This window comes from Paenibacillus aestuarii (assembly GCF_027789125.1).
In the GTDB taxonomy this organism is placed as follows: Bacteria; Bacillota; Bacilli; order Paenibacillales; family NBRC-103111; genus Paenibacillus_E; species Paenibacillus_E aestuarii.
Genome location: NZ_JAQFVF010000019.1, coordinates 1 through 57,671 on the forward strand (window position 1 = coordinate 1; position 57,671 = coordinate 57,671).

Annotated in this window: 49 protein-coding genes (1 of these 49 running past the window's edge); 11 read left to right on the top strand and 38 right to left on the bottom strand. The window is 52.1% G+C overall.

Annotated elements, in window-relative coordinates:
* Positions 1-551: 551 nt before the first annotated feature.
* The 3 genes from O9139_RS05000 to O9139_RS05010 all read right to left on the bottom strand — a co-directional run bounded on the left by O9139_RS05000 (position 552) and on the right by O9139_RS05010 (position 3,923).
* A complete protein-coding gene (locus tag O9139_RS05000; protein ID WP_270878355.1) occupies positions 552-1,817 on the bottom strand; it encodes an MFS transporter in 1,266 nt (421 codons plus the stop codon).
* On the bottom strand, positions 1,814-2,287 hold the full coding sequence (locus O9139_RS05005) for a MarR family winged helix-turn-helix transcriptional regulator (protein ID WP_270878356.1): 474 nt from the start codon (positions 2,285-2,287) through the stop codon (positions 1,814-1,816). Before O9139_RS05005 ends, O9139_RS05000 begins: the two co-directional genes overlap by 4 nt.
* 268 nt (positions 2,288-2,555) lie before the next feature.
* Positions 2,556-3,923 carry an MATE family efflux transporter gene (locus tag O9139_RS05010; protein ID WP_270878357.1) on the bottom strand — a complete coding sequence of 456 codons (1,368 nt, stop codon included), beginning with the start codon at positions 3,921-3,923 and terminating at the stop codon, positions 2,556-2,558.
* 214 nt (positions 3,924-4,137) lie between these two features.
* Between O9139_RS05010 and O9139_RS05015 the strand changes: the two genes are divergently transcribed.
* Positions 4,138-5,121 carry an aldo/keto reductase gene (locus O9139_RS05015; protein ID WP_270878358.1) on the top strand — a complete coding sequence of 328 codons (984 nt, stop codon included), beginning with the start codon at positions 4,138-4,140 and terminating at the stop codon, positions 5,119-5,121.
* Positions 5,122-5,193: 72 nt separating this feature from the next.
* Here O9139_RS05015 and O9139_RS05020 read toward each other — a convergent pair whose 3' ends face one another.
* The 3 genes from O9139_RS05020 to O9139_RS05030 all read right to left on the bottom strand — a co-directional run bounded on the left by O9139_RS05020 (position 5,194) and on the right by O9139_RS05030 (position 7,833).
* The gene (locus O9139_RS05020) at positions 5,194-6,273 is read right to left on the bottom strand and encodes a lactonase family protein (protein ID WP_270878359.1); all 1,080 of its coding nucleotides are present in this window, start codon (positions 6,271-6,273) and stop codon (positions 5,194-5,196) included.
* Between the two features lie 64 nt (positions 6,274-6,337).
* On the bottom strand, positions 6,338-6,958 hold the full coding sequence (locus O9139_RS05025) for a DUF2238 domain-containing protein (protein WP_270878360.1): 621 nt from the start codon (positions 6,956-6,958) through the stop codon (positions 6,338-6,340).
* 65 nt (positions 6,959-7,023) lie between these two features.
* Entirely contained in the window at positions 7,024-7,833 is an 810-nt protein-coding gene (locus O9139_RS05030; RefSeq protein WP_270878361.1) for a VanW family protein, read from the bottom strand.
* A 295-nt stretch (positions 7,834-8,128) separates the two neighbouring features.
* Between O9139_RS05030 and ytaF the strand changes: the two genes are divergently transcribed.
* Complete coding sequence (gene ytaF, locus O9139_RS05035; RefSeq protein WP_270878362.1) at positions 8,129-8,740, top strand: sporulation membrane protein YtaF; 612 nt, start codon at positions 8,129-8,131, stop codon at positions 8,738-8,740.
* Here ytaF and O9139_RS05040 read toward each other — a convergent pair.
* A complete protein-coding gene (locus O9139_RS05040; protein ID WP_270878363.1) occupies positions 8,733-9,704 on the bottom strand; it encodes a phosphotransferase in 972 nt (323 codons plus the stop codon). The two genes, ytaF and O9139_RS05040, sit on opposite strands and share 8 nt — an antisense overlap.
* A gap of 119 nt (positions 9,705-9,823) precedes the next feature.
* Here O9139_RS05040 and O9139_RS05045 point away from each other — a divergent pair, with 119 nt between their 5' ends.
* Positions 9,824-10,636, top strand: coding sequence for a glycosyltransferase family 2 protein (locus tag O9139_RS05045; protein WP_270878364.1), 813 nt, complete (start codon positions 9,824-9,826; stop codon positions 10,634-10,636).
* On the opposite strand, the gene O9139_RS05050 is transcribed toward O9139_RS05045, so the two are convergent.
* The gene (locus O9139_RS05050) at positions 10,628-11,470 is read right to left on the bottom strand and encodes a helix-turn-helix transcriptional regulator (RefSeq protein ID WP_270878365.1); all 843 of its coding nucleotides are present in this window, start codon (positions 11,468-11,470) and stop codon (positions 10,628-10,630) included. The two genes, O9139_RS05045 and O9139_RS05050, sit on opposite strands and share 9 nt — an antisense overlap.
* Positions 11,471-11,605: 135 nt before the next feature.
* Here O9139_RS05050 and O9139_RS05055 point away from each other — a divergent pair, with 135 nt between their 5' ends.
* From O9139_RS05055 to O9139_RS05065, 3 genes are all read left to right on the top strand, one after another.
* Positions 11,606-12,607: a Gfo/Idh/MocA family protein gene (locus O9139_RS05055; RefSeq protein ID WP_270878366.1), complete on the top strand. Its 1,002-nt coding sequence runs from the start codon at positions 11,606-11,608 to the stop codon at positions 12,605-12,607.
* A 36-nt stretch (positions 12,608-12,643) separates the two neighbouring features.
* The gene (locus O9139_RS05060) at positions 12,644-13,582 is read left to right on the top strand and encodes an aldo/keto reductase (protein ID WP_270878367.1); all 939 of its coding nucleotides are present in this window, start codon (positions 12,644-12,646) and stop codon (positions 13,580-13,582) included.
* A 216-nt stretch (positions 13,583-13,798) separates the two neighbouring features.
* The gene (locus O9139_RS05065) at positions 13,799-14,554 is read left to right on the top strand and encodes a DeoR/GlpR family DNA-binding transcription regulator (RefSeq protein WP_270878368.1); all 756 of its coding nucleotides are present in this window, start codon (positions 13,799-13,801) and stop codon (positions 14,552-14,554) included.
* Between the two features lie 89 nt (positions 14,555-14,643).
* On the opposite strand, the gene O9139_RS05070 is transcribed toward O9139_RS05065, so the two are convergent.
* From O9139_RS05070 to O9139_RS05115, 10 genes are all read right to left on the bottom strand, one after another.
* Positions 14,644-14,928 (bottom strand): hypothetical protein, encoded by a 285-nt coding sequence (locus O9139_RS05070; RefSeq protein WP_270878369.1) that lies wholly within the window; start codon positions 14,926-14,928, stop codon positions 14,644-14,646.
* A complete protein-coding gene (locus O9139_RS05075) occupies positions 14,929-15,501 on the bottom strand; it encodes a hypothetical protein (RefSeq protein ID WP_270878370.1) in 573 nt (190 codons plus the stop codon).
* Positions 15,502-15,670: 169 nt separating this feature from the next.
* Positions 15,671-16,942: an MFS transporter gene (locus tag O9139_RS05080; protein ID WP_270878371.1), complete on the bottom strand. Its 1,272-nt coding sequence runs from the start codon at positions 16,940-16,942 to the stop codon at positions 15,671-15,673.
* Between the two features lie 151 nt (positions 16,943-17,093).
* Positions 17,094-18,074, bottom strand: coding sequence for an ROK family protein (locus O9139_RS05085; protein ID WP_270878372.1), 981 nt, complete (start codon positions 18,072-18,074; stop codon positions 17,094-17,096).
* The gene (gene nagZ / locus O9139_RS05090; RefSeq protein ID WP_333742450.1) at positions 18,074-19,696 is read right to left on the bottom strand and encodes a beta-N-acetylhexosaminidase; all 1,623 of its coding nucleotides are present in this window, start codon (positions 19,694-19,696) and stop codon (positions 18,074-18,076) included. The genes O9139_RS05085 and nagZ overlap by 1 nt, the downstream gene beginning before the upstream one ends.
* Before the next feature lie 18 nt (positions 19,697-19,714).
* Positions 19,715-21,094 carry an extracellular solute-binding protein gene (locus tag O9139_RS05095; protein ID WP_270878373.1) on the bottom strand — a complete coding sequence of 460 codons (1,380 nt, stop codon included), beginning with the start codon at positions 21,092-21,094 and terminating at the stop codon, positions 19,715-19,717.
* An 88-nt stretch (positions 21,095-21,182) separates the two neighbouring features.
* Positions 21,183-22,781 carry a response regulator transcription factor gene (locus O9139_RS05100; RefSeq protein ID WP_270878374.1) on the bottom strand — a complete coding sequence of 533 codons (1,599 nt, stop codon included), beginning with the start codon at positions 22,779-22,781 and terminating at the stop codon, positions 21,183-21,185.
* Positions 22,778-24,595 (bottom strand): cache domain-containing sensor histidine kinase, encoded by a 1,818-nt coding sequence (locus O9139_RS05105; RefSeq protein ID WP_270878375.1) that lies wholly within the window; start codon positions 24,593-24,595, stop codon positions 22,778-22,780. Before O9139_RS05105 ends, O9139_RS05100 begins: the two co-directional genes overlap by 4 nt.
* Positions 24,596-25,045: an OsmC family protein gene (locus O9139_RS05110; protein WP_270878376.1), complete on the bottom strand. Its 450-nt coding sequence runs from the start codon at positions 25,043-25,045 to the stop codon at positions 24,596-24,598. It abuts the gene before it with no gap.
* A gap of 791 nt (positions 25,046-25,836) precedes the next feature.
* A complete protein-coding gene (locus O9139_RS05115; protein ID WP_270878377.1) occupies positions 25,837-27,603 on the bottom strand; it encodes a methyl-accepting chemotaxis protein in 1,767 nt (588 codons plus the stop codon).
* A 719-nt stretch (positions 27,604-28,322) separates the two neighbouring features.
* Between O9139_RS05115 and serC the strand changes: the two genes are divergently transcribed.
* A complete protein-coding gene (gene serC / locus O9139_RS05120) occupies positions 28,323-29,417 on the top strand; it encodes a 3-phosphoserine/phosphohydroxythreonine transaminase (protein ID WP_270878378.1) in 1,095 nt (364 codons plus the stop codon).
* Positions 29,418-29,453: 36 nt separating this feature from the next.
* On the top strand, positions 29,454-30,125 hold the full coding sequence (locus O9139_RS05125) for a YdeI/OmpD-associated family protein (protein ID WP_270878379.1): 672 nt from the start codon (positions 29,454-29,456) through the stop codon (positions 30,123-30,125).
* A gap of 53 nt (positions 30,126-30,178) precedes the next feature.
* Here the strand turns inward: O9139_RS05125 and lpdA are convergent, their stop codons facing one another.
* From lpdA to pdhA, 4 genes are read right to left on the bottom strand one after another with little or no spacing between them, the layout of a single operon-like run.
* Positions 30,179-31,600 (bottom strand): dihydrolipoyl dehydrogenase, encoded by a 1,422-nt coding sequence (gene lpdA / locus O9139_RS05130; protein WP_270878380.1) that lies wholly within the window; start codon positions 31,598-31,600, stop codon positions 30,179-30,181.
* A 4-nt stretch (positions 31,601-31,604) separates the two neighbouring features.
* Positions 31,605-32,936 carry a dihydrolipoamide acetyltransferase family protein gene (locus O9139_RS05135; RefSeq protein ID WP_270878381.1) on the bottom strand — a complete coding sequence of 444 codons (1,332 nt, stop codon included), beginning with the start codon at positions 32,934-32,936 and terminating at the stop codon, positions 31,605-31,607.
* 35 nt (positions 32,937-32,971) lie between these two features.
* On the bottom strand, positions 32,972-33,949 hold the full coding sequence (locus tag O9139_RS05140; RefSeq protein WP_270878382.1) for an alpha-ketoacid dehydrogenase subunit beta: 978 nt from the start codon (positions 33,947-33,949) through the stop codon (positions 32,972-32,974).
* A gap of 45 nt (positions 33,950-33,994) precedes the next feature.
* Positions 33,995-35,077 (bottom strand): pyruvate dehydrogenase (acetyl-transferring) E1 component subunit alpha, encoded by a 1,083-nt coding sequence (gene pdhA, locus O9139_RS05145; protein WP_270878383.1) that lies wholly within the window; start codon positions 35,075-35,077, stop codon positions 33,995-33,997.
* Positions 35,078-35,297: 220 nt separating this feature from the next.
* Between pdhA and O9139_RS05150 the strand changes: the two genes are divergently transcribed.
* Positions 35,298-36,026, top strand: coding sequence for an alpha/beta hydrolase (locus tag O9139_RS05150; RefSeq protein WP_270878384.1), 729 nt, complete (start codon positions 35,298-35,300; stop codon positions 36,024-36,026).
* A gap of 101 nt (positions 36,027-36,127) precedes the next feature.
* Here the strand turns inward: O9139_RS05150 and O9139_RS05155 are convergent, their stop codons facing one another.
* On the bottom strand, positions 36,128-36,952 hold the full coding sequence (locus O9139_RS05155) for a lipoate--protein ligase family protein (RefSeq protein ID WP_270878385.1): 825 nt from the start codon (positions 36,950-36,952) through the stop codon (positions 36,128-36,130).
* Between the two features lie 102 nt (positions 36,953-37,054).
* Between O9139_RS05155 and O9139_RS05160 the strand changes: the two genes are divergently transcribed.
* A complete protein-coding gene (locus tag O9139_RS05160; protein WP_270878386.1) occupies positions 37,055-40,324 on the top strand; it encodes a hypothetical protein in 3,270 nt (1,089 codons plus the stop codon).
* A gap of 48 nt (positions 40,325-40,372) precedes the next feature.
* On the opposite strand, the gene O9139_RS05165 is transcribed toward O9139_RS05160, so the two are convergent.
* The 14 genes from O9139_RS05165 to O9139_RS05230 form a co-directional block, all read right to left on the bottom strand.
* Positions 40,373-41,818, bottom strand: a complete 1,446-nt coding sequence (locus tag O9139_RS05165; protein ID WP_377523629.1) for a glycosyltransferase family 2 protein — start codon at positions 41,816-41,818, stop codon at positions 40,373-40,375.
* A gap of 29 nt (positions 41,819-41,847) precedes the next feature.
* Positions 41,848-42,906, bottom strand: coding sequence for a hypothetical protein (locus O9139_RS05170; RefSeq protein ID WP_270878387.1), 1,059 nt, complete (start codon positions 42,904-42,906; stop codon positions 41,848-41,850).
* Entirely contained in the window at positions 42,903-43,973 is a 1,071-nt protein-coding gene (locus O9139_RS05175) for a response regulator (protein WP_270878388.1), read from the bottom strand. Before O9139_RS05175 ends, O9139_RS05170 begins: the two co-directional genes overlap by 4 nt.
* 95 nt (positions 43,974-44,068) lie before the next feature.
* Complete coding sequence (locus O9139_RS05180) at positions 44,069-45,895, bottom strand: peptidoglycan D,D-transpeptidase FtsI family protein (protein ID WP_270878473.1); 1,827 nt, start codon at positions 45,893-45,895, stop codon at positions 44,069-44,071.
* A gap of 160 nt (positions 45,896-46,055) precedes the next feature.
* A complete protein-coding gene (locus O9139_RS05185) occupies positions 46,056-48,221 on the bottom strand; it encodes a methyl-accepting chemotaxis protein (protein ID WP_270878389.1) in 2,166 nt (721 codons plus the stop codon).
* Positions 48,222-48,413: 192 nt separating this feature from the next.
* Positions 48,414-49,697: a peptidase U32 family protein gene (locus tag O9139_RS05190; protein WP_270878390.1), complete on the bottom strand. Its 1,284-nt coding sequence runs from the start codon at positions 49,695-49,697 to the stop codon at positions 48,414-48,416.
* Between the two features lie 21 nt (positions 49,698-49,718).
* Complete coding sequence (locus tag O9139_RS05195; protein WP_270878391.1) at positions 49,719-50,648, bottom strand: peptidase U32 family protein; 930 nt, start codon at positions 50,646-50,648, stop codon at positions 49,719-49,721.
* Positions 50,649-50,690: 42 nt separating this feature from the next.
* Entirely contained in the window at positions 50,691-51,788 is a 1,098-nt protein-coding gene (gene mltG / locus O9139_RS05200) for an endolytic transglycosylase MltG (protein WP_333742458.1), read from the bottom strand.
* 83 nt (positions 51,789-51,871) lie between these two features.
* Complete coding sequence (locus tag O9139_RS05205) at positions 51,872-52,168, bottom strand: DUF1292 domain-containing protein (RefSeq protein ID WP_270878392.1); 297 nt, start codon at positions 52,166-52,168, stop codon at positions 51,872-51,874.
* Positions 52,165-52,473 (bottom strand): DUF1292 domain-containing protein, encoded by a 309-nt coding sequence (locus O9139_RS05210; protein WP_270878393.1) that lies wholly within the window; start codon positions 52,471-52,473, stop codon positions 52,165-52,167. Before O9139_RS05210 ends, O9139_RS05205 begins: the two co-directional genes overlap by 4 nt.
* A gap of 5 nt (positions 52,474-52,478) precedes the next feature.
* The gene (ruvX, locus tag O9139_RS05215) at positions 52,479-52,895 is read right to left on the bottom strand and encodes a Holliday junction resolvase RuvX (protein WP_270878394.1); all 417 of its coding nucleotides are present in this window, start codon (positions 52,893-52,895) and stop codon (positions 52,479-52,481) included.
* Positions 52,896-52,913: 18 nt separating this feature from the next.
* Positions 52,914-53,174: an IreB family regulatory phosphoprotein gene (locus O9139_RS05220; protein WP_134753304.1), complete on the bottom strand. Its 261-nt coding sequence runs from the start codon at positions 53,172-53,174 to the stop codon at positions 52,914-52,916.
* A 134-nt stretch (positions 53,175-53,308) separates the two neighbouring features.
* Positions 53,309-55,936: an alanine--tRNA ligase gene (gene alaS / locus O9139_RS05225; RefSeq protein ID WP_270878395.1), complete on the bottom strand. Its 2,628-nt coding sequence runs from the start codon at positions 55,934-55,936 to the stop codon at positions 53,309-53,311.
* 343 nt (positions 55,937-56,279) lie between these two features.
* Positions 56,280-56,414 (bottom strand): hypothetical protein, encoded by a 135-nt coding sequence (locus O9139_RS05230; protein ID WP_270878396.1) that lies wholly within the window; start codon positions 56,412-56,414, stop codon positions 56,280-56,282.
* On the opposite strand from O9139_RS05230, the gene O9139_RS05235 reads away from it, so the two are divergent.
* Positions 56,413-56,634: a DUF3951 domain-containing protein gene (locus O9139_RS05235; RefSeq protein ID WP_270878397.1), complete on the top strand. Its 222-nt coding sequence runs from the start codon at positions 56,413-56,415 to the stop codon at positions 56,632-56,634. The genes O9139_RS05230 and O9139_RS05235 overlap by 2 nt on opposite strands.
* A gap of 227 nt (positions 56,635-56,861) precedes the next feature.
* On the opposite strand, the gene O9139_RS05240 is transcribed toward O9139_RS05235, so the two are convergent.
* On the bottom strand, positions 56,862-57,671 hold the 3' portion of the coding sequence (locus O9139_RS05240; RefSeq protein ID WP_270878398.1) for an AI-2E family transporter. The gene runs 261 nt beyond the window's last position; only the last 810 of its 1,071 coding nucleotides appear in the window; its start codon lies off the right edge, out of view — the gene reads right to left on this strand; it ends in the stop codon at positions 56,862-56,864.

Consider the following 57,671-nt stretch of genomic DNA (forward strand, 5'->3'; position numbering starts at 1 on the left):
ACTGCAGCACCGTTCAAGCACGTTTTCGCTCTGTAAGCCGGATTTTTCGGACTACAGCTCGAACAGGGGGATCGTGATTGAGCTGCTCAGTCGTTCCTGAGCCTACGGGATAGCACCAAGAGTAACCACTTGTCCATAAGCTTACGGGATAGCGCCAGCTGTAGTCTCGATTTTTCCGAATTACAGAAGGACTTCTCGAGCCGCCATGCTCTGTAGTCCGGTTTTGCCCAATTGCAGCCCCAAAACAGGCATCCACACGCAAAAAGCCGCCTGTAAGCAGGCAAAACCGGACTGCAGCACCGTTCAAGCACGTTTTCGCTCTGTAAGCCGGATTTTTCGGACTACAGCTCGAACAGGGGGATCGAGATTGAGCTGCTCAGTCGTTTCTGAGCCTACGGGATAGCACCGAGAGTAACCATTTGTCCATAAGCCTACGGCATAGCGCCAAGAGCAGCTCACTTCCGAAAACAAAAAGCCGCTGCAGACCAGCAGTACCGGTCAACAGCGACTTTCTTTTGCGAGACTCGTGGGAGCGCGGATCTTGCTAAAAGCTAATTAATGCCCGCTTTTTTTAACAAGCTGCTCCCTGAAGCCTTTTTAAACTTCCAAATAATTAGCAGACACAGCACCAGCGTCAAGACACCATTGCTGATAAAAGCACCGTTCGCGCCATATCGGTCGGCCACGTAGCCGGCAAAGAGGTTGCCGATCGGCGTCGATCCAGCAAATACGAGCGAGTAAACGCTCATGACGCGCGCTCTATATTCCTCTTTAGCGTTCATTTGCAGGTTGGAGTTACTGTTCGTCGCAAACACGATGTTAAAAAATCCGTTCACAACTAGCACCAGCCCGACCATCCAGACGGAACTGCTCAAACCGTTAAGGATGAGGCAAACAGATACGACAAGGCTGCCGATGATACTAATAATCATCTTCGGTCCGTGTTTACTGCGGAAGGACATCGTCAGCGCCCCGGCAAACGAACCGATCCCTAAACAGGACATCAGCGTCCCGTACGTGGTCTCGTTCATGTGCAGCACATTTTTCGTAAACACGGGGATGAGAATGTTAAAGTTAAACGCCAGCATGCCGATCACGGTCACGAGCAACACCGTTTGAGCCAGCACCGGATCACGCGCGATGTAGATAATGCCGTCTTTGATCTCTTTCATCACGCCTTCCCGTGACCTTTCCTTTCGCACATATGGCGTAGTCTTAATGCGCATGATCCCGAAAAGCACAGCAATAAAGCTGACTCCGTTCAAAAGGAAGCACCATCCCGCGCCAAGCAAGGCCATCATCACGGCCCCAATTGACGGACCAACGATCCGCGCCATGTTAAACGTGGTCGAATTGAGGGCCACAGCATTCATCAAGTCCTCTTTGCCGACAATTTCAATATTAAACGCCTGACGCGTCGGCATATCAAGCGTATTGTTGAGACCCAGAAGCAGCGCCAGCACGAGAATATACTCGTACTTCACCGTATTCGTCAATACAAGCGCAGCCAACGTAAAAGCAAGAATCATCGACACCGTCTGGGTGATGAGCAAAATATTTTTTTTCGGAAACTTATCCACAATGATCCCTGCAAACAAGGAAAAACATAAAATCGGCATAAACTGGAAAGCGCCAACAAGCCCGAGTTTGAAAGGTGACCCCGTGATGGTTAATACGAGCCAAGATTGCCCGATATTTTGCATCCAGGTGCCGATGAGGGAAACACACTGTCCCAGCCATAAATTCCGATAATTACGATGCGTTAATGCGTGAAAGTGACGCTCAATAAACGTCGATCCGGCATGACGAATGTTCATAAATCCACCTTCTCCTCTGCGAATCTAGCAGCATTGTCGCCCATTTTCTCAAGAATCGAATGCGCCAGCTGCTTCTCTTCTTCAGTCAAGCCGTACGTTAGCCGTTCCCGCCAGTCTGTCAACACGCTCCGCACTTCACCCTTGATATTGAGCGCTTTCTGCGTCAACTGCACAATGTTGCGCCGCTTATCCACTTCACTGACACTTCGCGTGATGTAGCCCTGTTCTTCCAGCTTTTTTAGCGCTTTGGCCGTAGTGCCCTTATCGATTTTCAAATAAGCGGAAAGCTCTTCCTGCGACAGCCCGTCTTCCTTATACAACGCATTCAAAAAAATATGCTGGCCCTTGCCGATATCAAGATGCTTCAAGCGATCACCAATATAAGCCTGGCCATACCGGTAGAGCAACGATACCCAGCGCGGTATTGAATTTCTGGCATCGATCAATCTGTATCCACTCCGTTCGTCCAACCAAAAACTCCACCGAGCAATTAGTTGCATTTGCCACTATTATATTACGCCTGATTAGTTGCAATCGCAACTATTTTTCACGCACAATAATTTTCATGACTCTCGATCAGTTCACAGGCTGTGATGAACATTCCACACCCTTCGGCAATAAGTCGGAATAATCGGACAGGGGCGCGGACGGATAGCCTGGAGTCCGCATGAGCCTCATTTTCCATAAAAAATAGCCCCTCTACGGGGCTCACCTTTTTCTCGCGTTCTCGCCTTCCTGTTACACCTGCAAACCGACTGCACGCACGTCCGCTGCTGCTGCCGCCTCTCTCGGCAGTCGCTTCCTCGCGATCCAGCGGCGCTGAACGAGGAAACCGCGGATTCCCTCATCCATAATCATCGCGATGTAGACACCGTGAAGCAGCCAGCCTGATTTGATGCCAAGCAAATAGGTGCCTCCAACGGCGACGATCCACATGACAATGATGCCAACCTTCATCACGTATTGCGTATCGCCAACAGCGTTCAAGGAGTTACCGAGCGGCATGTTCCACATTTTGAGCGGCTGCAGTATTAAATCGAGAGCTAATATGCCAATGACGACAGCGATAATGTGCGGATTGTCAGTAAAAGCGCCTAAAATCAAGCGCCCGAAGCTAAACAGCAGCAGCGTGTTCACAATGACCACGAGCTCGCCCCAGAACAAAGCCTTGTATAAGCTGCGGTAAGCCCGCTCCATCTGTCCGGCGCCAAACAAATGGGCCACCTGAATTTGCACAGCCATGGCAAAGGACCATCCCGCCAAAAATGAAAACGATTCTAATGTATTCAAATACGTTCTTGCGGCAAGCTGCTCAGCCCCCATCGTGGCGACCATAGAGAAGATGACGACCTGTGACACCGTCCATGAAGCAGAGCTGAAGGCCATCGGCAGACCGACCTTGGCCACTTCCCCCAACAGCGGGCGATTGAAAATACGAAAGTCCCGCCACTGAATGAACACAGCGAACGATTTGCGGAAAATATAAAAGAGGACGATGAGCGCAAGCAGCCGGCTGCCAACCGTCGACAGCGATACACCGAACAAGCCCCATTTCGGCAAACCAAAAGCGCCAAAAATAAAGATGTAATTGCCGAGAATGTGAACCAGGTTCATTCCCACGGCTACCAGCATCGGTCCTTTCGTGTTGCCCGTGCTGCGAATGATCGTACTGAGCGTAAGCACTGCCGCCATGACAATCGTACCGCCGCCGACAATGCGAATATATTGCGCAGTCATTGCATGCAGTTGAACCGGTACTTGCAGCATTTGCACGAACATCTCGGTTTGCACAAACAAAAACAAACTCACGACGACTCCGATGCCTAACGTGAGTACGAAGGCCATGGAAGCCACCCGCCTTGCGACTTCTTCTTTGCCGGCCCCCAGCTTCTGCGAGATCACGATTCCTGCTCCGCTGGAAATCAAGGCAAACAGCACGATTACAGCCTGAAAAAACTGATTGCTGATGCCCACCACGGCAACCGCATCATCGGAAATGCGGCTGACCATCAACGTATCTGCGGTGCCAATCATAAACTGCAGGAACAATTCGATCATGATCGGCCAGACAAGCCCGAACAATGTCATTTTTTTTGCCGTATCCATTTTACCATCCTTATCCTCTTGCTCTTCTTTATATAAAATCACCCTTCATGTAAACGTGTACACAAGGTGGATTATTGAGCCTCCCATAGTATAGCACCCTGTATAAAAAGCAGGTAGACATAATTACAATTATTTTGGATAATGGACAGAGAGGGGAATGGACGCGCGTTCATTCACTGTTCATCTGATATAAAAAATAGGAGGATCCAACCACATGAAGTATAGACCACTGGGCAATACCGGAATCAAGGTTAGCGAGATCAGCTTCGGCACTTGGGCGATCGGAGGCTCCTGGGGAAATGTCAACGATGCAGATTCGTTGGCAGCGCTTCACCGGGCTATGGAGGAAGGCGTCAATTTCTTTGACACGGCCGACGTATACGGCAGCGGGCATAGCGAGGAATTGCTGGCCCAAGCGACTAAAGGCCGCGAAGATGAAATCCATATCGCCACCAAGTTCTGCCGCAGCGCCGATATTCATGATCCTGCGACTTACAGCGAAGAGCGGGTGCGTGCATTTTGCGAAGGCAGTTTGAAACGTTTGCAGCGCGAAGCGATTGACTTGTATCAGATTCACTGCCCGCCGCTGGCGATTTTGCAGCAGGGAACCGTATTCGAAGTGCTCGACAAGCTGAAAGCGGAGGGCAAAATCCGCCACTATGGCGTCAGTGTGGAGACGGTGGAGGAAGGTTTGTTTTGCTTGAAGCAGCCCGGTGTGGCGGCTCTGCAAGTGATTGTAAATTTGTTCAGGCAAAAGCCTCTGGACGAGCTGCTGCCGGCTGCGCATGCCCAAGGCGTCGGCATCCTGGCGCGCTTGCCGCTGGCGAGCGGACTGCTCACTGGCAAGTTCAGCGCGCAGACGCAGTTTGAGGCCGACGATCACCGCAGCTTCAATGAGAACGGTGAGCAGTTCAACGTCGGCGAGACGTTCGCGGGCCTGGGCTTCGCCAAAGGCCTTGAGCTCAGCAGCCAGCTGAGCTGGATCGCCGAAGGCCGCGAAAGCATGACGCGCGCCGCGCTGCGCTGGCTGCTCGATCTGGAAGCCGTCAGCTGCGTCATCCCCGGCTTCAAGAACACCGCGCAGGTGTTAGACAACCTGCAAGCGGCGAATGTCCCATCCTTCACGGCCGCAGAGCTGCGCCAGCTGAAAGGATGGTACGAGCGCGAAGTGCATGCGCATATTCGCGGCGCGTACTAAAGCGCGAAAAAGACCGTCCGCCTGCCCTTACAAGGGCAGCGTGGGGACGGTCTTTTTGTTGCACTACCGCGCTTAGAGGAACTTGACGCAAACCGGCTTGCCTACGGCAACGGTTGGCCCTGCCGCTTCCAGCATGCCCGTCACCGCGTCCACGCGGAATACGGTAATGCTGTCCGAGTCTTGATTCGCCGCAAGCAGGTAGTCGCCCTGCGGCGATAAAGCAAAGTTGCGCGGCGTCCGCCCATGCGTCGCCTGCGATTGCACCAACGACAGCGTGCCGCGCTCGTTGTCGACCGCATAAACCGCGATGCTGTCATGCCCGCGGTTGGAGGCGTACAAGAAGCGGCCATCACCTGACAGGTGGATATCCGCACAGGTATTCGCGCCGCTGAAGCCTTCCGGCAGCGTGGAAATGTCCTGCACCGCGGTCAGCTCGCCGGCGGCCCAATCCGCCTGCATCACCGTAATGGTGCAGCCCAGCTCATTGATCACGTACACGTACCGGTTGTCCGTGCTGAATGCCAGATGACGCGGGCCTGCGCCCGGCTGGAGCGCCGCTTCGCGATGCGGCACAAGCCGGCCGTTCGCCGCGTCAATCTTGGCAATGAACAGCCGATCCAAGCCCAGATCGGCGGAAAGCGCATACCGATTGTCCGGTGTCGGCACAATCGAATGGGCGTGCGGACCTTCCTGGCGCTGCGCGTTCGGTCCCAATTGCCCCGTGTGCTGCACAAGCTGCACGTGCCCGCCCAAGCTGCCGTCAGCTTCCACGGGATACACCGTGACACTGCCGCTCGTATAATTGGCCACATACACATAGTGGCCTCCATTACTGATATAACAGGGCGCTGCGCCATGGGTTGGCTGTTCATTTAATTTGTCCAGCTTGCCCGTCGCCTTGTCCAGCTTGTAAGCAGCGGCTGCTCCGCCGAGCATGCCTTGGTATTCAGCCAATTCGCTGACCGCATACAGATGCGTCCGCGCCTCATTGATCGTTAGAAAGGAAGCATTAGGGAGGTCGGTATAGGCCTCCACCAGCTCCAACTCGCCGCTCTGGCGATCAAAAGCGTACAAGCCGATCCCCTGCTTGTTTTGCTCATCCGTATAGGATCCGATGTATACGTAGATCATATGTTCTCTTTTCGCTGTCATTGCGCGTTCATCCTCCATCCTTCCTGACTGTTTCGAATTCAGTTTATCAAATACCAAAATTTGTTCAAGCTCGCCTGCCGCGAACCAGCGCCGTCACCAGCATCGCTATCACCGCTCCATAGAGCGCCACTTCCATATCGTGCTGCGAATCCCAGGGATCGCCTTGCGTCCCGAGAAACAGCGTGCCGATCTCGGGGGCGACGATATGGGCCACCCACATTTCGATGAGCTCATAAAATGCGCCCAGCGCTAACACGACCGTGCACGTGATGACGGACAGCCAGCTGCGCCGCAGCCCGGTCCACGTCGCCAGCGCCTCCCGAATCGGGTACGCCAGCAGCAGACCAAAGCTAAAATGAACCAACCGGTCATAATTGTCACGCGGCGAATGGAGCATAATCTTCATCCAAATATCCACGATATTCTCATTGTAGGAATAATGGGCGCCTAACGTATGCAAAGCCAAAAACAGCGCTATCAGCGTATATGACACATTGGAAAATACAAATTGGCGATACAAGATCATTAGCACCAGCAGGGCCAGCCATATCAAAAGATTTTCCAAGACCCAATCGAAACGGCTGTAAGGCGCTACGGCCAGCCATGCCCAATACAAGGTATAAATAACGATAATGCCTTGCAGATAACGGTTATCGCGAAATCGCTTGTTGCCACGTTCAGCCACGGCTGCAGCCCCCTTTGTATCCTTCTCAGGGTTAGGTTACCTCAGCATGGCATTTTCTAGAAGTACTATCTTTGCGTAGTACTGAACAAATCGTATTTGACTTCGGCGAAGTTGTGAATCATCAGCTCCTCCGCTGCCTTCCGTCCGGTTCGTCTGTCGATGACATGGCGCCAGATTTCATTCTCCCGGTAATGGCGTCCATTCTGCTCATGAAAACGGTGATTTCTTTCTTCCATATGGTAGCTGTACGGAAGCGGCTCATCACAGTATACAGCACCTTTGAGATGCTCCTCCGTCAGCCACAGACGAAATTGAAACAGGTGCTGCGTCGGGTTGTACAGGCGCAAGTCGACATAGTTGTAGAACACGCTCGCCCCGCTCCCGAACGGCAGCACGCGGTGATCATCGGGAAACGGATCGAAGCTGTGATGGTGGCGTTCAACCACTTGCAAAGGCGTATGCAGCGCCATCCAAAAAAGCAAATTGCCCAGCTGGCAGATGCCGCCGCCAACCCCGCGCCTAACGCCGCCCTTCGAGAGAAGCATGCCTTCAATATAGCCTTTGGCCGCTGTTGTTTTGCCGACCAGGTGCCAAAAGGAGAACGTCTCGCCGGGCCTGATAAGGATGCCGTCCATCCGACTCACGCTGAGGCGCAGGTTCGTAATTTTGTTCTCCTGCAGCTCGGGGTCTGTCGAGCCCAGCTTTCTGCGCAGTAGCGACTGATGCTTCTTGCACGTATAAGGGAGCGTCGTCTGCGCTCTGTGGCGCGCGAAACGGATGCCTGATCGCAGATTGGCCAGATGCCGCTTCAGGCGCAGCTGCGCAATGCGCAGCCGGTACAAGCCCGGGAATAGGGTCAACAAAGTTTGCTTCATGGCAGATGCTCCCTCTATGCCAAATATGTACGGGGATGGAAAGTGACTTCCAAATTTACCCATATATTTGACGCAGCACCCTACATTTTGGTTGTGCCAGTTGAGCAAAAATCTAGTTGATCCCCGGCTCTAAAGCGGATTATCCTTTTGGGCCCCAACTTCCCCCATCCGCTTTAGAGATTTAGCCCGCCTCCCCTAACAACCAGCCTCGTCATCAGCCAAGCTGCCTGATTTGCACGAAACATTTGGGCTCCTGCGGAATATCTTATCATCTAACTAGTAAGGAGGGGTCGGTATGCATTGGCTTTCCATCATCGGGATCGGGCTGGCGGCAAACCTGGATAATTTGGGCATCGGGGTTTCCTTTGGCGCGCGCAAAATGAAAATCCCTTTTGTTTCCAATCTGATCATTGCCATCTTATCGATGATTGCTTCGTATTTGTCTATCACGGTAGGTCATGTCGTGACATACTACATGCCAAGTCACTTAGCCAACTGGTTTGGCGGATTGATGATCATTTTTATCGGCTTATGGGGCATTCGCACCGATGTCATGAAGCGCCGGTCTCCAGTCCCGAAACCGAAAGAAGGCGCCAATGAACTCACTGCTATGCTGCATGACCCCGTTCAGGCGGATAAAGACCACAATAACATTTTGTCATGGAAAGAGTCCCTCACCTTGGGCCTTGCCCTGGCCATCAATTGTTTGGCGGGCGGGTTCGGAGCAGGCATAACAGGCCTGGCGCCTTTGCCAACGACGCTGGCCGTCGGCCTATTTTCACTCCTTACCGTGGACCTGGGCATCCGGGCAGGCCAGCAGCTGGCCAAAACCTGGCTCGGCCAATGGTCCAATCTGGCAGGCGGCATTTTGCTCATTGCGATCGGCTTGTATGAAATCTTTATTTGAGCCCATTGCTCCTCAAAAAACCTAACGTTTGTTTAATAATCTCCAACGTTTCTTCATGCTGCTGCAGCAAGCTGACTCTGTCAAATTTATCCTGCGCCAGATCCCCTTCGATTAGCATCAGAACCCAGATCGAATACAAAGCGGCGTATTTATGATAGCTGCGCATAAAATCTTCCCCGACCGGCGTATCCCGCTTGGCACGTGCCTGAACATAACTTTCCAGGATATCCAGCCGAGCGTCCGGGCTAACCACTTCTCTGCGGTACATGGGACTCGTAATGTCAATCAGGCAAAAAAGGTCCCAGTACACGCTATTGTTATGAATGTATTCCCAATCGATAATGACTAGCTCTTGTTCCGTGCGCGCGACATTAAGGGGATATAAATCCCCATGCGACAGGACGATATCCCCCTCGATCTGCTCGCTGCTTGCAAGTTCACGATGATAATAAGCCACGTCCTTTTCATCAAAACCGTTATTATTCAGCATAGCAACAATGCGTTCCTGGTTAGCCAGCAAGCTCTCTTGAATCGAACGAGCCCGTGGGGTATGTCCTTCAAAGCCGGCCGGCAGCAGATCAGTTGGCAAAGCATGCCACAAAGGAATGACCGCAGCAGCTTCCTTCAGCGTGTCAGGATGGAAGCTATGCTTTAACACGCCCATGTCCTCTACCAGTATCCAATAATGCTCAGGCCGTTCTTCGGCAGCATACAAATATATCCGGGGAACGCGAACTTCAGCGATCTTGGGCAAAATATGCGTCTGCACCCAAATCTCTTTGCCGATGCTCGTATCATTTGTAAGCGGTTTAAAAATAAAGCTGTACACGCTTCCGTCCGTAAGAACGCGCACCCGTTCCACTTGATGGCCATTCCGGCCGGTATAGATTACTTCGCGCTCATGGGCGATGCCGTCCCGGACTTCGCCGGTTTCCGTAAACCATTGTTCGAACTGTCGCTCCATCCAAATTCACCGTCCTGCTAAGATATGTTGTGGGCCGCTAGCAGACCCATAAAGGAAATCGAGGCTGTTATTTCGAATTATAAACTATTCAGATTGACTTATGGAGGTGGCTTGCTAAAATGTCCGCAAAGCCTTTGGTATCCGTCATTATCCCTACCTATAATCGCCCGCTGGAGCTGTCCGAGCTTGTTGAATCGTTGTGGCGGCAGATGCACCGCAATTTACAGATCATCATCGTCAACGACTGCGGGCCGTCCGTTGATTTTATTCGTGAGCTCTACCCGGAGCTCAACATTCAAATCGTGGACATGCCGGACAATAGGAAGCATGTTCATGCCCGCAACCGCGGTCTGCTGGAAGCCAAAGGCGAATTCATCATGCTGTGCGATGATGACGATCTGCTGCTTCCTTCGCATGTGGAGCGCATGCTCCAAGAGATCGAAGATTGCGATCTCGTCTACGCCGACGTAGAGATTTTCGATTACGTCATCGAACACGGCGTACGCAAGCCGACGGACAGATTCGTTTTTGCTTACGAATTCGATATTCCGGCGATGCGCAAATTTTCCACCTTCCACGCTTCCGGCTGCCTGTTCCGCCCTGCGCTGCTGGAACAATTGGGGCCGTTCGACACGGAAGTGTTCCATTACTGGGACTGGGACTTCTTCCTGCGGGCCGCCGAGCGCTATCGCGTTAAGCGCGTCCCTGCCGCCAGCGTGCTCTATGCGTTCTCCCAGCAAGGCGGCAATATGTCTGGCCAGCTTGAGGACATGCGTCCCTATCTGGACCTGCTGTCAGCCAAGCATCAGCTGGGCGAGCTGCCGACCAAAAACTTTTTTCTCCTGCTGGAAGAACCGGAGGTCAAAGCCCGCAGAGCGGCTACCGAGCTGCTGTGGGACGGCGAACCGATCCGCTCGCGCTATTCACATTGAGCCTTTGATATACAAGCTGCGAAACTCGCTCGGGGTCATGCCTTCATGCTCATGAAAGCGCTGGTTAAAGTAGCTGGCGCTGGCATACCCCGCTTCTTGGGCGATCTCTTTGATCGGCCAATTTTCTTTCTCGATTAAGCGCTGCTTGGCGAATTGAATGCGGCACAGCGTAATGAAAGACAGCGGGGTCATCGACATGGCCTTGCGGAACAATTTGCAAAAATAGTACGAACTGACCCCCGCCTGCTCAGCCCACTCCTCCAGCACGAACGGCTCGCATGCCTTTTGCTGCATGGAGGGGAGCAGAGCGAGAATGCGCTCGATCGACTCCTTCCCCCGATTCCCGGTTAAAGGCGCAGCATAGCTCATAAACTCGCTCAAAATCATATACGTAAGTGTCGATAAATGCGTCGTCCGCAAGATGTTATTCGTCTCCGCCTCCATCAGCAGCTCATGAAAGGCCGCTTCCAGCTCGCCCCAACGTTTGAGCGTCCACAACAGGCGCAGAAAACCTTTTTCCAACAAAAACTCCTTCAGATGGTCCCCGTAAAAATGCACCCAGCGCACATCCCACGGGTCGTCCTCACTGCTGTAATATTTTTGCTGCTGATACGGAATGTAGAGAAAAGCATCCCCTTTTTGCAGCGTGTACAACGTCCCCTCATGCTCCAAGTATCCTTTTCCAGCAACGATAAAATGCAGGCTGTAGCTCGTCCATAACCCCTCTGCCCGATCAACGTCATGATCCGCTTCCTCCCGATACCAGCCCACGGATTCCGGAAAAATAAAATAAGACGACTGCTGCAGCATCGGCAGCATGACATGTCTGCGCATGGCGCACCCCCACAACCTTGATGACAATATTCCGATATCCGACGCAAAATATTGTTATATTCATTTTAATAAACTGATTTTATAATGACAATATAACGCAAAACACACCAATAAACAGGGAGAGATGATGACAAAATGACGAAGCTTCGCTGGGGCATTTTGGGCTGTGCAGGCATTGCAATCCGCTCCTGCATTCCAGGTATACAGCAATCCGAAACAGGGGTCGTAGCAGCGATTGCGAGCCGTGATTTACAGAAGTCGCAGGAGACTGCAGCCAAACTGGACATTCCCACCGCATATGGCAGCTATGAAGAACTGCTGGCGGATCCGAATATCGACGCCGTGTACATCCCGCTGCCGAATCATTTGCATAAGGAATGGACCATTCGTGCGGCTCAAGCAGGCAAGCATCTGCTTTGCGAGAAGCCGGCTGCGCTCAACACCGCCGAAGTGGAAGAAATGGTTGCCGCTTGCGAAGAGGCCGGCGTACTGTTTGCCGAAGCGTTCATGTACCGCCATCATCCGCGCTATGAGCGCATTCAGGCGATCATCGAATCCGGCGAAATCGGCGACGTTCGCGGCATCCACAGCACCTTCACCTTCAATAATCCAGGCGACAGTAAGAATGTCCGTTTCGTGAAAGCTTGGGGCGGCGGCTCGATGTACGATGTCGGCTGTTACCCGATCAGCGTTGCCCGTCTCCTGCTGGGCCGTGAACCGGAAGCGGTGACGACCCATGCCCTGTTCTCGCCCGAACACGATAACGTCGACATGATGATGTCCGGCCTTGTTGAATTCAGCGACAATGTGGCGCTTACTTTCGACTGTGGCATGTGGGCGAACTTCCGCAACACACTGGAAGTACTTGGTACCACAGGCCGGATCGAAGTGCCTTCCGCTTTTGTCGCGCGGACAGAAGAAGACGGTCTGTTCTACGTCATCACCGGCGACGGACGCCGCGTGGAACAAGTCCCTTATGTGAATCAATATGCACTGCAAGCTGACGACATGGCTTATGCGGCTTGGGGTCAGAGAGCTCTGCGTTTCGCTCCAAGTGATGCTATTCGTAATATGAAAGTGATCGATGCTTGCCTGCAGTCCGCTAGCGAGCGCGCCCGGGTTGTTATTCAAGGCTAACCAGCCATTACCAATTATGAAAAGGATGGGATCACATTGAAGCATATCCATATTCAAGGACTAGATAAACCGGTTTCCCAGCTCATTATGGGCTCGGACTTCTTCAGATTGAATAACGGCGAAGAAGTGAGCGAAATTCTCAGCCATTATTTGGCGATCGGCGGCAATACCATCGACACGGCCCACATTTATTGCGGCGGCGAAAGCGAGCAAGCGCTTGGCATTTGGCTGGATCAGAACCGGAACCGCGAATCGATTAACATCTTCACCAAAGGCGCGCATCATGACGCAAACGGCCCGCGTGTGAACGCCGAGGCGATCCGCAGCGACTTGTTTACCAGCCTTGAGCGGCTACGCACAGATTATATCGAGCTCTACGCGCTGCATCGCGATGACCCGTCCGTCCCTGTCGGCGCGATCGTGGAAGCGCTTAATGAGCACGTCGAAGCTGGACGCATCCGTGCGTTCGGAGGTTCGAACTGGACGCATGAGCGCCTTCAGGAAGCTAACGACTACGCGGCGCAGCACGGTCTAATCGGCTTCAGCTTCAGCAGCCCGAACCTCAGCCTCGCGAAAGCGAACGAACCGTTCTGGGCCGGCTGTGTGTCGGCTGATGCCGATACGCTCGCTTGGCACGAGCGGACGCAGCTGCCGCTGCTGTCCTGGTCCGCGCAAGCCCGCGGCTTTTTCAGCGGCCGCTTCACGCCGGACAACCGCGAGAACGCGGACCTCGTCCGCGTCTTCTACAGCGACGCGAACTGGTCGCGCCTGCGCCGCGCCGAAGAGCTGGCCCAGCAGAAAGGCGTCAGCACGATCCAAATTGCGCTGGCCTACGTGCTGAACCAGTCGTTCCCGACCGGTGCGCTGATCGGGCCGCGCAGCGAAGCTGAGATGCTGTCGTGTAACGAAGGCGCACAGCTTCAGTTGACAGCGCAAGAGCTCGCTTGGCTGGATTTGACGGAAGCAGCGGTATAACTACAGCAGCTTATACTTGGGCACCCTGGCTTTGATGCTGGGGTGCTTTTTAGTATGCGCCGCTCCTTCTCATCCCGATAGACGATCTATCCATGGGCATGATAAGATACAAGTAGCGTCCTTATTCACTTCATGGTCGGACAGGCGTTCCCTCTGGAACGCTCCCAATTAGCGTAAGATGCCCGCTTAATCATAGCAAAGCCCTTAGGAGGATCCATGGGAAAAACTGATGTGCGCAGAGATGCGATCATGCAAATCATTAAAGATAGAGGCTCCATCGCCTTAACCGATATCGTTCAGCAATTTGCTGTGTCTGAAGCCACCGCAAGGCGCGACCTGGAAATTCTGGAGCAGGAGAAGCGCTGCATCCGCACGTTTGGCGGCGCTGTGCTGGAAAGCCTGAAGGTGGAAGTCCCCTTTTTCAACAAAATGGACCTCTTCACCGAGGAGAAAAAAGAGATCGCCGATAAGGCGCTGCGCTTCATCGAAGACGGCGATATTATCGGCTTGACCGGCGGCACGACGACCACGTTTATCGCCAAGAAGCTCAACCAGTTCAAAAACTTGACCGTCATCACCAATGCAGTCAATATCGCTTATGAGCTGATCGGCACTCCCGGCTTGCAGCTTATCGTGACAGGCGGCGTCATCCGCACGCAGACGTTTGAGCTGTCCGGACCGCTCGCCAACGCGACGCTGGAAAATCTCAGCATCCGCAAAACGTTTATGGGCTGCGACGGCATCTCTTTGACCCGCGGCATGATGATCTACAACGAACTAGAAGCCGAAACGAACCGCTGTATGATGAAAAGGTCGATGGACACCTACCTCGTCGCAGACCATTCCAAATTCAGCCGCAGCTCGCTGTTCGTCATCGGCGAAGTGCAGGAAACGACCGGCATCATCAGCGATTCTGCGATCACTCCGGAGATGATGCTTGCTTATAAAGAGGCCGGCGTCCCTTTTCTATAACACACAAAATAAAAACACCTGTCAGCACTGGATTTATTGGTACGCTCCAGATATTGACAGGTGTTTTTTGTGCGTTATTTTCCCCGAGATTAACGTCCTGTGGAATACCAGTCCAGCACTCGTAAAGCACGGAGCGTGTTCCAGCGGCTAGGCTCTCCTTCCACGCCTTCCATGTCGAAGTGAACGCGATCGGAGTGCACGTTTTCGAGCGGCCATTTCCCGTCCGGATCTTGTTTCTTCGCCACCCACTCCACTGCCTCCGCGACCCGTTCGTCTGGCTTAACACCAGCGCTGCGCAAGTAATCCAGTCCCCGCAACACATCGTAATGCCAAGTGGTCGGGAACGAGAAACGCAGCCAATAGGTATCAATCACCTAGCCAGACGAAAGCGATCTCATCATGCGACGCTCCAGCAGGTACTCGTGTGCTCGCAGGCGAGCTTCCGTTACTGCAGCCGTTTCCCCCTTGGCTCTCTCGAACGCTAACAGCCCTTCCAGTACGCAGATGGTGCTGTGGAAAGAGGAGCGCCGGCTTTGTGGAGCGTCGCAATTCCAGCCTCCGTCCTCAAGCTGCTCGCTCAGGAGCCGCTCGGCGAGCAGGTCGCTTGCCTCTCCGAAGTAGGCGCCAGCGCCAAGGATCCAGCCATTGACGCAGGGCTCGGTCTCGCCGTCGAAGTAGGGCAGACCGCCCATACGCTCCTGCCAGACGATCCGATCACGTACAAGGCCGATCGCTCTTCGGGCTTCCTCTTCCGCTGGAGCCAAGCCCAAGTCCTTCAACAGCAGCAAGGTGTAGCTCGTGCACAGCCAATTCCGCGCGTCTGCCTCACCGCCCCAGTTGCCCTGAGGAGATTGCAGGCCGAGAACCCTGGCGCCCCAACCTTCCGTTGCAATCCGCGACCGCTCTTCGGCAACCCATTCATCCGGCTCCTTGGTTAAGTCCCGCATCACCTGCCAACGGATCGCAGGATCCTACTGGCAACTTCGCAGTCATAGATCAAGCGGCAACTATCTCCCAGTCGAATGAAAGGCGCTCATGCAGCCATAAACACTAAAAAAGCAATACTTTAAATCGCAAACAATGCGACCAAAGTATTGCTTCTTTAATGCCCTACACCTACTCCGCCTGCACCTGTGCCTGCGACTCAGTTTCCGCTTTCGGCTGCGACTTCATCTTCAGCGTAGGCAGCATAACCAGCACGCCAATGACGAATAGTCCCGCCGAGACCAGATACAACGAAGATAGCGGAAACATATCTTTCAGCTTCCCGGCTAAGCTCATCGTGATCACCATCGCTCCCATGAACAACGGATTCAAGATCCCGTTGACCCGTCCCACGTAAGCTTCTTCCGTGTTACCCAAAATCATCGTCGAGATCCCGATTTGAATCGCCGGGAGCACGAGTCCCATGAGGAATTGCACCGCAAGCGCAATCCACAGCGTATGAGTGACGCCCATTGCCGCGATCGTCACGATGCTGACGGCCATTCCCAAGGTCAACATCGCCTGCGGGGACATCCGCTTGGAGAAAGCCATCGCCAGCCCGCCACCAATAATCATAGCTGATCCGTTAGCCACCATGAACCATTGTAGATTCTCTTTGGGCAAGCCCAGATTCTCCGTGACGACGTAGAGGCCAAGCGGATTAATTAACCCCAGCGCAAGTCCCGCGACGGCAAAGCAAGCGCCGAGCAGCACGAGCAGCCGGTTGCGCCGCACATAGCGGAAACCTTGACCCATTTCCTGAAAAATATGAGTCTCGCGATTTCCCGCCGCCTCTTTCTTATCCGCAGGAAGCCATGTCAGCACAAGCGCGGAAAGCAGGAAACACACCCCCATAATCGCAATCGCGACTTTAATGCCGAAGTGAAAATATACGTAAGTGCCCATCAGCGGACCAATAATCATAAAAATTGCAAACATGGACTGATACATGGACATGCCCATTTGCATTTGCGATTCAGGCACATGAACCTTGAACAGCTTCATTCCCGAAGGTTGGGAAAATTGCGACAGGATCGACGAGACCAAGGTCGCAAAGAAAATGGCTTTCCAAGAACCGTAGTACAGCGTAATCATCACGGCAAAAACAGAGACGGCGCTTAGCAAATCGCACCAGACCATCGTTAATTTCGGCCTCCAGCGGTCAGCGAAAGCCCCACCGATGAACGAGAATAAGAAAATCGGCGCAAACTCGGCCACGGAAATCAAAGACACCGAAATCGGATCGTTATTGGTCATATCCGTTACATAGAGCAGGACCCCAAAGTTGCGGACCCAGATCCCAATTTGCAAAAACAAGCCCGACAGCATAATCGTCTGCACGAAGCGATTGGCAAGAAACGAGCGCATCGTCGGCGCTTCGGCTGCTGCAGTTGGTTGTGACATCAAACAAACACCCCTTCAACTTCAAATCACGGGTACGATTTAACACATAGGTGAGAACTATGTAAAAAGTTTCGCCCCCTATCTAAAGTACAGAAGAGGTGTTGATAAGTCTAGTGACAGCGGTCATATGACCAGTCACATTTTTTTCCAGTTAATTGGTGGATCTGGACATCATTAATGCTGCACCGACCGCGCCGGCCGATGAGCCCAGCGCCGAAGCGACGAACTGGACCGGCCCGCGAATCGCCGGCAAGCAGCGCTGCTCGATGATCTCGCGCATCGGTCCGAGGAGCGGCTCGCCGATATGCGAAGCGCCGCCGCCGAGAACGACCACCTGCGGATTCAGCAGGTGGAGAATGCTGACGAGCCCGATGCCGAGGGCTCGTCCGGCTTCACGCAGGATGCCGCTGGCGCCGGCATCCCCTTCCGCGGCCGCAGCCGCGACCAACCGCGCATCTACGCGGTTCGGGTCGCCTCCCGCGAGCCGCACGAGCGCGCCGTCCTGCGGGACGGCGCCTTCAGCCGCGCGGCGCACGTGCTCCGCGCCGCGGCGGCCAATGGCAGTGCCTGATGCATACAGCTCCAGGCACCCCACATTGCCGCAGGGACAGAGCGGCCCATTACCATCAATGGTAATGTGGCCCAGCTCCCCTGCGTTGTGGTTCACCCCGGCGACCAAACGTCCGCCGGAGATAATGCCGCCGCCGATCCCCGTGGAGATCGTCACGAAGATGCAGTCCGGCGCGCCTTGACCGGCGCCGGCCAGCCATTCGCCGACCGCCGCTGCGGTGGCGTCGTTCTCCAGCCGGACCGCGCAGCCGAAGCGGTCCGCCAGCACGGCGCTGACGGCCACGTCGCGCCAGCCCAGGTTCGCGGCGAGCGTCACGACGCCGTTCGCCGTATCGAGCGTGCCCGCGGTGGCGACGCCAATGCCGTGGAGCCCTGAGCGGCCGCCGGGCACGGCCGCCAGCAAGCGCTCGATCAGGCTGCCGAGCCGATCGAGCACAGCCTCTTGACCCTGCTCAGCCAGGGTCGGAATTTCCTCTTTGGCGATGATCGCGCCATCGCCTGTCACGATCGCTGCCAGCATTTTTGTACCGCCAAGATCAATACCTACATAAAAATTATCCATTATAAGTCCTGCCTCCATCCAAGCGAAAATTGTTCTGATATTGTGATCGGCAATCGGCCGACGGCTTGCTCTTCGCCCAATAGCACTTGAGCCAGCGAATACATCGCTAAAGGCCTGTTTTCATAACAAGCATAATAAGTCTTGACTTCCGGGAATTCCAGCAAATCATAAGGGTTGCGGCCTGACGCCACTATGAAATGCACACCTGGCAGAGCCGCCAGTGTTTGCACAAGCTCCTTCTGTCCTTTCGAAAAAGAGGCATTATAGGTGACCATCACAATTTGCTTCTTGCCTTCACAGGCGGCCAGCACCCGCTTCTTGTCTGCCTCGGACGGATTCAGCCCCATGTACAATTCCTCCACACGCCGGCCGGAAAGCTCAGACAACTGGCTGCCCAGCGTGCCTACCCGGTCCACGACCTCGTCAATTTCGGTGCCCGTCTGGACTTCCGTCCAGACGACCAGCGTCGGCTCTGCAGGATCATACGCCTTGCCGGATTCGTCTTTCACTAAGGTGATGCTTTGTCGGCTCAGCTCTTTCGCCAGCTCCTGATGCTCCGGCGTGGAAATATCACCGACAGGTACCGGATCCAGCTTATCGAATTGAATATTGCGCTTAACCTTATAGTTCATAATGCGCATTACGGACGCATCGATCCGGGATTCCGGAATCCTTCCGCTCGCGACGGCAGCCAGCACAGCTTCGATTGCCGCAACCTGGTGCTTCAGCGTATGGCTGACCAGAATCAAGTCCGCCCCGGCCTCAATCGCCCGAACAGCGCCTTCCGCAACGCCAATCCCCTCGGAAATAGCTTTCATTTCCAAGCAATCCGTCACGATCATTCCCTCGAACCCCAGCTGCTTGCGCAGCAGCTCGGTCAAAATCCGATAGGACAGCGTCGAGGGCACTCCGTCCGCTTCGAGCGCTTTGAACACCACATGCGCAGTCATGATCGCATCGACGCCGCCTTCAATCGCTTGAATGAACGGGGCTAGCTCGAGCTCCATCAGCCGTTCCATGCTGTGCGGCACGACCGGCAAATCGTGATGCGAGTCTTCCGCCGTGTCGCCATGACCCGGAAAATGCTTAACCGTCGCGATGACGCCTGTCTCCTGCAGCCCGTTCACCGCGTGCGTGCCCATCTCCCCGACCAGCTCCGCCGTTTCCCCATACGAACGGACCCCGATCACCGGGTTAAGCCGGTTGTTATTGATGTCTAGGCATGGCGCAAAATTCATATTAATCCCCATTTGCCGCAGCTCTTTGCCCATCACTTTCGCGCCCGCATACACGCCAGCTGGCGCAAAGGTCGCGCCTAAAGCCATATTGCCCGGCAGCAAGGTCGCCCCCTTCTCAATACGGGACACCATTCCGCCTTCTTGATCGACGGCGATGAATAGCGGCAGTCCGCCGTTTTGCCGGCTTAGCAGCTGCAGCTCCGCGGACAATTGGGCCATCTGATGCGCATCTTGGACATTTCTGCGGAAATAGATGACGCCGCCCAGCCCGTAATCGGTGATGAGCTTCGTAATATTAGCGTTAGGCTTTATCGTTTCAAAACCGCATACGAACATCTGCCCAACTTTTTGACGCAATGTCAGAGTTTGATTGTTAATCGTCACTCCATTCACTCTCCCTTTTTAATTCACATGCATCTCTTCCTTATTCGAGGCCTCCTGCTGCTGCTGCAGCTCCTCCATCAGCTTCGCCGGATCAGTCCGGCCTGCGATCAATTCCTGCATTCCCCGCTCCAGCTTCTCTCTCACCTTCGTCTGAATGCGGGAATCATAGGCTGTGAACGTCCCTTGCGCATTGGCGAACACCTGCAAAATTTCCATGATCAACGGATTGACATCGCTCGTATCCTTAAGCTTCATAGCCGGCGGCATGCCTTCTTCCATAAGCTGCCGCTTCTGCATCGGTTCATTATACATTTGCTTAATGAATTCCTTGATCGCCGCTAACTGCGCTTCGCTCACTCGGTTAGAGAAGCCGTAGGCATTCGACCAGCCACCGTTGATAAATCCGTCTCCCGGGCCGTTGATCGCAGGAAAATTCATAAACCCCACGTCGTTCACGATAGAAGACTTCTCAGGGTCAAGCAGCGGCGTATTGGCCCAGCTGCCGTCGAACATGAACGCCGCTTCGCCGCTGCTGAACTTGTTCTGCTGCTCCGCATACGACAACGCAAGGCTGCCTTCCTGGAGGTAGCCCTTCTTCACAAGCGTCGTGTATTTGGAAAAGGCATCGACGACATCCGGATCCGTCCAACGCTTAATACCGGACAAAAATCCTTCCACGACGTTAGGCCCCGCTGTCCGCACCCACATCGTATTCATCATCATATTGATAACCCAAGCATCTTTGGCAGCCAGCATAATCGGCGTGATGTTCCTCGACTTCAGAACCTCGGCTTCTGCCAGCAGTTCATCCCACGTCTGCGGCGGCTTCAGGCCATTATTCGCCAAAATCTTTTTATTAAAATATAAGCCCTCCACATATCCGGCCATGGGAATTCCGTAAATTTTACCGTTAACCGTAAACTCGTCGAAACTATAAAATTTATCGCTCAAGCCAAGCTCTTTCAGGACAGGAGTCAAATCAAGCAGCCGATCCGCCTTCACGTAATCCCGTGTATCCGTACCGCCGAACAGGTCAAAAATTTCCGGAGGATTCCCCGCAGCCATTTCCGCGCGCAGCTTCTCGAAACGGTTGACCTTATCCTCGACGCCATCGAGTGTAATCGTCAAGCCCGGAACGTTCGCCTCCGTCGCTTTGACGACATCCTGCAGCATAGCCAGACGCTTTTTCTGCGTATCTTTCACCTGCGTATGCCGGATTGTCAGCGATACCGGTTGAATTTTATCATTCGCTTTCGCTGTTGGCGATGCCGGCGACACCTGAAGGCCGTCAGCTGACGGCTGTGGATGACTGCACGCCGTTAACAAAGACGTGAAAGCAACTGTGCCTGCGACTGCGACCGCGACTGCCGTGGATATCCGTAACCGTTTTTGTGCCATGGATGTCTCCTTTGACCATAAAATCATTATAAGAATGAAGCGACCGCGCCTAAAGACCAGCATATTTCTAAAACAGGGGGAAAATTCTCTACCTCGCCTCGCGTCGTTTATCCCGGTATTCCGATGGAATTTCCCCAGTAAACTCTTGGAATACTTTGGTGAAATAGCGCCGCTCCGTGTAGCCTACCGCCTTGCCGATATCGGAAATGCTCTTATCGCTATGAAGCAGCATCGATTGGGCCAGCTCCATCCGGTGCTTGGTCACATATTCAACGAACGTTTCGCCAAAATGCTGTTTGAACAACAAGCTGAAGTAGGACCTGCTAATGCCCAGCGCGCCGGCAATTTCCTCAATGCCGAAGTCCCTGGCATAATGAGCACGGATGTATTCCTTAGCCGCATCCATCAATAGCTCGCTGTTCTTCTTTTTATTGCCGCCTTTCAAGCCTATCGTAACCAGCTGCGTCATCACTTGAAGCAGATGCTGGATGCTCTCGCACTTATCGAGCTTGTGCCAGACTTCCTCTTCTTCGCGCAAATCCATACAGTTCATTTCGCGCAGCTCCCGCAGCAGGTGGAGAATAAGAAAATGCAGCATCTGCGAAGCGCGCGCAAACGAGCTGTTCGGCAGCCCTTCCAGCAGTGTTTTCAAGCGGGCCAAGGCTCCTTCGGTTTGCTCACGGTTCAACTGCTTCAAGCCGTTGACGATATCCTCGACGAGATACCATAGCGATATGTTGGCGTCTGCCGCCTCCTTGACATCCTTGTAGACGAGGATGGACTGCTGCTTCTCCAAACTCAGCTGCATCAATCTTTGCAGCTTCTTGTAGACCTCGGGCAATTGTCGGATATGCACCGCTTCCGGATACAGCCCGATGCTGATGCTGAACTTGACGTTCCTCAGCACGTTGCCCTGCAAATACGCGGATAGCTGCTGCATAGTCTCAATTAGTTGTGCCGGATCCGCAAACTCACTGGTGATCAGCAAACACCACTCGCCCTCACGCAGCTGCAGCACTGTAAACTTAAGCTCCGCGTCCATGAGCGTGTCCTGAAGCACGTTTTTCACCGCAAAATTCCACAGCTTGCGCTCTTCCTCACTCCAAAGCAGCGACTTTTGCGAATACTCGTCCACATCCACCATGGCGAACACATAAGCCAGGCTTTCAAGATCCAAATCATTGATCGGCAGCAGCGATTTCGGTGTAACCTCGGTATAATTCATCACGACATCATACAACACTTTATCCAGCGCCAAATTGCGCACTCTGTCCCATCTCAGCTCATCATCCTGCTTTTGCTGCTTCTTCACGCGGATCTGCTCCGCTAGTGAACGGATCGTGCTCTCCAGCTCATCATAATTAATCGGCTTGAGCATGTAATCACTCACACCATAACGCAATAGCGTGCGCACATATTCAAAGTCCTGATAACCTGTGACCATAAGCACGAGACAGTGCTCATTGCGGTCGCGAAGCTTCTCGACAAACGTGATGCCATCCATCTGCGGCATGCGGATATCGCTCATCACCAGATCAGGAATGTGCCGGTCCGCCAGCTCCAGCGCCTCGATCCCATTCCTTGCCGTGCCTACAATATCGATCCCAAGCTCGTCCCAAGGAATGACCTGCTGCAAATTGCGCAAAATATTCGGCTCATCATCAGCCAAAATCGCTTTTAACCTCATGATCTCATCTCCTTGTTTTTGGGAATGACGATTTTCATCGTGGTGCCGTGTCCTTCCATACTGCATATATACATCCCGTAGCTGCTGCCGTATTGAATCCGGATGCGGTCAGCCACATTGCTGACACCAAGCCCCCGCCGCTCCTCCGTGACATCCATGATTTCATGGATCGGTGTCTTCAGCTCCATTTTGTACCGAAACTTACTCAACTTCTCATGGCTGATGCCTATGCCGTTATCCGTTACATAAATGCCGATACGCGTTTCCTCGTCTTCCACACGAATCGAGATCGTTCCTTGGTGCGTAATAGGCTCAAAACCATGTTGAAGGCTGTTTTCCACCAGCGGCTGCAGCGTCAGCTTAAGGATATAGCAATTCATCAGCTCGGCCGGCGCCTCAATGTTGTAGGTGAACTGATTCTCAAAACGGAATTCCTGAATTTCCAGGTAGCTTTTCAAATAGTCTAACTCTTGCTTGAGCGTAATTTCTTCCTTGCCTTCCATCCCGATTCGGAGCAAATTGCCCAGCCTGTACACCATTTGGCTCACTTTCTTGCCTTGATTTTGAATCGCCAGCACATTGATGGACTCCAGCGTGTTAAACAAAAAGTGCGGCTTGATCTGTGCCTGCAGCAGCATCAGCTCAGCTTTATTTTTGCGGTCCTGCTGCCGCTTCACCTCTTCGAGCAAATCCTCGACGCGAACGACCAGGCTGTTGAAGCCTCTGGCGAGCGCTTGCGTCTCATCTTTGCCGCTGACCTCGATGCGGGTCGTCAGATCGCCCCGTTCCACTCTTTTCATCGAGGATACGATGCGCAGAATGAACTGAATGATCCTTCTGACGAAAACGAGATTGTACACCAGGGCACAAAACAGACAAATAAACGTAATGCCCGCTACCCACTTCATGATCGTCTCGATTTCCCCAGCGACATATTTCCACGATGTAATGGACACGACACTCCAGTCCTGCAGCCCCATATCATTAAGGTCCAGCGGATACTGGGAGATGAGGCTTTTTTCATTGAGAAAATCGGCTTGGAAGCTCTGATTCGGATGCTGAAAATCCAGCTTACCCGGCAAAAGCTGCAGCACATTCGCGCCTTCCAGACTCGTTTTATTGTCATAGAAGATTAAACCGCTTTTATTGACAAGAAAATAGCGTTTGGAGTTTTCTTCATTCGTATTGAACGAACGAAAAATCTGGTCGAGCTCGTTGAAGCGGAAGCGCAGCAGCATATAGCCGCGGTTGTCCATCGTCCAAAAATCTTTGACCAGCCGCGCTTGGTAGAACTCCCTGTGCCCGGTCTGAAACTCTTGGTACTCACCGGGTCCGATCCACAGCGGCCTGCCGTTCAGACTTTGTATTTGCTTGAAGACAGCGCTGTCATGCATCGCGTTCCATGGGGTGAAACTACTGCTGCTGCTTCGCCCCGCACTGAAAGTTCGTCCGCGATTGTTATAAATGACAACCGATTGCACAGGCGAATACGTAAGGATCGAGCTGCGCAAGAGCGTGTCAAACGTATTGACATCATACGAGCTCAGCGTAGGATCATCAGGCTGAACGCCGTCCATCGTCCGATATATCGCCTGGATCCCTTCCTTTACCATCCAGTAATCCGAAAAGTAGTTCGCTTCCTTAAACATATAATAAATATTGCGAGAAATCGCTTGCAGCGAAACCTCGTTGAGATCGCCGTATTTTTTCTCGATCAGTTGTTGAGACACCGTGTATACGACCGTTCCGAGTACGAATAAAGGAATGATGATGAATAGCAAAAAGCCGATAAACACCTTTTTATTCAAGTTCATCTAGAGCTGGATGCCCCCCGTCCAAATTTCGGGCTCGACGCTGATCTCCACGTTACCTCTCAGCGCCTTGCTGATCATACAGACGAGCTCCGCTCGAATTGCCGAATTCTTGATCTTCTCCAGCTGCGCTTCCGAGGTGCCGGCTGCGGCGCGGATGCGGGGGCGGTGGATCAGCCGCTTCACTTTCATAGCTGGCGCCGTGTCTACGGTGATCTCGGAGGTCAGCTCCAGCTGCTCAATGCCTTGTTTGTGCAAAATTGCCCCTAACGTGATTAAGTAACAAGTCGCCGCCGCGCCCAGCAGCAAATCTTCCGGATTCGTTCCAAGTCCCGGGCCGCCTAATCCGGCAGGAACCGAAATCGGGGACATCAGGCTGTTTGTCCTGATTTCTCCGGTGCCATGAAGACCGCCTGACCATTCAGCCGTTAAAATAAACCGATGCTCACTCATTTTGCGCCCTCTTTTCTTCGGCCTAATCTTCTTTATTTTAATTCAAGACGCGCAGTTATTCCACATTTCGATTAAAAAATTGAGCGTTTGGATCAAAATTATGCATTATTCGACAAATGTTATCATCTTGGCGCTGCTTGGTTATCTATTTCTCACCTTCATCTGCTGATCTCTGCATGCAGCTGGTATCTCTTAAGTTGCTTGCGGTGATAGAGTTGACATTTCATTCTACTGAGGGTATAATTGATAAAATTGATTGACATGATAATAGTAAACACTTCAAACCAAACCTCATTTACCCCACGATTGAATAATGAAACGAAAGAAACCCCCTTTCCTTTTATCTGTATTCCCAATCTGCAGTAAACTCATTTATGGTAAATCCGAGGCAGCGTTTCGTGTTTCGGCAGCAAGTGTTTGTATAGCAATTCTCACTGGCGCGGTCATTGGAGCCGCAAGGATGGAAGAGAGGCAGGGCTTTCGTTGTTTTGATAGCATGCACAGGATTAACGCAAATTCATAGAGATCAATCGCATATCGAGGCTGTCTTTATTTGATGAAATAAAGACGGCCTTTTCTATTTGATGCCGGCAATGCGCGTTGCCACTTGCCAACTGCCCACTGCCTGCTTTGCCCCCGTGGTGATCTAGTTCGACTTCGCTTCGGCAAAACGGACTAAAGCACCAGCAACCGATCCATCTCAACTCTCTAAATCGGGTTTTTCGAACTACCACACCTGGCAAACACAATTACAACAAAAAACCGCTAGGGACCCCTAGCGGCAATTGCTACTAAACAGTGAACTTCTGCAGCGACAACTGCAGTTCTTCGGCCAATCCAGCCAACGACTTAGCGGAATTCTCAATCTCTTCCGTGGTGGACATTTGCTCTTGGCTGGCGGCCGCCGTTTCCTGACTCACACTGATTCCCGTCTCGGAAACAGCGCTGACAACCCCCATCACTTCTTCAATCCGCACGTTCGCAGCTGCTAAGTGATGAATCGATTGATTCACATCCTCGACTTTGGCATTCACCATCTCGACGGATTCTTCAATATGTACGAACGACTCTTGAACTTGCTCCGAGATCGTTAAACCTTCCTTTACCTTGCCTGCGCCGGCTTGCATCGATACGACAGCGTGATTAATCTGTCTTTGGATCGTCGCCACCAGATTCGTGATATCACGCGCGGAAGAAGACGATTGCTCTGCCAGCTTGCGCACTTCACCAGCTACAACCGCAAAACCGCGGCCCGCTTCACCCGCTCTTGCAGCCTCAATCGCGGCGTTGAGCGACAGCAAATTCGTTTGCGTAGCGATTTCGTTAATAACGCCGACAATTTTTCCAATCGCATGGGCGTTCTTGCCAAGCTCCTCAACGACTGTGCCAACTTCTCCCGACGCTTCGGCAATCTCGCGCATTTGATCGGAGATCGACAGTACGGATTGCTTCCCGTTTTGCGCAGCTGTAGTCGCTTGTCCGACCAAAATAGCCACTTCTTGCGCAGAAACGTCAATCTGCTTGGTGCTTTGCAGCATTTGATGCACTGCCTCGTTCGCTTGGTTAACACCACTGAACTGCTTCTCAAAATCTTGTGCCAACTGCAAGCTGTACGTAGCGACCTGTTTCGCCGCCATCGAGCTTTGCTCCGAGCTAGCGAGCAGCTCTTCGGAACTGGCCGATAACGTCAATGCATTATCCGCAATTTGTGAGACGAGCGTGCGCAAGCTTTCGGTCATTACATTAAAAGATCCTGTCAATTTACCGACTTCATCACGATAAGGATAATTTCCTTTTACTGACAAATCCCCACTTGCCGCTTTCTCCATCTTCTCCTGCAGTGCGCGAATCGGCGTGGTAATAATCATATTGAGGGCCAAAGCATTGACCGTCAAAATAATCATAGCAATGATAATCGTAACGATAATTACCGTGTGCGAAACCGTTGAATCGCTCTTGTTCGTTTGCTGGAATTGCTCTGCAGCAGCTTCTTTCAGCGCGACCAGTTTGCCCAGCGCTTCCACCGTTTGGCTCCCCTGAGGAGATACCTGTGTATTATAGACTTGATAAGCAACTTGGTTATTCTGCGTAGCATGCTCAATAGCGGCTGAACTGACTTCGCGGTACTTAGCATTCTGTTCTTCAAAAGCGTCATAAGCCGCTTTTTCTTCAGCCGTCATTGGAATTTGTCCCAATTTCGTGACCAAGTCATTATTTGTCTTAATGCCTTCATCCAATTGAGCCTTCAGCTTACCCTTGTACTTCACATCAATGGTCAGCATCATTTCCAGCAAGTTAGATTCGAGGTCATTAAAATTGGCTTTTAACTGATTGCCCCATTTAACAGAAAGCAAGCTTTCTTCGTACATTCTTGTCGAATTGCCTGCCATCTTATCCATATAGAAATAGCCGACCAAACCTACGATGAGTAAAAATAAAATAGCCATTGCATTCATCAGAAGCAACTTCGATCGCAACTGTAAATGGCGAAGCATGGTCATGCTGAAGTTCACATTCTTTACACGTTGAGCAAGCTTCAAATTCATTTTGAATTTCAAGATGACAGTTCCCCCTTCAGATCGGTTGATCTTGCGTCTGAACGTTCAGTCCGAAAGAAAACCATCTTTTCTAGTGATTTGGTGGCACTTTTTCTAACACTAGTTAAAAAATTTACCTATGGTTTATTTTACAAAATCGTTACTTTTATGTAAAGATAAATATCTCCGAAACACCTACTACTAAATGCATATTATATGTTAAAAAATTATAAGAATAGTTAACAATTACCTAATAAAGGTCTACCGATGATAGGAATAGTTGAATTTCCGCTTTATAGGAATGACAGGAGATCTAACATCTGTGGATATATTTATGATTAGCTGAGGAAAAAATCCTGCCTTCTTACATGGAGATGACAACACAACTCGATGAGGTCAATCGAGCTGAGATGATTACAGTTTACCGCCAGCTCCTCTACAGTTGCCTTCTGCAAATTTCTCTTGACCTTTTTCCGCAGCAAGCCTATACTTCTAATCAACCAAATGACGTGATCATGCCAATGATGAGCATCCAACTCGGAGGCGTTCTCGCCAAGAAGGGCCGATCGGCACAGGCCTTTCTAAGTTAACCGGACCCGCCCGTTATCGCGGAACCAAGTGGAGTTGCGTTCAATAAGCAGCGCAGCTCAAATTGGGTGGCACCGCGAGCTAACGCTCCTCGTCCCAATCGGATGAGGGCGTTTTTTGTTTTTTTCAGACATATATGGGAGGTATTCGCAATGACACAACAGAAGCGTAAGTTCAATTTCAACCCCGGCCCTGCAGCCATGCCGCTCGAGGTGCTGGAACAAGCGCAAGCGCAGTTCGTAGACTATCAAGGCAGCGGGATCGCGCTGATGGAGATGTCTCACCGCAGCCGGCTCGTCGAGGATTTGACCGAGGAGACGCAGCAGCTGCTCCTGGATTTGCTCGAGCTGCCGAGCGATTATCAGGTGCTTTTCATGGGCGGCGGAGCCAGCGCACAATTCGCGTTATTACCCGCGAACTTTGTTCAGCCTCATCAAACAGCCAATTATGTCCTGACAGGCAGCTTTGCGGAAAAAGCCTTCAAAGAGGCCGCCTACCTGGGACGCACCCATGCGGCTGCAAGTTCCAAAGCGCAAGGGTGGCGTCATATTCCGGCTATCGCTGCAGACGATTTAACCCCTGACGCCGCCTATGTGCACATCACGCTGAACAATACGATCGAGGGCTCACGCTATCTCGAGGTGCCGGAGGTTGGCGATGTGCCGCTTGTGGCCGATGCGACCAGCGAGATTTTAAGCCGCAGGCTGGATATGAAGCGCTTCTCCATGATCTATGCCGGGGCGCAAAAAAATCTCGGTCCCGCCGGCGTAACGGTTGCCATTCTCCGCAGCGAATGGCTGGAGAACGCTTCACAGGCAATCCCGGAAATTTGGCGCTATTCGACCTTTGCTGCTAATCGTTCCCTTTACAACACACCTCCGGTTCACTCCATTTATATGATGAATCTGGTGTTGAAATGGACACAGCAGCTAGGCAGCGTGGATCAACTGGAAAAGCAAAACGCACACAAAGCCAAGCTGCTCTACGACGTTATCGACGCAAGCGAAGACTTTTATCGAGGCATCATTGATACCGAATATAGATCCCATATGAATGTAACATGGAGAATGAAAAGCGAAGATTTGGAAAAGCGATTTATCCAGGACGCGGCCAACAACGGTTTTGAAGGCTTAGCGGGCCATCGGAGCGTCGGCGGGCTGCGGGCCTCAGCCTACAATGCCGTACCTGTTGAAGCTTGTCAGGCTTTGGCCGAGTTTATGATTGATTTTGCCAGGAAGAATGGGTAAGGTTAAAGCATATCTCATCAAAGCGAGGGAACTTACTTGAGTAATGAGCTTGTAAAAAAACTGCGTCTTGCCGGCTGCAAGCGGGCGCTTATCTTGAATGCTCCGGCCGGCTATATGGAGAAGCTTGAACCACTGCCGGATGGTGTTCTCGTCACGCAGCATAAAGAAGGTGCGCAAGCCTACGATTTCGTGCAACTGTTCGTGCACAACGTTGGCGAGGTGCAAAGCTTGGCTCCACAGGCCATCGAAGCTGTAATACCGGAAGGGATGCTGTGGATTAATTATCCGAAAGGCAGCGGTAAAATCAAAACGGACATCAACCGCGATTCTGGCTGGCAAACGGTCACCGATCTGGCCTTCGAGGGCGTCTCCCTCGTTTCTGTCGATGAGACCTGGTCCGCTATGCGCTTCCGTCCCAAAGCGCTGGTCAAAGCCCCGCGGAGCGAGCGGCTCGCCGTCTCTGCCGACAAAGCACCCAAAGCGCCCGGAAACGCCGATAAAACCGTCATTGTCCCTGATGATCTCGCCTCCGCCTTCCAGGGTCATCCCGAAGCCCAAGCTTTCTTCGCTACATTGTCATATACGAACCGCAAAGAATATGTCCGCTGGATCACCGATGCCAAACGGGAAGAAACTCGCAGTAGCCGGGTGGAGAAAACGATCGACAAGCTATCGCGCGGGATTAAAAATCCGATGGTCAAAGAATAAAAAAAGTCCCATGGACAGCATTTCTGCTGATCTCATGGGACTTTGCTTTTTTATTATTTGCTTGATCCAAGCTGATGGATCGGATGACCAAGTGCGCCTTCGGCAGCATCCATCACCATTTCCGTTAACGTTGGGTGAGCGTGAATCGTGAGGGCGATATCTTCCAGATTCGCCGCCATCTCGATCGCAAGCGCAAGCTCGCCGATGAGGTTGGACGCTTCTGGACCGACAACTTGGCCGCCAAGCAGCAAGCCAGTTTCTTTGTCGCCAACCAGTTTCACGAAGCCTTGACCAGCGTTTAACGAGTTCGCACGGCCGTTAGCCGCGTAAGGGAACTTGCCGATTGTTACGTTGTAGCCTTTTTCTTTGGCTTCTGTTTCGTTCAAGCCAACGCTGGCAATCTCCGGATCGGAGAAGACAACGGCTGGAATACCTTTGTAATCCACGACGCTAGGCAATCCGGCAATCGCTTCTGCAGCTACTTTTGCTTCATAAGAAGCTTTATGCGCAAGAGCAAGACCAGGAACGATATCACCAATGGCAAAAATGTGCGGAATGCTTGTACGGCCTTGGTTGTCCACCTCGATCATGCCGCGATCCGTCATTTTCAGGTTGATCAGATCAAGGCCAAGCTCACCGTCGGTGTTAGGACGACGGCCTACAGTTACCAAAACATAGTCAGCTGTCACTTGTTTCTCTTCACCTTTGACCGTGAATGTAACGGTTACGTCGTTTTCTGTTTTGGTATGAGATTGAGCCAGCGCTTCCGTATGAACTTCGACGCCGATTTTCTCTAAGTTGCGGGCAACCAGCTTCGTCATTTCTTTCTCAAAACCTGGCAGAACGTGATCGGAGCCTTCAAGCACCGTTACTTTCGTACCGAATTTCGCGAACGTTTGACCCAGCTCGATGCCGATGTAGCCGCCGCCGATTACAACCATGCTCTTCGGAATTTCACTCAGTTGCAGAGCTTCCGTGGAAGAAAGAATTCTTCCGCCGTAAGGGAAAGCTTTCAGCTCGATCGGCCGGGAGCCCGTCGCGATGATGCAATGCTGGAAGCGGTAGCGAGGCGCTTCTTGATCATTGAATACACGTGCTTCGTGTTCGTTAATGAACATGGCTTCGCCTTGGAACATTTGAATTTTGTTGCCTTTCAGCAGCTGACTGACGCCGCCCGTTTGCTTCTTAATGATGCTGTTTTTCCATTCTTGCACTTTCGCGAAGTCAACCTTCACGTTCTCTACAGAAATCCCCATGCTGTCCGCATGCTGTGCATGCTCATACGTATGAGCCGCAGAGATCAAAGCTTTGGATGGGATACAGCCGCGGTTCAAGCACACGCCGCCCCATTCCGATTTATCGACAATCAAGACGCTTTTGCCCAGTTGAGCGGCGCGGATGGCGGCTACGTAGCCGCCAGGACCTGCACCAATCACTAGCACGTCAATATCTAGAGAAGCATCTCCTACTACCATGCTGTTACACCTCCAAGACAAGAAGCTCTGGATCAGCCAGAAGCTGCTTGATGTAGTTCAGGAAGCTTTGCGCTGTCGCTCCGTCCACGATACGGTGGTCAAAGCTCAAGGACAAGGCCATAACCGAAGCGGCTACGATTTCCCCGTTTTTCACCACTGGTTTCTCTGTAATGCGGCCTGCACCCAGAATCGCAACTTCAGGGAAGTTGATAACTGGTGTAAAGAACATACCGCCCACAGAACCGATATTCGTAATGGAGATCGTTCCACCCTTCATCTCAGCAGGAGCCAATTTGCCTTCGCGTCCGCGAACGGCAAGATCCTTGATGGAAGAAGCAATCGACCATACGTTTTTGCGGTCTGCGTCATGAATAACTGGCACGAGCAAGCCATTGTCTGTATCGGTTGCGATACCGATGTTGTAGTACTTCTTGTAGACGATCTCTTGTTTCTCTTCGTCGATCATCGCGTTCAATGCCGGGAATTGACGGCAAGCCGCTACCAGCGCCTTCACGATGAATGGCAGGTAGGTCAACTTCACGCCTTTCTTCTCGGCGAGAGGCTTCGTGCGCTCACGCAGCGCCACAAGAGCTGTTACGTCGATTTCGTCCATCAACGTGACGTGCGGAGCCGTGTACACGGATTTGACCATCGCGTTCGCGATCACTTTGCGGATGCCTTTGAAAGGAACGCGCTCTTCTACGCGATCGCCAACTGCAACAACCTGCGCGCTTGCCGCAGGTGCTGCCGCGCCAGCTGCTTCACTCGCAGCTGGTGCTGCCGCTTGAGCTGCCGCAGGAGCAGCTCCTGTGAAGCCAAGCACGTCCTCACGCGTGATGCGGCCGTGTTTGCCTGTAGGTGTCACCTCTGCGAGGTTGACGCCTTTTTCTCTTGCCAGCTTGCGCACGCTAGGTGTCGCAAGCACTTCGCGGCCAGCAGCTGCCGTAGGCGCTGCTGCCACGGCTGGCGCTGCGGCTGGAGCCGCTGCCGGTGCCGCCACAGCTGCAGGTGCTGCAGCTGGCGCCGGTGCTGCTGCCGGAGGCGCAGCTACGGCCGTACCGCCGCCTGTATGGATCGACTCCGCAGGAATTTCACCTGTAACTTCGATCGTCATGACCAATTCGCCGACATGGCAAATTTGGCCGTCTTTTACTTTTATATCTACAACTTTTCCTTCAACCGGACAAGGAACTTCAACGACAGCTTTATCGTTCTGAACTTCCATCAGGATCGTTTCGTCGGTAACCGTATCTCCGGCTTTAACCAACATTTTCACGATCTCGCCTTCATGTATGCCTTCACCAAGCTCTGGGAACTTGTATTCAAACAATGCCACGTGTGCTTCCTCCTCTTACCTTCGACTGGACTGGATTAGAATTCGAGTACTTGCTTGACGCCTGCGATGACACTTGCCGGGCTAGGCAGCCAAGCGTCTTCGATTTGTGCGAATGGGTAAATTGTATCTGGCGGAGCTACACGAAGCACTGGCGCTTCCAAGTGCAGGATCGCTTTTTCATTAATTTGTGCGATAACTTCGGCAGCTACACCGGAAGTTTTCTGCGCTTCTTGAACGATGATCGCACGGTTCGTTTTCTTAACGGACGCGACGATGGTATCGATATCCAGCGGAAGCAGCGTACGCAAGTCGATAACTTCGGCTTTAATGCCTTCTTTTTCAAGCTCTTCAGCCGCTTTCACGGAAGTATGAACCATCGCGCCGTAAGTAATGATGGTTACATCGGAGCCTTCGCGAACGATATTAGCTTTGCCAAGCTCAACCGTATACTCGCCTTCAGGCACTTCTGCGCGGAATGCGCGGTATAAGTTCAGATGCTCCATGAAGAAAACCGGGTCATTATCGCGAATCGCGGAAATGAGCAAGCCTTTTGCATCGTAAGGGTTGGATGGAACGACAACTTTGATACCAGGCGTTTGCACAAGCAAACCTTCCAATGGATCTGTGTGCAGCTCAGCTGCTTTAACGCCGCCGCCAAAAGGCGTACGGAAAACGATTGGCGCATTGTAGCGGCCGCCGGAACGGTAACGCATACGAGCTGCTTGAACGCAGATTTGGTCGAGCGCTTCGTAGATAAAGCCTACGAACTGAATTTCAGCGATCGGACGGAAGCCTTGCACGCCCATACCGACGGCAAGTCCACCGATGGCGGATTCGGCAAGCGGTGTATCGAATACGCGGTCTTCGCCGAATTCTTTTTGCAAGCCTTCTGTCGCACGGAATACGCCGCCGACGTGGCCTACGTCTTCACCGAACAAAATTACGTTAGGATCTCTTTCGAGTTCGACGCGCATTGCGTCTTTTATCGCTTGAATCATTGTCATTTGTGCCATGACTTTTTCGTGCCTCCTAAGAAAACTGGTTATCGTAAAATGAACTTATTTAAATGCCTGTTTTTGCTCTTCCAAGTGCGGCGGAGTTGTTTCAAACATGGAGTCGATCAAGCCAGGAATCGTCATTTTCTCGGTTTCTTCGGCTTTTTTGATTTGCTCAGCAACAGTTGCCTTCGCTTCTTCTTTTACGCGAGCCTCTTCTTCTTCGCTCCAAAGACCTTTCTTTGTCAGGAAGATGCGCATACGCGTAAGCGGATCTTTTGGCTCCCACTCAGCCTCTTCGTCTTTGGTACGGTATTTCGTTGTGTCATCGGCCATGGAGTGCGGACGGTAGCGGTATGTCAACGCTTCGATCAACGTAGCGCCTTCGCCTTTGCGACCTCTCTCAGCAGCTTCTCTCACCGCTTGAACAACTGCGAGAACGTCCATACCGTCGACTTGCACGCCTTTGATACCGGCAGCTACGGATTTATGAGCAACGGACAGCGCGCCTGTTTGTTTTGCGTAAGGCGTTGTGATCGCATAGCCGTTGTTTTGTACAAAGTAAATAACAGGCAGCTTGAATGCGCCCGCGAAGTTCATGCCTTCGTAGAAATCGCCCTCGGAGCTTCCGCCGTCACCTGTATAAGTGATAGCAACGCGCGGCTGATTGCGCTTTTTGAACGCCATTGCTACGCCTGTTGCGTGTAGAATTTGCGCACCGATGATGATTTGCGGCATCAGCACGTGTACATCTTCTGGAATTTGACCACCGTGTTGGTGACCGCGGGAATACAAGAATGCTTGGTACATAGGAAGACCATGCCATACCAGCTGTGGCATATCACGGTATCCTGGGCAGATGAAATCATCTTTATTTAAGGCAAATTCACTACCGACCATGGAAGCTTCTTGACCGGAAACCGGCGCATAGAAACCAAGGCGTCCTTGACGGCCGAGGTTTACTGCTCTTTCGTCCCATACGCGTGTGAACACCATTCTTCTCATTAATTCTTTTAATTGATCATCGCTCAAATTAGGCATTTTGTCAGGATTGACGATCGTACCGTCTGGAGCCAGAACCTGTAAAGGTTCAACCTTCTCTGTGGTAACTTCATAATTCGCTTGGCTGACGAGTGGCTTACTCATACCTTTTCACCTCATATATGATTTTGATGCCTGCTAACTGAATTTCTGTTATAGTATTATTATAAACCTGTTTTTGTGAATTGTACACCAGTTTCCCTTAAGAATCTAAGGTCTTTTCGCCTTTTTGTATAGTACAGTTCCTGAAAATATATAATACAGTTAATAACAAGTTAATAAACTGCTATAATACACCTCACCTTTTTAAGGAGGATTTTTCCAAATGGACGACTCTCGCTACTACAAAAGAACGATCGTGAAGGATGAGCTTGCCTCCTCCCATCTGGGTGAGATCCGCACCCTGCGCATCTACCTCCCGCCGGGCTATAACGAGCTGCTTTCTTATCCGGTGATCTACTGCCAGGACGGGGAGCAGTTTTTCAATTTCGGGCGCATAGCCACCACATTGACCCGCTGCATTCTCGATGAGGGCCTTGAGCCTGCCATCGTGGTTGGTGTCGATGTTGATGTGTTGACCCGCACTTCGGAGTATGCCCCCGAAGGCGAACGCCACGACACTTATTGCCGCTTCTTCGCGGAAGAGCTGCTCCCGTACATCGAGGGCAAGTACCCGGTGCGCAGTGACCGCACGGAGCGCATATTGGCGGGAGACTCTTTGGGAGGCACGGTTTCCCTGCATCTCGCCTTAGATTATCGTAGCCTTTTTTGCCGTGTAATATCCTTGTCCGGGGCATTTTTCGACTTGACACGCTCGCGTCTGGAACGGGAGGACGACCTGTCCTGGCTGGAAATGTACATGCTCATCGGAATGGATGAAACGGATGTCACAACCGAGCGCGGCACGTTTGACTTTGTTAGAGAAAACCGCGAAACCAAAGCGGTCCTGGAACGCAAAAAAGCCGGGCTTCTTTACCTCGAGAAGCCCGGCAAGCATATTTGGGGGTTCTGGCAGGGGGAATTGGACGCTGCTTTGACGTATTTTTTGGGGTGAGTGGCGCGGGGGCTCTTCGCGAGCTCAATATAGACCAAATAGCGGAAGTCTCCCTTCCGCTATTTGCTGCGCAAACCCCACTTCGTGACTGACTACGACTCTCACGCTTTTATCCCGTAACGCTGCTTCATCAGCTCAATCATCGCGGTGATCGACGCACGGTTCGGATACCCCGGCAGCTCGCTGCCATCCCATTCGCGGCTCCCCCTGCTCCGCATAATCGCGAGTACCTGCTGGGCAAACTGCTCCGCCGATAGAGGCTGCCGCAAGCACTCGGCCAAGCTTGCCATGCTCCCCGGCGCCACATGCGGATAATCTTCTGCAGCCGCAGAACCCGCAGCCCGCGTATAAAACTCCCGCGCAAGCGCCCCCTTCTCCTCACCCGCTCCAGCGACGATGACAAAAGCTTGCACAGAGATCGCATGCTGCTGACGCCGCTGCGCAATGCCGCAAAACTTGCGTCCGTCAATACTCAAGTCGAACTCTCCCGGGCAAAATGAGCCGATCACCTCACCTTGATCAATCCGGCTCGTTAAATTGAGCATAACCTCCCGGATTAAGGCCACCATGGTCTCAAAATCTTTCCGATGCTCAATATCCCCCGGCGTTTTTGGCAGCAGTAGCGATACGTTCACCACATTCAAATCCAACGGAACAGCCGCTCCGCCCGAGTTGCGCACAGCCGTGTCATACCCCTGTTCCCGCAGCCAGCGCTCCGCAGCCCCAGCCAAGGGCAGCCTGCTGTCCCTGAGCCCCATCACAAACGCCCGGGGATGCCTCCATAGATGAAGAATCGGCGGCATGCCTTGGCCCATTGCCCGGCATAAGAGTTCTTCAAGCGCAAATGCGTATAATATATCGTGCGGCTCCGGATCATGAAGCCGGTTTAAGATCGCCATATTTGCAGGCAGTTGATTGTGCGTCACTCTATTCCATCTCCCGAAATCTTAATTCCATTCTATCCCTAGAATTGTATCCGATAAGGACAAGCCTCGCAATGAATGAACGACCGAAAGGAGGGAATTCCGATGAAAAAAGCAGGACATCTGTTTCGCCAGACGTGGTTTTTCATTCTTGTGGCTATCACGCTCATCATCGTCCTGCCGTTTCTCATTTGGCTGTGCCTCCCTTCCCATCCGCTTCATGTATGGATATTGGACAAAACACCGGAAAGTGCACGTGAGCATAAAGGTGTCATGTGGACACTGAATCATGACAAAATCATTAACGCCGACACATCCCGCCCTTTTGACTATCATACTGACAATTACGGGGTAGTCCGCGATGCCAGCAACGGCACTCAAGTCCGTCCGTTTCCTCAGCAGGTCGACACCCCTTCACCGAATCTGATTTATGTGGCGGATACATATGGAGGCGGAAGCAGTTATTCAAGCGCAAGCGGCTTGCGTGCGGAAGATATGAATCCCATCCTGACACATATTAGCCGAGGGACTACACTTATTGCCGAGTTCAACTCTCTTGGCGCGCCAACACAACCTGCCATCCGCAATCAGATGGAACAAGCGCTTGGTGTGGATTGGCTGGGCTGGACAGGCCGCTATTACACTGACTTATCAAGCAGCGCTGACGTGCCCAAAGGCGCCATTGCCGCCTACGAAGCGAATGAACAACGTTCCTGGGACTTCCAAGGGCCTGGGCTCGTACTGATCTCGGACGATAATCGCGTCATCGTGCTCGAGCAAGGCAAAGACATTGGCAAGAAGCTCGTTACTTTCGCCTATAGCCCTGACTATCGAACTGAGTTTGGTGCAAAAAGCTCCGCATATTTCAGCTGGTTCGAATATGGCCACGCCGCAGCGGGCACTGACGTGCTGGCCAATTATCATATCGACGCTACGCCCGACGGCTTGGCCAAATTGAAAGCGCAAGGCTTGCCAGCGGATTTTCCCGCCGTTTACCGCAAACATGCCGACCCGTATACGAGCTATTATTTTGCCGGAGACTTTTCTAACAATGAAGCCATTCCTTCGCGCTGGGGCATGTGGGGGATCGAGTGGCTGAAAACCTGGTTCACACCCGTTGCCGCAGGAGATACGGACGCTTTTTATTGGCAGATATACGTACCTTTAATGAAACAAATCTTACATAATATCACAATAGAACCCGCACCCGCTGCAGCGAACGCATCTTCGGTAGCCGGAGTAGTAACAGGCCCGCTGGTCGCCATCCATGACGCGAACGGCGTCAAACAAGTATCTATGACCCAGAACGGTCATCTTGCCGTCTTTGATGGTACGTCGTGGCAGCCCCGTTTTTGGAACGGGATTAACTTTGGGGCGACGAGGCCTGGCCATTATCCCGGTGAGCTGGCGACGAGCAAGGACGATTACTTGCGCTGGTTCCCGCAAATGAAGCAGATGAACGTGAATGTCGTGCGGGTGTATACGATATTGCCGCCTGATTTTTACGAAGCGCTGGATGCGTTTAATCAAAATCGTAAAGACCCGCTGATGCTCCTTCAAGGGGTGTGGACACCCGAGGAGGAGTTGATCGGGAAGCAGCGCGAAGGAAACGATGCGTATCGTACGGACATCAGCGATACGTTCCGCAGCGAAATCATCAATGCCGTGAAAGTCATTCACGGCGATGTTACGCTGCCTTCAGGGCCGGGCCATGCTGGCGGCGCGTACAAAACCGATGTATCCCGCTGGCTGCTCGGCTGGATCATCGGCACCGAATGGTACCCTTACGCTGTCAAGGCTACCAATGACCATCATCCCGGCACACGTCCGTATGCCGGGACTTATTTCGAGGCTGCTGCCGAAGCCTCGCCTTTTGAAAGCTGGCTGGCCGGCATGCTCGACACGGCCGCTATACAGGAAATGAAATACGGGTGGCAACACCCGATTTCATTCACGAACTGGCTGACGACGGACCCGCTCCGTCATCCGAATGAACCGCTGCCGCAAGAGGATCTCGTCACCGTCGATGCGATGCATATCCTGCCGAAGGCGGGATGGTCATCTGGCTACTTCGCTTCCTATCACGCCTATCCGTATTACCCGGATTTCCTGCGCTTCCAAGCGAGCTACCAGACCTACCGCGATGCGCGCGGCCAGATGAATCCGTACGCAGGTTATTTGCATGACCTGCGCCAATGCCATCCCGGCATCCCGCTGCTGATTGCCGAATTCGGCGTGCCCAGCTCCCGTGGCATCGCCCATTACGGCTCGGCCGGCCGGAATCAGGGCATGCATACGGAACAAGAGCAGGGAACAATGGACGCTGACATGATTCGCAGCATATACGACGAGCATTACGATGGAGCAATCCTTTTTGAATGGCAGGATGAGTGGTTCAAGTTCACGTGGAATACGATCGATTACGAGATTCCGGAGGAACGCCGCGCTATGTGGCATAACCGGTTAACCAATGAGGAAAATTTCGGCATCATCGCCGTAGAGCCTGGCCAATCGCTGTACGACACGATCAAGGTGGACGGCAAAACGGATGATTGGAGCCACCGCAACATAAAACTCCACGCTGCCTATGACGCTTTTGATGTGACAGCCGCCCATGATGCTTCAAATGTTTATTTGCTGCTGGAGAAAAAGCAAGGCGCTTGGGATCTGGAGCATGAACCGGTGACAATTGGTTTTGATACGCTGGGGGGAGGCTCGCATACAGCCGACGTTGCGCCCGGCTTTACCTTTTCGGAAGGCATCGAGACCTTGTTGACCCTGCGTGGGGAGGCTGATTCCCGGATGCTCATCAATAGTGCCTACGATCAGCACACCTGGCTTTACGGTGCCATCAAAAAAATGCTGCCCCGCCCGCTCAAACCCGAGTACCTCCGTGCGGAAAATGGCATTTTTCTGCCTTGGCGGTTGGCGCTGAATAAGCCGCTCTATCTCCCGCAGAGCCGCGTGCATATGCCGTTTGAGGAGTATGAGGTCGGGGTTATGCGCAAAGGCATCAGTGATCCTGCGGCTGCGAATTTCAACACACTCGCGGACTGGTATGTAAGCAACCAAATACTGGAAGTTCGCATTCCTTGGATGCTGCTCGGCTACACGGATCCCAGCAGTCATTTGGTCTGGGATTACCCTTTTCATGCTGGAGCGATCGTAGCTGTGCCTAGTAAGGGCATCCGCATCATGCCTTATATCGGAAGCACGGGTCCTTCCCAAGCGGTGGCCCCGCTCTTTTACGACTGGAGCAATTGGAATGAGCCCGTCTACCATGAGCGCCGAAAACTCGGCTTTGACATCCTTCAGCGCCTGTATGGCGAATTGAAGCAGCCTAAGCATAAATTGGACCCCAACACCACAAAATGATGGTGTCAGGGTCCTTTTTCAAGCTCGGCCAGCGCCCGCCAATCCGCCCTACTTCGCAACAGGCGGATTATTAGGCGGCTTCACGCCCATAATACCGGATTTACGCGTCATTTCGCCCCAGTCTGCGCGTTTGCCGCTTAACGCTTGAAGGAAGCCCTCGAAGCGCCACAGCGTCATCAACGGCCTGTACCAGAACGCCTCGGACAGCGCAAACAGGAATAGCCGCGACATATCGGACAGCCGGCTGTATTTGTGCAAGCCCCATTCTTCCAGCAGAACGGCGCCCATCGACAGCAGCGATCCATACAGCAGCATGACAATCGACAAAATGATCGCATACTGCACATTGACGACATCCAGGAAATAACCGACAAGGATGCATAAGTAACCCAAAAGCTCCACGACTGGGCCAAGCAGTTCAATCAGCACAAAATAAGGAATGGAAATAAGTCCAATGGTGCCGTAGCGCGGATTCAGAAACATTTTCTTATGCTTCCACAAGCTTTCAAATAAACCCCGATGCCATCTCGTCCGCTGCCGGTGCAGCACTTTCAGATTCTCGGGTACTTCCGTCCAGCACACCGGGTCGGAAATATAGACGATGCGGGCTTTGCTTTTTTTCTCCTTGACAAGACGGTGAAGGCGCACCACCAGCTCCATATCCTCGCCGACCGTGTTGACTTCGTAACCGCCTGCTTCGATGACCCAGCTTTTCTTGAACACACCGAACGCGCCGGAAACGATCAACAGCAAATTGTATTTGCTGAGGCCCATGCGCCCCATCAGAAAAGCCCGCAAATACTCGATAACTTGCATCACCACGATGCGGTTTCTCGATAACGCGACGGCGCCTGCGGCCAGATGTCCGCTTGAGATCTGACTGCCGTTGGCGATACCCACGCTGCCGCCCGTCGCGATAATTTCCTCACCGGGACGAGCCTCGACAATCGGCTTCATCACTTTGATCAATGCATCCATATCCAGCACCGAATCCCCGTCCAGAGAGACAAAATAAGGATATTTCGAAAAATTAATGCCGACATTGAGCGCGTCAGACTTACCGCCGTTTTCTTTGTCAATAAAGAACAAATTCGGATGCCTCATGGACCGATAAATACCTTTTACCGGTTGAGTCGGCTGCTGCAGCCCGCTCCATTGCACTTTGCCTTTTAGCTCAACCATGGCGAATTCATTAATCATGACATCTCTCGTCTGATCGGTCGAACCGTCGTTGATCACGATCACTTCAAACTCCTGATAATGAATGCTCAACAGGGAGCGCGTGCTCGCTACAATGCCTGTTTCTTCATTAAACGCAGGCACGAGAATGGACAGAGGCGGTGTGAAAGTCGAATGGAGCACATCCTCATATTGAATCAGCTGCAGGCCGGACTCTTTCCGCAGTTGTCTCGCCGCAATCACAAATAAAACGAAATAAAAGGCGGTAACCGCCACCACATAAAAGATCAGTCCTTGTGTTAACCAGGACACCAATTGATAAATTAGCGGCTGCAAGCCTCCATTCAATGCGGTCCCCTCCTCTCTTCAGCCATCTCCCGCGCGAAGCGATCTGTATGATGCAGGGCTAGCCAATGCAGATGCTCTTTGCCGCCTCGATATTGGGCGATAGAAGTGGCTGCCTCTGATCGGACAAGATAGGTCCCATCCCCGATAAAATAATCCAGATAGGGGAGAAAACCGGGTTCGCGGATGCTGCCCATCAGCCTGACGAGCATGAGCCGCTCGGGCCAGTCGCGCTTTTGCCATACACTCATGTCCGCCAGCAGCTGGTTGACCGTATCCTGCGACATATCGCCGAATGCAGCCAGTCCCTTCAAAGCGCGGATTCTAAGCTCCGCGGCGTTCGCCTCCAGCAGCTTTTCAAGCAGCTCTAGCAGAGCAGCCGTACGCTCATTCCTGACCCTAAGGACATCCAGCACATGCGGCTGCAGCCATGGCGGGGTTTGCTCAAAATGGCGGATGTATCTTTCGAGCATCGCCAGCGGCAGCGGATATAGCATTTGCCGGTACAAAGAAGGCGGCAGCCCTGGGTTCTCCAGCAGCAATTCGTGAACGATTTCATCGTGAAAAACGCTCATTATGCGATAGATGGTGAACCGCTCCTGCGGTGTACAGGTCGGGCGCGCCAAATGACCCAGCAAATCATTCTTCATGTTCGTCATCCGGAACATTTCAATGTAGAGCAGCGTATTCATCCGCATGCTCCAGCGGCTTTTCCGCAAACTTTGGCGATACAAGTCCGTGAAATGCTGGCCAGCGAACAGCGCGATCCGCTCCCTCTCCTTCGCCGAGCAGAGCAGCTTAAGCCGATGGCTGAAGATGTCTTCAAGCGCCTCGACATGCATCCGCTGCCGCGGGATCAACCGGACGTCCTCATCCTCGCCCGCCAAAAATCGTGCCAAGGGGGAGTCCGGCTGATTCATATCTTGAATCCAATGCTCACGTCTGGCGGCATATGCTTTGGCCCGCAGCTTGCGGACAAGCAGCACAAGATACAAGCTAGCCAGAAGCCCGAATAGGACGACGCCAACCAAGAGGGTATACAACGTTTTGCCGGTCATATCATCAACCCTTTAATGTAACGGCGAATGCGCGCTTTCAGCACATCGAGTGAAAATGGTTTCATGAAGTAGTCATCAGCGCCTGCTTCCAGCGCTTCTACGATTTCATCTTCATGCCCGGAGCCCGTCATTACCATCACCCAATAACGGCTGCTGTCTTCCTGCTCGCGAAGGCGGGACAGCACTTCCATCCCGTTCATCCTCGGCATCATTTGATCGAGCAGCACAATCATAGGCCCATCATTGACGAACCAGCCTTCCTGAAAAAAATGCTCCCCATCGAAAAAGCTCCGCACTTCCACATCCACTTGATCCTGACCGCCAACCAAATCGGACAGCTGTCTCTCCAGCATGCTGCGCATTAGCGGATCATCGTCGATGACAGCGATGCGAACCCTCAGCGTCTCCCGAGAAGCCAAATCAATCAGACGCAAGCCCCCGCTTCCCGAAGCTTTGGCTTGGGTTAGGCTTGTCTCTGCTGTTTTAAGAATCAGCTCAGTTGTAAAATGATCTGGGGCTTGATCCGCTTCTAACATAATGACCGTCAGCCTACAGGACATCATCTCCATCGCTGTAAGGCGCAGCTCCTCCATGCAGCGCCGCGCCTCATCCAGCCCGGCCAGAGGGAACAGAACATAGAAGCGGTCAGCCAAATCGCGAACCGCGAGACCTTGCTCCTTGATCTTCTTTTTAACAATAGCCGAAAGCCTCTGCACCAAATCATCGCCGGCTTTACTGCCCCGCTGCTGCTGGTAAACGTCAAACCCTGCCACATCAAAAGCAGCCAGCACACATGACTGTCCTGCGGCACGCGCTTCAGTGATATATCGTTCCAAAGCGCCTAGCAAAAAAGTACGATCATACAAGCCCGTCAGCTTGTCAAAGGGCCCCAGCTCCAGCAGCTCGTAGGCTATACTTTCGAGTTCACCACGATCTATCACCGGTACGCTGTCCCTTATCGATTGAAGAAAGCTGTACAGATCTTCTTGCTTCACGTGGCCTTGCTTACGCCAAGTATTCCAAACGTCTTCCACTTGTTGGAGCAGCAAGCTTTCATGCTTTTTCATGCTGATCTCCACCTTTTTTTATATACGATTGATATATACATTATTGTAACACACTATATATACATCAAGTATTCATCAGAGATTGCCAATTATGTTTAAAAAGCTGCCGCATGATCCTTCGCATCCGCTGCTAAAATATCCATGATCCCTTTGAACAAAGGAATCGCTTTGTTGCTCTCGGTCGGGTCAACTTGTTTGATCACGACGGAAACCGCATACTGAGGTGATTGCACGGGTCCGTATCCGATAAACCATTGATTGATTTTTTGGCTGTCGCCGAGCTTGATTTGGGCTGTCCCCGACTTGCCGGCGAGCTTCCATGACGCGCCTTTGAGGCCCTGGCCTGTGCCGTCCGTGACCACTTCCTGCATCCAGCGGAGCAAGGTATGGCTTGTCGCGGCACTAACGCCCTGCTTCGTGTCGGTGAGCTGCTTGACCGGAAAAGTCTCCATCACGCGGTCCGTCTTGTAACGAATCTCTTGCACCACTCTCGGCGCAAAGCCTTTTCCGTCATGCAGTAGCGTCACGACCATATTCGACGCCTGCAGCGGTGTCATCATGACGTCGCGCTGCCCAATCGCCGTCTGCATCAGGACCCCTTCATCATCGTGCGGCGTGCCCGCAGCAAACAACTGCCCGTGATCCTCAGCGTCGAATTGATGAACGATCTCTTTGGTATCCGTGGTCCCTGACCAGCCGACTTCATCCAGCACGCCCAGCTTGTGCGCGTAGCTTTCTAATTGCGCGGCAGTTAAGCGCTGCATCACCTTGGCAAAGACGATGTTGCATGATTGCGCATAGCCTTCCTCCAACGTGAGCGGCCCATGACCTGTCTTCAACCAGCAGGTAAAACCATACTTGCCGAGCGCCCCTTCGCAATCGAACGTTTCCCGCGGATCGACGACTTTCTCATCCAGCGCCGCAGCGGCAACGACCGTTTTGAAAATCGACCCAGGCGCCGCCGCTTTCAGCGCATAATTGCTCCAGCTGTTGCTGCTCAGATTCACCTGCGTCTGATCATAGTTGGGCCGGCTTGCCATAGCCACAATGTCACCATTGGCCGCATTCTGCACCACAGCCGCCCCTTCGCGAATTTGCAGCTTGTCCATCAACTGCTCAATCTGCTTTTGCACACCCAGATCCAGCGTCGTGACCAACTTCACAGGGTAAAACCCATTGTCCGGCGCGATCATTCGCGCATCCAGGCCAGGGAGCGGCTGCTTCGCCGCGTCTGTGAAATAGGAGATCGACGTCTCCCCGACGCCGCGCAACCACTGGTCGAACGTCTTCTCCAGCCCCGAACCGCCGATCTTGCTGCTAAGTGTCAGCTTTCCCCGCTCCAGATCAGAGCTGTACAGCTGCATCACCCGTTCCGGATTTTGCCCAATAAACCCGACTAACTGCCGAGCATTCATACTTGCCGGGTAGCGGTCCTCCAAATCCACAACCTTGACATTTGGCAGCTTCAATTGATTGATTTGCTGAACCTGCTGCTCGGTGAGCGCCACAGGCCTGCCGCCCCCGGAAGTCCCCCACACGCCCGGATCTTTCAATTGGTTCACGAAAGCCAGCCAGCTCGCCGAGCTAACTCGTAAAATGCGGGCCAACTGGTCGATGGGAGCCATCTTCTTAGGGCCATTCTCGTGAATAGGAAACACGACTAGCGCTTTTATCGTGCTGCCTGTCAATAACTGCATATGGCGATCCACGATATCCCCGCGTCCGCTGTCCAGCACCAGGGCTTTCTGCCGCTGCAGCACCGAATTTTTCACCAGATTGACGCCTCTGGACGTATAGCTCTCCGAAGCAATCAGCTGAATCCAGAACAGCTTCCCGATAATGCCGATAAACAATACCATCATCATGAGCAAAATAATGAACATTCTCCGTTTTTCACGCGCGGTTAAATTTCCCGCTTTCATCGCCCTCAAGACCTTCAATCCCCCTGCTACACCTACATCATGACTGCTTTTTATCAAGTATAGTCATCCCCCCGGCTCGACAAACTTTTTACTTTGAAAAGAAAATAAAAAAAGCTTACCCCCCAAAGGGAAGGTAAGCTTACGAACGTTATGTACAACTCTAAATTTCAAATTTCGACAGTGTATCGTTCAGCGATTGGGACAGTTGATCCAGCTTGTCCGACAATTTCACTAAGCCGTTGCTGATACTCAGCTGCTCCGCACTGAGCGATGCCACCTGCTGGGAAGTTGCCAACGATTCTTCCGCTACAGCGCTGACATTTGTCATCGCATCCGAGAGGACAACCTGCGACTGTTCCAGCGTGCTGATGGAATCGCTCACCGTACTCAACTGCTGAATGAAGCCGCCCATATGGTTCGTCACTTGATTGAAGATCATATCCGCTTCTTTCACCGCTTGGATTTGTTCCTGGAAGATCGGCTTCGCATTCGAGAGGACAACAACCGTTTCATCAATCTCTTTTTGAATCGTTTCGGTAATTTGCCCGACGACATCGATTGATTGCTTGGACTGATCCGCCAGCTTGCGGATTTCATCGGCGACGACCATGAAGCCTTTTCCGGCTGCGCCGGCGCGTGCTGCTTCGATCGTTGCGTTCAGTGACAAGATGTTCGTCTGCTTCGTCATATTATTTAACAGATCAAGAATTTTGCGAATCGAACGTGTGGAATCTTTCAGGTTATCTACCTTCTCCACCATCGAGCGGATCATTTCTTCCGTCAGATTCGTTTTGCCGATTAACTCGGCCATATACTTCGTCCCTTGCTCACTGGAGCTTTGTACATCAGCTGCTGCTGTGCCCATCTCCAGATTCGCTTCGATGACGTTCTTCATCTGCAGCCCGATATGATGTGTCAGCTCATTCCCACGCTCAGATTCCGTCGCCAAGCCGCCGGCACCGTTGGAGATTTCGTCTGTCGCTACAGCGATTTCGCGGGCCGCGGTCGCCGTCACTTTGGACGAATTCGTCAGCTCCGCCGCCGTTTCGAATACTTGTTGGGCCGAAGCGCTCGTCTGCTGCACCAACGTTGTGATTTGCTGCATCATCACATCGAAGCTGGCGCCAAGCTGCCCGATCTCATCCTTCGATTGGTAATTGGCGCGAACCGTCAGCTTGCCTTGTGCGCCTTGCTGCATGAGATTGCGCAGGTTGATCAGCGGACGCCCAATCATCCGGGCTACGAACAAGCCGATCAGCACGGCTGCAATTGCCGCAAACAGAGCGATTAACAGCGTATAGTTGTAAATTTTCTTCGCATCCTGCACCAGAACACTGACAGGAATGTCCCCGACCAAATTCCAACCGGATACCGGAGACTTATAGTAAGATACAAGATGATCATTGCTGGTTGTAAAAGAACCGTTACCTGCTTCCAACTGATCCTTAGTCAGTTGAATCGCGGCGTCTTTTTCTAGATTGTTGAAATCCATGGCTGCATTAATTTTATTGCTTTCTGTGGTGATAACGACATCGCTGCCTTCACCCAACGATACGCCGGCAATCTCCTTCGACAACACATCCGTGCTGATCTCTACAACCAGAACGGCTGTCGTCGAGTTCGTCAACGTATTTCTCATCACACGGCCGACTGCGAACGTATTCGCGGAATTGCTGGAGTACCCTTTCAGCTTACTATCCAACCATGCCACTTTGCCGCCGCCATCGACAACTTCCTTAAACCAATCGCTGCTGCTGGCATTATCCGTGAAGCTGTTGCCGCCGCTGCCTGTAAGCACGATCAGTTTCCCGTCGGGACGGTATAGATGAAGCGTTTTAATTGCTTTGTTTGAAAAAGTAATAACATTCAATTTATCGGTCAAAGTTCGAACCATATCAAGGGCTTCATAGGAGGATGGATCCAACGTAGGAACTTTCTCCAACAGATCTTGCAAATCTTTATTCAGCATAATTTGCAATGTTAAATCATCGAATGTTTGATACATGAAATCAAGTTTCTTGCCTGCCTGTGTGACCGTCTGAAGACTGGATGCAGCAACCTTATCTTTAATGACATTCTTGGAAATCGAGTATGAAATCGCTCCCACAATTAAGACAAAAAACAGAATACTGACAAAAAACATCAGGAACAGCTTCATGCCAACCGATTTCACCGGGTTCTGGAGCTTCACCTGCCTCGCTTCCTTGAACGCGGCTGCACCGAAATCTTTTGAGGCTTGTCCAGCTTTTAGTGCAACATTCCCCACCTTTCCTTTTCGAAAAGTCCCTAGCAAATTTTTGATTTTCTTTTGAAATCCTACTTTCATCTTCCTTCACCACCATTAGTTTCTTCTTGAAGCCAGCACTAGTCTTTAGGACTAATTGAAAAGGGTTTCATTACTTTCTGGATACAATTTCGACACATTTTTACAATTTCCTTTTTTTATTGTTAAAATTTTTAGCAAAAAATAAGGAAACTTTCTCCAATATAGCGCACGTTGGAGAAAGCTTCCATAGAACTAACGACCTGTTTTTTTGCGAAGCATATCCCATTTTTTTACAGGGCGCTCCGTTTTCATCTTCACAATTTGCAGCGGATGCCTTGCCGCATTCAGCTGCTCCCCTTGCTCGTTCCAAATCGTTTCAACTTGTTGCTTGAAATTTGTTCCTTGCGGCCCGAAGAATTCAACCTCTTGCCCAGGCTTGAAATAGTTGCGCTGCTGAATGGTCGCCATCCCTGTCGACGCGTCATAATCCATGACAAGTCCTACAAAATCAAAACCGATCGCTTTATCCTCCGGTTCAAAAATATGATCTTCATGACCAGGGGCCTCATAGAAAAAGCCTGTATTCAGCGGACGATTCGCCGCTTTATGAATTTCATCCTGCCAGAGCGGGTTCAACTCATAGCGCTCCGGATCTTCGAAATAAGCGTCGATCGCCTGACGGTACGCATTAACAACTGTGGCCACATAGTGGATGCTCTTCATGCGGCCTTCGATCTTGAAGCTGTCGACGCCCGATTCGATCATCTCCGGAATGTGCTCGATCATGCTGAGATCCTTCGAGCCCATGGTGAAGGCATCATCATCATCGCTGAACAGCGGCAGATCCGTAGCCAACGGTGCGTCATCCAGCTGATCCTTGGCGAACAGATCGTATTTCCAGCGGCATGCCTGCGAGCAGCCTCCGCGGTTCGAGTCCCGATCTGTGAAATGGTTGGACAGCACGCAGCGCCCCGAATAGGAACTGCACATCGCGCCATGAATGAACGCTTCGATCTCCACGTGCACGTGCTGTTTGATCTCGTCGATCTCCCTCATGCTCGCTTCACGCGCTAGCACGACCCGCTCGATGCCTTGCTCTTTCCAGAACTTCACCGTTTGCCAGTTCATCGTCGATTGCTGCGTACTGAGATGCACTTCCAGCTTCGGCGCCACCTTGCGCGCCGTCATCATAATGATCGGATCGGCCGCAATAATCGCCGAAATCCCAACATCCTGCAAGCCTTTCAAGTACTCTTCCAAGCCTTCGATATCTTCATTATGGGCATAAATGTTGGTCGCAACAAACACTTTAGCCCCATATTGGTTCGCAAACTCTACACCTTCACGCATCTCTTCCAGTGAAAAATTATCCGCGTTGGAGCGCAAGCCATACTTCTGGCCGCCGATATACACAGCATCGGCCCCGTAGTGGATGGCAAATTTGAGCTTCTCCAGGCTGCCGGCCGGAGCCAACAATTCCGGCTTATCCAGACGCACTCTTTTGCCTCGCGCTCTTGCTTCTACTGCTGTCGTCATGTGAATGGACACCTTCTTTCCTTAATACACCTGTTCTTTATAGAAAAAGCCGAACGATAGCTCCCGATCCGGATCTTGCAGTGCGGCAATGGCGTCCAGCCATTCCTGGTTGAATTCGTAACCTTCCGGATCAGCCGCATACGCGTCGATCGCCGCACGGTAGCTGCGGACAACCGTCTCATTATAAGCCTCGGATTTGAGTAGGCCTTCAATTTTCAGGCTGTCCACCTCGCCGTCCATCAATTCCGGCAAATTTTCCAGCATGCAAATATCTTCCGAGCTCATAATATGCGTTCCGTTACGATCTTCATATACCGGATAACGTTGATCCCGGCGCTCATGCTCGATGAGAAACAGCCCGCGCTCCATGGAACGGTCCTCGCTGGAGGCGGTTTTGCCCTGATGCTCGATATAGTTCTTTACGAGCTCGCGTTTGGAGTGATAAATATTCGTAATCCCATGAACTTGGACTTCCACTTCCAATTGGCAATGCTGCTTGAAGCTAAGCACCTGCTCCATGTTCAGCTCCCGCGCCAAAACGACCCGTTTCGCACCATGCTGTCCCCAATAATTGGCAGTCGCATAATTCGTCGAAGTCATTTCCGCGTTCCAATGCAGCTTGAGTGGACCCGGCAGTTCCCGAGCAGCCATAAGTACCGCCGGATCGCCAAAAATAACCCCATCCACGCCGAATTGCTGCAGCTGTTTGAGATAATCAGTCAATGCTGCCAAGCTATGATTATCAAAAATATTGTTAACGGCCACGTATATCTTGGCATTCCGCTCATGCGCCCACACCACGCCAAGCTGAATCTCGTCTAGCATGACGTTGCCCGGCAGTCGAAGACCGAAGCGCTCTTCTCCGACGATAACCGCATCTGCTCCCGCTTCAATCAAACGCTTGAGCTCATCCAAGGAGCCGCAGCTGACAACTAACTCTGGTTTTTTCAATGATTGACCCTTCCTTCTATCCTTATGCTCTGATGCACACCATCACTGCGCAGCCTTCTTGCTCTCGGCAATGTTCTTCTTATGTTCTTCAAAAGTTTCTGCAAATAAATGCCCTTTCGAGCCGTCTTTCTTCGTTACGTAGAACAAATATTTCGTATCTTTCGGATAGATCGCCGCTTGGATGGACGCGAAGCTCGGGCTGGCAATCGGTCCTGGCGGCAGGCCTGCGTTCAAATACGTATTGTACGGACTCTGGATTTGCAAATCTTTTTCCAACAGCCGCTCTTTCGGCTTATCCAACAAGTATTGAATCGTCGCATCAATCTGCAGCGGCATCTTCTTCTTCAAGCGGTTGTCTATCACGCTGGATACCGTCGCGCGCTCCTCATCCACAACGACTTCGCGTTCAATGAGCGAGGCGATCGTCAGCATTTGATGAACGGTTAGCCCTCTCTCCTTCAGCTTATCCTTCCAATCGGCAGGCAGCGCAGACAGCTCCTTATCCAATTGCTGCAAGGAACGGTCGATAAACTCTTCGACGGTCGAATCTTTTTTGAATTCATAGGTTTCCGGGAATAGATAGCCTTCCAGCTTGTGCTTGATATTCTTATCATCCGGCAGCGTGCTTAACACAGATTCCTTGAATGGCGCCGTGTCCTCCGCTTGCTTGAGGAACGCATCAGCTTTCCATGGGGTCTGCTCCTCCAGCTTCCCTGCGATCTGCTGAATCGTGAACCCTTCCGGTATGGTGACGCGAATCACTTCTTCCTTGACGATGTCACCGCTGTTCATCTTATCGATCAATTGATCGAACGTCATTCCCGACTTCATACTGTACTCGCCCGCTTGGAAATGGGAGCCCTGCTTCTTCACCTTCAAATAGTACATAAAAATCGATGAGTTCTTAATCAGTCCTTTGGCTTCGAGCTCCTTGGCGATTGCAACCGACCCTGCGCCAGGAGGAATCGTAACGCGGACTTCCTGATCAGAAGCCGGCATCGGCTGAAGTGCGCTGGCCAAGTAAAGGCCTACGCCGCTTACGATCCCGACGATCAGCAGCAGCAGGAAGCCGACAATGATCAGGACGATTTTGCGTCGATGTCTTCTGGGCTGCTCCATTCCGCCTGATTGATCCCACATATCATCCACAGTAACCAATAATCCCCTCTCTACTTGCCCAAAATGAAAAAAGAGCGGATGCGCTCCGCTCGGGTAGTTGCTGCTTACAAATCATCCTGCGCCGGAAACACCATTTCGTCGTAGAGCTCCGACACGGTTTCCCACTCGTCATCATCATCGATCGTTTCCAGCTCATACGTGCCTTCCGCATCTTGAACCACTCGGAAAATCTCAACCTCATCTTCCTTCTTGAGCTCTTCAGATTGCAGCACAGCGTAAGTTTTGCCTTCGAAAACGAATTCTTTCAAAAGACGGTAGACCGTTGAATCACTTTGCTCATCAGATAAAATGATATCATCCCCGTAAGCATTCCGCAACACGTCTGTCAGTGTTACACTCATGCTTCTTCGTCCTCTTCGTACTCCGCCATTAAAGTGTTGAACGTTTCTTCCACGATGTTCCACTCTTCTTCGTCTTCGATCGTGAAGAGCTTCAGGTCTTCGCCGTCTTCATCCTCTTCATAACGGAATGCGTACACTTCATCGGTCTCTTCGTCATCAGCATCGAGCGGAACGACCATCATGTACTTCTTATCGGAACCGTCCACTTCGAATTTCATGATGACCTCGAACTCTTCTTCGTTGCCGTCTTCGTCCGGGATGTAAATAATTTCGGGCTCTTCTTCACGCAATTCTTCTTTGGACATGTTCGTCACCTCTTCATATTAGCATCCATATACCCTTGCAGGATGAGCTGAGCGGCCATTTTATCAATGACCGTCTTCCGTTTCTTCCGGCTCACATCCGCCTCCAGCAGCGTGCGTGTCGCAGCTACCGTCGTCAGACGCTCATCCCACAAGTGTACTGGAACATTTAACTTTTGTTCTAATTCCTGAGAAAATGCGATCGCTAATTCGCCGCGGGGGCCGATCGTATTATTCATATTCTTGGGTAAGCCGACAACAATGACAGCAACCTCATATTGCTTCACAATCGCTTCCAAGCGCTCTAGATCCTGCTCAGGCTTGCGCCGCTGGATGACTTCCAGCCCTTGTGCGGTCCACCCCAGCTCATCGCTTAAGGCGACGCCGATTGTGCGGTCCCCATAATCCAAGCCCATCCATCTCATGGCGATTCTCTTTTCCCTCTATTTGTGCTGGCCCAGATAAGAACGTACGAGCTCCTCAATCAGTTCGTCCCGCTCGCGCTTTCGAATCAGACTGCGCGCATTGTTATGCCGTGGAATATACGCAGGATCTCCGGAAAGCAAGTAGCCTACGATCTGATTGATCGGATTGTACCCCTTTTCCTGGAGCGCATCGTATACCGCTAACAATACTTCCTTCGGCGATGTCTCAATCTCTTCGGCCTTCACGTTGAACTTCATTGTTTTATCCATAGAACTCATCAGGAGCACCCCACTTTCGCTTGAACCTTCTGTTAACAAACTGTAAATCCATTCATGTATACTGTGATATATTCTCTACGGCTTCAAAAATTCCTGTCCAGAAGAAGCCATTGTGGAAAATATTTCTGCAATTGCTAAGCTAACTGAGAAACAAGCCCTTCTACACTAGCGAGCGCTGCTTGAAGCTTCGATGCATCTTTACCGCCGGCTTGCGCCATATCCGGACGCCCGCCGCCGCTGCCGCCGCATTGCAGGGCTACTTCTTTAATGATTTTACCGGCATGGAAGCCTTTGCTAACCAGATCCGCCGTTACAGCTGCAACCAGGTTCACCTTGTCGTCAGCAGGCGCTCCGAGCACGATGATGGCGGAGCCCAGCTTCACTTTCATCTCGTCGACAATGTTGCGCAGGGAATCCATGTCCCCGGCATTCACTTGAGCCGCAAGCACATTGACGCCGCCAACTTGCTTGACTTGATCCTGCAAGGAGCCCGCTTCGATGCGGCTAAGCTTGCCGCGCAGCGATTCGTTCTCGCGGGACAGCTCTTTCATCTGCTGCAGTGTGCTTTCCAAACGCTTCGGCACGTCCTGCACGTTGGACTTCAGCATGCCTGCTGCTTCTTTCAACAGCTGCAGCTGCTGGTCGAGGAACTCGTAAGCGCTGCGGCCGGATACCGCTTCGATCCGGCGGACGCCGGAGCCGATGCCAGACTCGCTGACAATTTTGAAAAGTCCGATTTGGCCTGTATTCTGAACGTGGCAGCCGCCGCAAAGCTCTAGGCTATAGTCGCCGACTTGCACGACGCGCACAATGTCGCCATATTTCTCGCCGAACAGGGCCATTGCGCCCATCGCTTTCGCTTCAGCAATCGGCTTGAGCGAAATATCGACTTGAATGTTGTTCCAGATCTGGCGGTTTACACGCTGTTCAACATCTTGCAATTCTTCAGCGGTGATGCTGCCGAAATGCGAGAAGTCAAAGCGCAGGCGATCAGGCTCAACCAGCGATCCCGCTTGGTTGACATGCGTACCGAGCACTTCCTTGAGCGCTTTGTGCAGCAGGTGAGTCGCCGTATGGTTCTTGATGATGTCGCTGCGTTCCGGCGCGGCAACCGCGGCCTCGACCGTATCCCCTTTGCGCAGTACGCCTGATTCCACAACAACCTTGTGGACGTGCTGGCCGTGAGGGGCTTTGCTGACATCTTCGACTTTTAACGTCACTTGACCGTTCGTGATCGTCCCCAGGTCGCTCACTTGGCCGCCGCTCTCTGCATAGAACGGGGTACGGTCCAAGACAACCTGACAAGTCTCGCCGACACCTACGATATCGACGAATTCATTTTCATGAACGATCGCTTCAATTTTAGCAGTAACTACCAATTCATTATAACCAACAAATTCGCTTTTAACCGTAAAGTCCGCGAACGGTCCGCCCTGCACCTTCATGCCGGCATCATCTTGTCTAGCCGCTCTCGCGCGGTCACGCTGCTCCTGCATGGAAGCATCGAAGCCTTCGCGATCAACGGTCATGCCTTTCTCTGCAGCAAAGTCTTCCGTCAAGTCAAACGGGAAGCCATACGTGTCATACAGCTTGAACGCGTCCGGCCCGCTGATTTGGCTGCTGCCAGCCTGACGGGATTTCTCGACCATCTCGGCCAAAATGTTCAGTCCGTCGCTAAGCGTCTCATGGAAACGCTCTTCCTCCGTACGAATGACCTTCTCGATAAATTCCGCTTTGTCTACGACTTCCGTGTAGTAGACGCCCATGATCTCGCCAACGGTAGGTACCAGCTTGTAAAGGAACGGCTTATCCATGCCGAGCACTTTGCCGTAGCGTACAGCGCGGCGCAGCAAACGGCGGATGACATAGCCGCGGCCTTCGTTGGATGGCAGTACGCCATCGCCAACAGAGAACACGACTGTGCGGATATGGTCAGCAATGACTTTGAGCGCAACGTCATGGTCATCGTTCACATGGTAAGTGACGCCGACCAGCTCACAAGTTTTATCGATAATCGGTCTGAACAGATCCGTATCAAAGTTGGAGTCCACGTCCTGTAAGATTGAAGCAAAACGCTCCAGTCCAGCGCCTGTATCGATGTTCTTATTCGGAAGCGGCGTGTAGCTGCCGTCCTTGTTGTGGTTGAACTGGGTGAATACGAGGTTCCATACTTCCAGGAAGCGCTCGTTCTCCCCGCCAGGCCAGCATTCCGGATCGGACAAATCACCGTATTTGTCGCCGCGGTCATAAAAAATTTCCGTACAAGGTCCGCATGGGCCCTCGCCGATATCCCAGAAGTTATCTTCCTTCAGGCGGTAAATGCGTTCAGCCGGGATGCCGATCTGTTTGTTCCAAATCTCGTAAGCTTCTTCGTCCTCTTCATGGACAGTAACGGAGATCCGATTCCCATCAAACCCGATCCACTCCGGACTTGTCAGGAATTCCCATGCCCAAGGAATAACCTCCTTCTTGAAATAATCGCCGATGGAGAAGTTACCCAACATCTCGAAGAAGGTGTGATGACGGCGCGTCTTGCCGACGTTCTCGATATCGTTCGTACGAATACACTTCTGCGCGTTCGTAATCCGCGGATTTTCCGGGATTTGACGACCGTCAAGGTATGGTTTCAATGGCGCGATCCCGGCATTGATCCACAGCAAAGAAGGATCGTTGTGCGGCACGAGCGAAGCGCTTGGCTCCACTTTATGTCCTTTACTTGCAAAAAACTGCAGCCATTTGGAACGGATTTCACTAGCTTTCATGATTCACGACCTCCGTATTGTTTGTCTAACACAAAAAACGCCCCTGCTATATAGACAGGGACGAATCATCGCGGTACCACCCTGGTTATTGGGTCTGCATATCCGGTCATTGAACGTGCACACGCAATCTCCTTGTGCGGAGCTGTAACGGGTCCAACCGGTGAAGTTCATCCACACTCCGAAACGAGCGTTCAGCCATCCTAGCACCGAAAGGCTCTTTCAGCCGTGAAACAGCGCTGTGCTGCCTCAAGGAGCCTTCTCTCTGACGATGGACTATGGCTTACTTAAGTTTCATCAACGTTTTTAGACATTAGTCATAGATAGGCAAATTATAACTTTCCGATTAGCTCGTGTCAACATCTGGCACTTCGCGCCGTTCCTCGACTTTGGCGATTTGTGGCGTTTCATTCATGAAACCTGACAAATAGGAGAACGTAAGTATATACAAATATTCGTGCCAGGAGGCTGCCCCACCCATGGACTTCTCGTCACTGCTGCTCTTGTCGCTAATTGGCCCCGTCTTCTTCTTGATGATCTATATTATGGCCAAAACGATCGTTAAAAAAGAAATTCCGGACAGCCGCTACAATCCTTTCGATTATATAACCGGTCAGGCGAAGATCGAGTTTCAGGAGCACAAGGAGGAGAAAAATGAGGATGACAGCGAAGGGGAGCCGAAGAAAGGATCGCGTACATAAAAAATAACGGGCTAGTTGACAATGATTCTCATTAGAGTTATAATAATTTTAGTGATAATGATTTTCATTATCGCCATGAAAAAAAGCACATGTAACACAACTTTTTCCGTATCTTTCTTACGAAAGTTTACGTATTGTCCACTCCTTTCATATCCTCAAACCCTCGTGCAGAACCCCTCTGACCATGATCCCGCAAGTCATGGCCAAGAGGGGTTTTGTGCATGTTCTTATGTTGTCGGACGACGCACATAGTACAAGAAGACGTGCTGTATAATGACTTTCATCACGGCAAAGAACGGCACAGCCAGAATCAGACCGACGATGCCGGCAACTTCCCCCCCGACCAGCAGCGCAAAGATAATGACCAACGGATGCATATGCAGCGTCCTGCCGACAACCTGCGGAGAAATCACGTTTCCTTCGAGGATTTGCACGGCCAAGTTGATCATCGCGACGAAGAGCACCATTTTCAACGAGACTGTAGACGCCATAATAATCGCCGGCGCAGCGCCGAAGAAAGGTCCCAGATAAGGGATGATGTTAAAAATCGTAACGACGCTGGCCAGGAGAAGCGGATACGGCATCCCGATCAGCCAGTACCCGAGGTAGGCCAGAACGCCGACGATCACGCAGACAAGCAGCTGCCCGCGGATATAGTTGCCAAGCGCCGTATCGATATCGATCAGCAGCTTGACGATTTTTTGGCGGTGCGCCCGCGGGACGACGGCCAGTGCGGTTTTCTCCATAAGCTGAAAATCTTTCAGCATATAAAAGGCCACGAACGGCACGATGAAAGCAATGAACAGCATGTTGATCGTATTGCCAATTTGACTCACATAATTGGAGACCGCCAGGGAGACTGAATTTTCCAGCCGCGCCAGCGAGTTGTTAATGCCGCTCCGCACACTGTCGGGCAGCAGTTGATTCTGATTGAAGCCGTCGACAATCGACTGCGCGTGCATCGCCATCTCTGGCATATGCTCATTCAGCTCAGCGAATTGAGAAATAAACATCGGCGTCATATTCATGACGATGAC

Coding starts and splice junctions, on each gene's coding strand:
- ruvX (WP_270878394.1), bottom strand. CDS start 52,895: ATGAGATGGATGGGCTTGGATTATGGGGACCGCACAATCGGCGTCGCC.
- O9139_RS05100 (WP_270878374.1), bottom strand. CDS start 22,781: ATGAGGTTAAAAGCGATTTTGGCTGATGATGAGCCGAATATTTTGCGC.
- O9139_RS05170 (WP_270878387.1), bottom strand. CDS start 42,906: ATGACCGGCAAAACGTTGTATACCCTCTTGGTTGGCGTCGTCCTATTC.
- O9139_RS05180 (WP_270878473.1), bottom strand. CDS start 45,895: ATGAAAGCGGGAAATTTAACCGCGCGTGAAAAACGGAGAATGTTCATT.
- O9139_RS05010 (WP_270878357.1), bottom strand. CDS start 3,923: ATGGATACGGCAAAAAAAATGACATTGTTCGGGCTTGTCTGGCCGATC.
- O9139_RS05075 (WP_270878370.1), bottom strand. CDS start 15,501: ATGCGGGACTTAACCAAGGAGCCGGATGAATGGGTTGCCGAAGAGCGG.
- O9139_RS05160 (WP_270878386.1), top strand. CDS start 37,055: ATGAAAAAAGCAGGACATCTGTTTCGCCAGACGTGGTTTTTCATTCTT.
- O9139_RS05140 (WP_270878382.1), bottom strand. CDS start 33,949: ATGGCACAAATGACAATGATTCAAGCGATAAAAGACGCAATGCGCGTC.
- O9139_RS05175 (WP_270878388.1), bottom strand. CDS start 43,973: ATGAAAAAGCATGAAAGCTTGCTGCTCCAACAAGTGGAAGACGTTTGG.
- O9139_RS05185 (WP_270878389.1), bottom strand. CDS start 48,221: ATGAAAGTAGGATTTCAAAAGAAAATCAAAAATTTGCTAGGGACTTTT.
- O9139_RS05235 (WP_270878397.1), top strand. CDS start 56,413: ATGGACTTCTCGTCACTGCTGCTCTTGTCGCTAATTGGCCCCGTCTTC.
- alaS (WP_270878395.1), bottom strand. CDS start 55,936: ATGAAAGCTAGTGAAATCCGTTCCAAATGGCTGCAGTTTTTTGCAAGT.
- O9139_RS05045 (WP_270878364.1), top strand. CDS start 9,824: ATGTCCGCAAAGCCTTTGGTATCCGTCATTATCCCTACCTATAATCGC.
- O9139_RS05220 (WP_134753304.1), bottom strand. CDS start 53,174: ATGAGTTCTATGGATAAAACAATGAAGTTCAACGTGAAGGCCGAAGAG.
- O9139_RS05040 (WP_270878363.1), bottom strand. CDS start 9,704: ATGGAGCGACAGTTCGAACAATGGTTTACGGAAACCGGCGAAGTCCGG.
- O9139_RS05050 (WP_270878365.1), bottom strand. CDS start 11,470: ATGCGCAGACATGTCATGCTGCCGATGCTGCAGCAGTCGTCTTATTTT.
- O9139_RS05110 (WP_270878376.1), bottom strand. CDS start 25,045: ATGAGTGAGCATCGGTTTATTTTAACGGCTGAATGGTCAGGCGGTCTT.
- O9139_RS05000 (WP_270878355.1), bottom strand. CDS start 1,817: ATGAACATTCGTCATGCCGGATCGACGTTTATTGAGCGTCACTTTCAC.
- O9139_RS05020 (WP_270878359.1), bottom strand. CDS start 6,273: ATGACAGCGAAAAGAGAACATATGATCTACGTATACATCGGATCCTAT.
- O9139_RS05190 (WP_270878390.1), bottom strand. CDS start 49,697: ATGACGACAGCAGTAGAAGCAAGAGCGCGAGGCAAAAGAGTGCGTCTG.
- mltG (WP_333742458.1), bottom strand. CDS start 51,788: ATGTGGGATCAATCAGGCGGAATGGAGCAGCCCAGAAGACATCGACGC.
- lpdA (WP_270878380.1), bottom strand. CDS start 31,600: ATGGTAGTAGGAGATGCTTCTCTAGATATTGACGTGCTAGTGATTGGT.
- O9139_RS05085 (WP_270878372.1), bottom strand. CDS start 18,074: ATGGATAATTTTTATGTAGGTATTGATCTTGGCGGTACAAAAATGCTG.
- O9139_RS05095 (WP_270878373.1), bottom strand. CDS start 21,094: ATGGCACAAAAACGGTTACGGATATCCACGGCAGTCGCGGTCGCAGTC.
- serC (WP_270878378.1), top strand. CDS start 28,323: ATGACACAACAGAAGCGTAAGTTCAATTTCAACCCCGGCCCTGCAGCC.
- O9139_RS05080 (WP_270878371.1), bottom strand. CDS start 16,942: ATGTCACAACCAACTGCAGCAGCCGAAGCGCCGACGATGCGCTCGTTT.
- O9139_RS05210 (WP_270878393.1), bottom strand. CDS start 52,473: ATGTCCAAAGAAGAATTGCGTGAAGAAGAGCCCGAAATTATTTACATC.
- O9139_RS05055 (WP_270878366.1), top strand. CDS start 11,606: ATGACGAAGCTTCGCTGGGGCATTTTGGGCTGTGCAGGCATTGCAATC.
- O9139_RS05065 (WP_270878368.1), top strand. CDS start 13,799: ATGGGAAAAACTGATGTGCGCAGAGATGCGATCATGCAAATCATTAAA.
- O9139_RS05105 (WP_270878375.1), bottom strand. CDS start 24,595: ATGAACTTGAATAAAAAGGTGTTTATCGGCTTTTTGCTATTCATCATC.
- O9139_RS05230 (WP_270878396.1), bottom strand. CDS start 56,414: ATGGGTGGGGCAGCCTCCTGGCACGAATATTTGTATATACTTACGTTC.
- O9139_RS05205 (WP_270878392.1), bottom strand. CDS start 52,168: ATGAGTGTAACACTGACAGACGTGTTGCGGAATGCTTACGGGGATGAT.
- O9139_RS05030 (WP_270878361.1), bottom strand. CDS start 7,833: ATGAAGCAAACTTTGTTGACCCTATTCCCGGGCTTGTACCGGCTGCGC.
- ytaF (WP_270878362.1), top strand. CDS start 8,129: ATGCATTGGCTTTCCATCATCGGGATCGGGCTGGCGGCAAACCTGGAT.
- O9139_RS05150 (WP_270878384.1), top strand. CDS start 35,298: ATGGACGACTCTCGCTACTACAAAAGAACGATCGTGAAGGATGAGCTT.
- pdhA (WP_270878383.1), bottom strand. CDS start 35,077: ATGAGTAAGCCACTCGTCAGCCAAGCGAATTATGAAGTTACCACAGAG.
- O9139_RS05015 (WP_270878358.1), top strand. CDS start 4,138: ATGAAGTATAGACCACTGGGCAATACCGGAATCAAGGTTAGCGAGATC.